Here is a 57671-nt window from a genome sequence, read left to right on the forward strand (position 1 = left end):
GGCCGGTCTCGGGGAGATCTTGGCCTGGATCGAGCACAACGCTCATCGCGAGCTGTCCCTGGAGGGCCTCGCGGCCCAGGCATCCACCAGTGTGCGCAGCCTCAACCGGCGGTTTCGTGCCGAAACGGGGCAGACGCCGATGCAATGGCTCACCGGTGTGCGGGTCCGTCATGCTCAACAGCTGCTGGAATGTTCCGCCGACTCGGTGGAGTGGATCGGGCGCGAGGTGGGGTTCGGTTCACCTGCGAATTTCCGGGAGCAGTTCCGCCGACTCACCGGGGTCTCCCCGTTGGCTTACCGGAATACGTTCCGGGCTCGATCGGCCTGAGTACGCGCAGCGCCCATCAGGCTGGGAAGTCGCTGGTGCGGACCGATAGCATGAGTTCGCAAACCCCCCGTCTCTGAATTGGAGAACTGCTGATGACTGCGCCCAACCCGTCTTCCCTTGTGGCCCCAATCCGGGTGCCGGCCGGGACGACGGCGGGGACCGCGGTACGCGAGGCAGGTCTGCCGGGCAAGGGCGACGACGCCATCGTCGTCGTGCGCGTGGACGGTGCGCTGAAGGACCTGTCCTGGACCCCGGAGGCCGATACGGACGTGGAGCCGGTCGCGGCCAATACCGAGGACGGTCGCAGCGTTATCCGGCACTCGGCCGCGCATGTGCTGGCACAGGCCGTGCAAGACCTGTTCCCGGAGGCCAAACTCGGTATCGGCCCGCCGATCACCGATGGCTTCTACTACGACTTCGGGATCGATCACGCCTTCACCCCCGAGGATCTGGCTGCCCTCGAGAAGAAGATGAAGCAGATCATCAAGGAGGGGCAACGCTTTTCGCGCCGGGTTTACGCTTCGGTGGAAGAGGCTCAGGCCGAGCTGGCCAATGAGCCGTTCAAGCTGGAGCTCGTCTCCGATAAGTCGGGCGCCGACGACCCTGAGGTCATGGAGGTCGGCGGCGACGAGCTGTCCGCCTACGACAACCTGAATCCCCGTACCGGGGAACGGGAATGGTTCGACCTGTGTCGCGGCCCGCACATTCCCACCACCAAGCACATCCCGGCGTTCCGGCTGACCCGCAGTTCGGCGGCCTACTGGCGCGGCAATCAGGCCAATGCCAGCATGCAGCGCGTCTACGGCACCGCCTGGGAATCCCAGGAAGCCCTCGACAAGCATCTCGAACTGCTGGAAGAGGCGCTGCGACGCGACCACCGCAAGCTCGGTGTGGAGCTCGACCTCTTCAGCTTCCCCGACGAAATCGGTTCTGGCCTTCCGGTTTTCCACCCCAAGGGTGGCATCATCCGCAAGGAGCTGGAGGACTACTCGCGCGCCAAGCACACGGCCGCCGGGTACGAATTCGTCAACACCCCGCACATCACCAAGGAGAACCTGTACCAGACCTCCGGACACCTGGACTGGTACTCCGACGGCATGTTCCCCCCGATGCACATCGACGCCGAGCTCAACGACGACGGCACCGTGCGCAAGCCGGGGCAGAACTACTACCTCAAGCCCATGAACTGCCCCATGCACCATCTGATCTACCGGGCTCGGGGCCGTTCATACCGTGAATTGCCGTTGCGGCTCTTCGAATTCGGATCGGTGTACCGGTACGAGAAATCCGGCGTGGTGCACGGCCTGACCCGTGTGCGCGGCATGACGCAGGACGACGCACATATCTACACCACCCGGGAGCAGATGCACGAAGAGCTGACCTCCCTGCTGCGGTTTGTGCTGGACCTGCTGTCCGACTACGGGCTCGACGACTTCTACCTGGAGCTGTCCACCAAGGACGAGACGAAGTTCGTTGGCTCCGACGAGGTCTGGGAAGAGTCCACCAAGACCTTGGAGCAGGTGGCGCGCGATTCCGGCCTGCAGCTCGTCCCCGACCCGGGTGGCGCGGCCTTCTACGGCCCCAAGATCTCGGTGCAGGCCAAGGACGCGCTGGGCAGGTCCTGGCAGATGTCGACCATCCAGCTCGACTTCAACATGCCCGAGCGGTTCGAGCTCGAGTACACCGCGGCTGACGGAACGCGTCAGCGCCCGGTACTCATTCACCGTGCGTTGTTCGGGTCCATCGAGCGCTTCTTCGGTGTGCTCACCGAGCACTACGCGGGCGCCTTCCCGGTCTGGCTGTCCCCAGTGCAGGCCGTCGGCATCCCGATCGCCGATGCCCACGCGCCGTACCTGAGCGACATTGTCGCGCAGCTCAGATCGCAGGGTATTCGGGCAGAGGTCGATACCAGCGATGACCGGATGAACAAGAAGATCGTCAACCACACCAATCAGCGGGTGCCGTTCCTGCTGCTGGCCGGTGACCGCGATGTGGAGGCGGGCGCTGTCAGCTTCCGATTCCGTGACCGCACGCAGGTCAACGGAGTGCCGCGCGATGAGGCCGTCGCCGCCATCGTCGACTGGGTGAACAGGCGCGAGAACGTTTCTCCCACTGCCGAACTCATGAAGTTGGGGACCCGTGACTGACGAGGACTCGACCATCATCGACCGGGGCGTGGGCGACCCTGACCATCTGCAGCGGCTGTGGACACCGCACCGGATGACCTATCTGGTCGAGGCGGTGAAATCGAGTGGGGCGGAGTCCGCTCCGTTCACTGACATCCCCGAAATGGCCGATGAAGACGGGCTGGTGGTTGCGCGCGGGGACCATGTGTACGCCGTGCTCAATCTGTACCCGTACAACCCGGGCCATCTGATGGTGGTGCCCTACCGGCAGGTTGCCGAGCTCGAAGACCTCACCGAGGACGAGAGCCGGGAGCTGATGGCATTCACCCAGAAGGCGATTCGGGTGATCAAGAAGGTATCCCGTCCACATGGTTTCAACGTGGGGCTGAACCTGGGCACCGCAGCGGGCGGATCGCTGGCCGAGCATCTGCATCAGCATGTGGTGCCGCGCTGGGGTGGCGACGCCAATTTCATCACCATCATCGGCGACTCCAAGGTGCTGCCGCAGCTGTTGCGGGACACCCGCGAACTACTCGCCAGTGCCTGGGAGCAGTTGCCATGAGCGCGATCCTGTCCCGGGAGACGTTCGCGAAGATCATCAATCCGTTGGCCAACGCGGTGCTGCGTGCGGGATTCACCCCCGACACCGTCACCATCTTCGGGACGGCGGCGACGGTTGTCGCGGCGCTCACCTTGTTCCCGACGGGCCACCTGTTCTGGGGCGGCATCGCAGTCTGGCTGTTCACGATGTTCGACATGCTCGACGGGGCGATGGCACGGGCCCGCGGCGGTGGCACCCGGTTCGGTGCGGTGCTCGACGCGACATGTGATCGGGTGGCCGATGGTGCGATATTCGCCGGATTGCTCTGGTGGGCCGCATTCGGCTGGGGATCAACATCTTTGGTTGTTGCCACGCTGATCTGCATGATCACCTCACAGGTGATCTCGTATGTGAAGGCGCGGGCCGAGGCCTCCGGATTGCGGGCCGACGGCGGGCTGATCGAACGCCCCGAACGGCTCATCATCGTGCTCGCCGGAGCGATATTCGGCGGTGGTTTTGGAGTGCAGTGGCCGTTACATACCGCGATGTGGGTACTGGCGATCGCGAGCCTGGTGACAGTGGCCCAACGGATGCATGCGGTGCGCACATCTCCGGGTGCTTCTGATCTGTTGCCCAATTCCGATGCCGGACAGGACACCGCGGAGAAGAATCAGTCATGAGTGTGTGGGGCGAACGCGCTGCCGATTGGGGCTATGCCGCAGGCTGGAACCTGACTCAGGTGACACCGGATCTCCTCGCTCGAGCCATATTCGATGTCGGTGCCATGGTGGGTGCGCGCAACGGTGGGCCCGAGCAACTGCGCAAGAACCTCGCCCGGGTGCTCGGCGTGCATCCTCGCGAGGTGCCCGACCGGCTGATGATCGACTCGATGCGTTCCTACGCGCGCTACTGGCGCGAAGCGTTCCGCCTGCCTTCGCAGAACATGGAACGGCTTGCCGGCCGCCTGGACAGCTGCGCGTTCGGGCGCCGGAACATCGACGCATCCCAGGAGAACGGCAAGGGCACAGTGATCGCCCTGCCGCACAGTGGCAACTGGGACATGGCCGGTGTCTGGCTGGCCCAGACCTACGGCACTTTCACCACCGTCGCGGAGCGTCTGAAACCTGAATCGCTATACCGCCGATTCCTGGACTACCGGGAAACCCTTGGCTTCGAGGTGCTTGCTTCGAGTGGCGACTCCACCGGGCCCTACGAGACCCTGGCGGCGCGGCTGCGGGAAAACCGTGTCGTCTGCCTGATGGCCGATCGCGATCTGAGCCGGAACGGTGTTCCCGTCAACTTCTTCGGCGCGGAGGCCCGGATGCCCGCTGGGCCGGCCCGCCTGGCGATCGAGACCGGAGCGCGCCTGCTGCCGGCGCACTGCTGGTTCGAGCCACATGGTCAATGGGGAGTACGGATCCAAGAGCCCATCGACACCTCGGCAGGCGATGTCGCAGTGGCCACGCAGGCACTCGCCGACGAATTCGCCGCCAACATCGCCGAGCGCCCGGCGGACTGGCACATGCTGCAACCCCTGTGGCTCGACGATCTGTCCGAAGAACGCCGCACCCGGCTGCGGACGTCGCCATCTCAGACCCCTTCCGCGGCGGAGCCGGCGCCTGGTCGCGAGACGGAAATTGATGATCGGGCAGCCCCCAGGGAGACGGACTCCGTTGGTGGGCAGGCGTAATGCGCATCGGGATGGTCTGTCCGTACTCCTTTGATGTACCGGGCGGCGTCCAGTCCCATGTGGTGCAGTTGGCCGAGGTCATGAGGGATCGCGGCCACCATGTCAGTCTGCTCGCACCGTCCTCATCAGACCTGGAGCTGCCAGAGTTCGTGGTCTCCGGCGGCAAGGCAGTTCCGATTCCGTACAACGGCTCGGTGGCGCGGCTGCGATTTGGCCCGGCCACCTACGCCAAGACCAGACGCTGGCTGGTCGACGGCGACTTCGATGTGTTGCATCTGCATGAGCCGAACGCGCCGAGCCTGTCCATGTTGGCGCTCATGGTGGCGGAGGGTCCGATCGTCGCCACCTTTCACACTTCCACCACGAAGTCGTTGACTCTGAGCGTCTTTCAGGCGGTGCTGCGCCCTTGGCACGAGAAGATCGTCGGCCGGATCGCCGTCTCCGAGCTGGCCCGGCGCTGGCAGATGGAGGCGCTCGGCTCTGATGCGGTCGAGATTCCCAACGGCGTCGACGTCCGATCCTTTTCCGGCGCACCCATGCTGGAGGGCTATCCGAGAGCGGGCAAGACGGTGCTGTTCCTGGGCCGTTACGACGAGCCGCGTAAGGGTATGGACGTGTTGATGGGGGCTTTACCGAAGATCGCGGCCAGCTTCGCCGATGTGGAGATCTTGATCGTCGGCCGTGGAGATGAAGCCGAATTGCGCGCGCAGGCAGGACCGTTGGCGAAACATCTGCGGTTCCTCGGTCAGGTGGACGATGCCACCAAGGCCTCGGCGATGCACAGCGCCGACGTCTACTGCGCCCCCAACATCGGCGGCGAGAGTTTCGGCATCGTGTTGGTGGAGGCCATGGCGGCCGGGACTGCGGTGGTCGCCAGCTCGCTGGACGCCTTCCGCCGGGTGCTTCTGGACGGCTCGGCGGGCCGGTTGACGCCCACGGGTGATTCGGATGCCCTGGCGGCGACCATTATCGATGTGCTCGGCGACGATGAGGGCCGCGCGAAGCTGGTGGCGGCGGGTACCGACGCGGTCCAGCGATACGACTGGTCGGTGGTTGCGCAGCAGATCATGCTCGTCTACGAGACCGTGACCGCCTCCGGCGCGCGAGTAAAGGTCGACAGTTGGTGACCTTCTCGGCGCTGACCGTCATCGTCATCGCCCTCATCGGCGCGCTGGTCGCGCTGGGCCTGCTGTGGGCCTATCTCGTGGCCAATCGGTTGGACCGGCTGCATGTGCGTAGCGATTTGTCTTGGCAGTCCCTCGACGCCGCACTGGCGCGCCGCGCCGTCGTGGCGCGGGCGGTGGGCGACGCGCTCAAGGACGAACAACTCATCAAACTCGCGGCGAAGGCCGAGCGAGCTGATCGCGACCGGCGTGAGTACGCGGAGAACCAGCTGGCCTCGGCGCTATCGACCGTCGACGCGGAGCGGTTGCGCCCCGCGCTGGTGGCCGAGCTCGCTGATGCGGAGACGCGAGTGCTGATCGCGCGGCGCTTCCACAACGACGCCGTGCGCGACACCCTGGCTCTCCGGGTACGCCGTCCGGTGCGTTGGCTGCGTCTGGGCGGAACCGCGCCGATGCCAACGTATTTCGAAATCATCGACCGTCAGGGTGCGGGCACCGAGGATCCGGCACTGGCCAACTTCCGTACTTCGGCGCGGATCATCCTGCTGGACGAGGATGGCCGGGTGCTGCTGCTGCGCGGTTTCGATCCCGCCGCGCCGAGCCCCGCGGTGCACTGGTGGTTCACCGTTGGCGGCCAGACCTTGCCGGGGGAGAAGCTGTCCGACGGCGCGGTGCGCGAGCTGGTTGAGGAGACCGGCTTATCGGTTCCCTCTGGGCGCCTCGTGGGCCCGCTGTGGCGTCGGGTCGCCGTCTTCGACTTCAACGGCACCACCATTCGCTCCGAGGAATTGTTCTTCGTGCACCGCACCAAGAGGTTCGAACCGGCGACGGATGGTCGCACCAACCTGGAGCAGCGCTACATCACCGGCCACCGCTGGTGCGATGCCGAAGAGATCGCCGCGCTGACGGCCTCGGGGGAGCAGGTTTTCCCGAATCAGCTAGGAGAGCTGCTCGGGGAGGCCGCTAGCGCGGCCGATGCGGTGGCCACCGGCGGGCGCCGCGAGCCGATCCTGATCGGGTGAGCCCAGTCACCGCACCTCCCGCGACAAAATCGCTGGTGCGGCGGCATTAGACTGGTCTGAGAACCCGAACATCCAGGAGCCCCCAGTTGACTAGCACGACCAATGGAACGTCCCCCGAGACCGGAACCGGTACCGCTCGCGTCAAGCGCGGTATGGCCGAGATGCTCAAGGGTGGCGTCATCATGGACGTTGTCACCCCCGATCAGGCGAAGATCGCTGAAGACGCCGGAGCCGTTGCCGTCATGGCACTGGAGCGCGTCCCCGCCGACATCCGCGCCCAAGGTGGCGTGTCTCGCATGAGTGATCCGGACATGATCGACGGCATCATCAGCGCCGTCAGCGTGCCCGTCATGGCCAAGGCCCGCATCGGGCACTTTGTCGAGGCGCAGATCCTGCAGGGCCTGGGCGTGGACTACATCGACGAGTCGGAGGTGCTGACCCCCGCCGACTACACCAACCACATCGACAAGTGGAAGTTCACCGTGCCGTTCGTGTGCGGTGCCACCAACCTGGGCGAGGCGTTGCGCCGCATTACCGAGGGTGCGGCGATGATCCGCTCCAAGGGTGAGGCCGGCACCGGTGACGTGTCCAACGCGACCACGCACATGCGCAAGATCGGTGGCGAGATCCGTCGGCTCACCTCGCTGTCCGAGGACGAGTTGTACGTTGCTGCAAAGGAACTGCAGGCGCCCTATGAGCTGGTAGTCGAGGTGGCTCGCGCCGGCAAGCTTCCGGTCACGCTGTTCACCGCCGGCGGTATCGCCACTCCGGCGGACGCCGCGATGATGATGCAGCTGGGTGCCGAGGGTGTGTTCGTCGGCTCCGGAATCTTCAAGTCCGGCAACCCGGAGCAGCGGGCCGCTGCGATCGTGAAGGCCACCACCTTCTACGACGACCCGGACGTGCTCGCCAAGGTGTCGCGCGGTCTGGGTGAGGCAATGGTCGGCATCAACGTGGAGGACATCGCGCAGCCGCATCGGCTCGCCGAGCGCGGCTGGTAAAACCATCTGATGGCCGATATCGAAGAGATCCTGACGCTTGAGCAGCTCGAAAAGGACATCTTCCGAGGCAACGTGACCCCCAGCAGCCTGCGCCGTACCTTCGGCGGTCAGGTCGCTGGGCAGTCGTTGGTCTCGGCGGTTCGCACCGTGGAGCCGCACTACCTTGTCCATTCCCTGCACGGGTACTTCCTGCGACCGGGAAATCCCAACGAGCCCACCGTGTTTCTCGTCGACCGGGTGCGTGACGGCCGTTCGTTCGTGACCCGTCGCGTTACCGCGATTCAGGGTGGGCAGGCAATCTTCAGCATGTCGGCGTCATTTCAGACCCTGGACACCGGCATCGAGCATCAGGACCTGATGCCACCGGTGCCCGCACCCGAGGACCTGCCGGATGTGCAGGACGCGGAGGGGTCGTTCAGTCACGACCTGTTCCGGCAGTTCGCCGAATGGGACATCCGGATCGTTCCCGACGAGCTGATGGACCGGAATCCTCGGCTGGCCGCGCAGCAGCGGGTGTGGTTCCGCTGCCGCAAGCAGCTTCCCGACGACCCGGTCCTGCACATCTGTGCGCTCGCCTACATGAGCGACCTGACGCTGTTGAGTTCGTCCAAGGTGCCGCACCGGGACGCCGTGCTGCAGACCGCGTCCCTGGATCATGCGCTGTGGTTTCTGCGGCCATTCCGCGCCGATGAATGGCTGCTGTACGACGAGACATCGCCGTCGGCGGGATACGGACGGGCGCTGACGCAGGGCCGGATCTTCGATCGCGAGGGCCGGATGGTCGCGGCGGTGGTGCAAGAGGGGCTTACCCGGTACGAGCGCAACCCGGACGAGGCGTCGATCGCCAAGGGGAACATGGCGTGAGCCCGCTGGTTGGCGTGCTGGCATTGCAGGGCGATGTCAGGGAACATGTTGCCGCCCTGAAAGATTCGGGTGCCGACGCGCTCGGCGTGCGTCGTGCCGAGGAGCTCTCGAAGGTGGACGGGCTGGTCATCCCCGGCGGGGAGTCCACCACGATGAGCAACTTGCTGCGCGTGTTCGAGCTGCTGGATCCGCTCTCCGAGCGTCTGCGGGACGGGCTGCCGGTCTATGGCTCGTGCGCAGGCATGATCCTGCTCGCCAGCGAGATACTCGACACCCGTCCGGATGCGGTGGCGCTCGGCGCCATCGATATGACGGTGCGGCGCAATGCTTTCGGGCGCCAGGTGGATTCGTTCGAGGGCGACTTGGATTTCACCGGGCTTGACGGCGGACTGCACGCGGTGTTCATCAGGGCACCGTGGGTGGAGCGGGTGGGCGCCGACGTCGAGGTGCTGGCCATTGCGCAGGGGCATCCGGTCGCGGTGCGGCAGGGGAGTGCGTTGGCGACGTCGTTTCACCCCGAAGTCACCGGGGACCGGCGGGTGCACCAGCTCTTTGTCGACATGGTGCGTGCTTCCTGATCGCGATGATGTGTGCCCGGCTACGAGCGACAAGCTAGTCCGGACTCGCCGCGGCGGGGTGATTTGTCGCTCAGAGGTGGGCACTAGCGGGTGATGCGTCCGGCAGGCCGGCGACATCTACGCGCTATGAATCACCAGCGCATCATGGGCATCGGCCGCAGCGGGTGCTTGAGCGTCCACTTTCCGGCCGTTCGCACCAAGAATCCGTGAAAACCGCCGTACGGCAAGGCCTCTACGACCTCGCGCACATCGGCGCGTTCCAGGCCGGTCCAGGCGTAGAACCCGTGGAAGGCGTCAATCCGGTCACCCAATCGAAAAGTCTCGACCCAGAGATCGTCCGCTGATCTGAGCTTGTGGTGATCGGCCACCATCGTTGTGGTGCGACTGGCATCGTCTATTCCGAACTCCGGTGCCAGCTGTTCGGCGAGGGCCACCGACGGATCGAGGTAGTCCCAGGTGCCGGCCGTCCAGATGCCGATATCGTGCGTGGCCCACGCCAACGCGATTTCGGGTGGCGCCGTCGTCATGCCGAGAAGACGCAGCTGGTAGTTCATGCCCCGATACAGATGATTGCGGTAATCGGTGAGGCTGTCACCGATGGTCGACGCGTACCGGTCCAGGACGGTGTCGACAATCGGGTCGGCTACCAGGACAGTCATGTGATTCACCCTAGGTGCGCGAGTACACTCGGGCAGCGCAGAAGTGCGACAGAACCTAGAGAAAGTAGTACAGGGGTACATGAGCGGCCATTCCAAGTGGGCCACCACCAAGCATCAGAAGGCCGTCAAAGACGCGCGCCGTGGCAAAGAGTTCGCCAAGCTGATCAAGAACATCGAGGTCGCCGCGCGTACCGGCGGCGGAGATCCGGCTGGCAACCCGACGCTCTATGACGCCATCCAGAAGGCCAAGAAGACGTCGGTGCCCAACGACAACATCGAGCGGGCCCGCAAGCGCGGCGCCGGCGAAGAGGCTGGCGGCGCCGACTGGCAGACCATCATGTACGAGGGCTATGGCCCCAATGGTGTTGCCGTGCTTGTCGAATGCTTGACCGATAACCGCAACCGCGCCGCCGGCGAGGTTCGGGTCGCGATGACCCGCAACGGTGGCAGCATGGCCGACCCGGGTTCGGTGTCCTACCTGTTCTCCCGCAAGGGCATGATCACCCTGGAAAAGGGCAGTCTGTCCGAGGACGACGTGCTCACGGCCGTCCTGGAGGCGGGCGCCGAAGAGGTCAACGACCTAGGCGAGACCTTCGAGGTCGTCTCCGAGCCCACCGACTTGGTCGCGGTCCGTCAGGCGCTGCAAGAGGCCGGGATCGACTACGACTCGGCCGAGGCCAGCTTCCAGCCATCGATGAGCGTGCCCGTCGACGTCGACACTGCCCGCAAGGTGTTCAAGCTGGTCGACGCACTGGAAGACAGCGACGACGTGCAGAACGTCTACACCAACGTGGACCTATCGGACGAGGTGCTGGCCGAGCTCGACGAGGGCTGACCGGCGGCCCATACGGCCAACGTCACCACTGCGGTGGTGACCAGTACGGCACCGATGGTGTCGGTGAGGTAGTGATACCCACAGGCGACTTGGCCTAGCAGCCCGAGCGTGCTGACAATCCCGGCCACGATGTACGCCCATAGGGCTCCACCGGCGACCAGCACCAGCATCCCCATCACGGCGACCACGAAGGTGGTGTGGCCGCTGGGGTAGGCGAGATAGCCGCCCTTCTCGCGGCCGACGAGCATCTTGGTGCCCTGAGTGGTCCAATTCGCCACGAACGGGCAGGCCAGCGCCACCGCAGCGACCCGCCAACGCCGCCGATACAGCTCGAACGCGACGCACACCACGAGCACCGGAACGAGAAACACCCAGTCGGTGAAGAACAGCAGCCAGCGTGGCTGCACTCCGAATACGAGCTGCGTCCCGTGGAAAAACCAGACGTCAAAGGGCGTTGAGCCCTTACCGACGGAGAACCCGAGCACCAGCATCGCGAGGACGCCAAGGGGCGGCCACCACTGAATCGTCTTTTCGCTGGGCAGTTTTCCGACAGACACGCCGACGACAGTAATAGGCCGAGGACTTCGACTTCGAATCGCGCTGGATGGCGGGAATCAAACGCCAGGAAGCGGCGTTACTGTGATGTCAACGACTGTTGGTCAACAAGTGTTGACAGCAATGTCAACTGGGCGTACATCTAGGACATCCACGAATGATGGGAGGCCGGTCATGGCCACACAAACAGTCGCCCCGGCGCCTGAATCGACAAGCCTGTGGCGCACCGCGCGCGCGGTTCTCGCGCTGCCATTCACCGTGACGGTGCTGATTCCGCTGGTGATTCTCTACGGAACGGGCATCCAGGTGCCGTCATGGATGTCGGATGAGATGTCGATGACGGCGACGGTGATCGGGACCTTGCTGGTCGCTGCCGGCCTGTTCCTGGTGACCCGCACTGTCATGCTCTTCCACCAGATGGGCAAGGGTTCGCTGGCGCCCTTCGACCCGCCGGTTCACCTTGTCGTGCGCGGCCCGTACCGCTACGTACGTAACCCGATGATCACCGGAGTCATCGCCATCCTGCTGGGTGAGGCGTTCGCGGTGAACTCTGTCGGCTTGCTGATCTATGCAGCCGTTTTCGTGACCATCAACGCCGTGTACTTTCCGCTGGTGGAGGAGCGCGGCCTATTGAAGAGGTTCGGCCGCGACTACGCCGAGTACTCGCAGCACGTACCGCGCTGGGTACCCCGGCTGCGCCCGTGGACGCAGCCCGAGCGCGCGAGCTAGGGCGCTTCGCAGTCGCAGTCACAATCCAGGTAGGCCTGGATTGTCGGTGCGATCAAGTCGATGATCTGTTCGTGCGTCATCTCGGGCACGTTCCCGAGGCGGATCACGTATCGGCACATCGCCAGGCCGATCATCTGAGTGCCGATCAGCGCCGCGCGTTCCATGGCGCGATCCGCCGTTAACGCCTCGATCGCAGGCACCATCTGACTGCTGAAGATCTCGGCCATCCGTGCGCGCGCCGTCTCATGCGACACTGCCGCGCGCAGTAGGGCGACCATGGTGTCGTCGGCCTCCCATTTGGCGAGGAAGTGCTCGACGAGGGCTGCCCCCAGCTCGGGACGCGGAATCTCGGCAAGATTCTCGGGCAGGTGAATATCGAAGTCGGCGGCGGCCGCGAAGAGCTTGCCCTTGTTGCCGTAGTACCGCATGACCAGGGACGGGTCGATACCCGCCGTCGCCGCGATGGCCCGTATGGTTGCCTTCTCGTACCCGACGCTGGCGAAGTGCTCCTGAGCAGCCTCAAGGATGGCCGCACGGGTGGCGTCCGATCGCCGAGGTTCGGTGGACATGGCCTGAGCTTAGGCCAACGGATGTTGACATTTGCAGAGCCCTCGCGTGTTGCTATCCGGAATGGGCAAGCCTCCTGGATATGCTGATCGAACAACTGTTCTACGGCGAGAGGGCTGGCGCGTGCGAGTAATGGGAGTCGACCCGGGTCTTACCCGGTGCGGTCTGTCCATGGTCGAGGCCTCCTCGGGTCGCAAGGTGGTGGCGCTGGACGTCGACGTAGTCCGTACTCCGGCCAATCAGCCCTTGCCGCAACGACTTCTGGCGATCAGTCAGGTTGTCGAACACTGGATGGACACGCACCGTCCCGACGTGATCGCCATCGAGCGCGTCTTCGCTCAGCAGAACGTTTCCACCGTGATGGGCACCGCCCAAGCGGGCGGAGTGATCGCACTTTGTGCTGCCAAGCGGGGGATTGAGGTGTATTTCCACACCCCGTCGGAGGTCAAGGCCGCCGTCACCGGCAACGGGCGCGCAGATAAATCCCAAGTGACCGCAATGGTCACGCGCATCCTGCAGCTGCAGACGGCGCCGAAGCCCGCTGATGCGGCCGACGCGTTGGCCCTGGCAATCTGTCACTGCTGGCGTGCGCCCATGCTGGCGAGAATGGCGAAGGCGGAAGCCGCGGCGGAAGAGCAGCGGAAGGCCTTCGCGGCCCGATTGAAGGCGGTATCCCGGTGATTGCTTCGGTCAATGGCGAGGCCATCGACATCGCACTCGATCATGTGGTGATCGAGGCCGCCGGCGTCGGATACCGCGTCAATGCCACCCCGGCCACACTGTCGACGCTGCGGCGCGGCACCCAGGTACGGCTGATCACGGCGATGATCGTCCGCGAAGATTCGATGACGTTGTACGGCTTCACCGACACCGATGCCCGCGATCTGTTCCTGACGCTGCTGGGTGTCTCCGGTGTGGGGCCCAAGATCGCGATGGCCACACTCGCGGTCTACGACGCGCCGACCTTGCGCCAGGCGCTGGCCGATGGCGATGTCAATGCACTGACCAGGGTTCCCGGGATCGGCAAGCGTGGTGCCGAGCGCTTGGTGCTGGAACTGCGCGAGAAGGTGGCCGCGACCCCGAGTGGAACCACCGAGCTGGGGCGCGGCACAGCATCGCTGGTGCGTACACAGGTCGTCGACGCGCTTATCGGCCTCGGGTTCGCCGCGAAGCAAGCCGAACAGGCCACCGATACCGTTCTGGCTCAAGATAATTCCGACGGAGATACCTCGACCGTGCTGCGGTCGGCGCTGACGCTACTGGGCAAGACGCGATGACCAGCTTCGACGAGTTTGACGGCGAAGAGGACGATTTCGATGCCGGCCCCGAGATGTCCGGCGCGCTCACGGTCGGCGAGAACGACATCGATGCCGGGCTCAGACCCAAGTCGCTGCGGGAGTTCATCGGTCAGCCACGGGTGCGTGAGCAGCTGGAGCTCGTGCTGTCCGGCGCCAAGAATCGCGGCGGCACCCCGGATCACATTCTGTTGTCCGGTCCACCCGGACTCGGCAAAACCTCCCTGGCGATGATCATCGCGGGCGAGTTGGGCTCCTCGCTGCGGGTGACCTCGGGTCCGGCATTGGAGCGCGCGGGCGATCTGGCGGCGATGCTGAGCAACCTCGTCGAACACGATGTGTTGTTCATCGATGAGATTCACCGCATCGCGCGGCCCGCTGAGGAAATGCTGTATCTGGCGATGGAGGACTTCCGCGTCGACATCGTCGTCGGCAAGGGGCCCGGCGCGACCTCGATACCCCTGGAAGTGGCGCCGTTCACGCTGGTCGGTGCGACCACCCGATCCGGGTCGCTGACCGGGCCATTGCGTGACCGGTTCGGGTTCACCGCCCACATGGACTTCTACGAGCCCGATGAACTCGAACTTGTGCTGGCTCGATCGGCGGGAATCCTCGGCATCGAGCTCGGAGCCGACGCAGGTGTGGAGATCGCCCGGCGCTCACGCGGCACCCCACGTATCGCCAATCGGTTGCTGCGCCGGGTCCGTGACTACGCGGAAGTGCGGGCAGACGGTGTCATCACCGTGGATGTAGCCAAGTCCGCCCTGGCCGTCTACGACGTCGACGAGCTGGGGCTGGACCGCCTGGACCGGGCGGTGCTCACGGCGCTGACACGCAGTTTCGGCGGCGGCCCGGTGGGCGTGTCGACATTGGCGGTAGCGGTCGGGGAGGAATCGACCACAGTGGAAGAGGTGTGTGAGCCGTTCCTGGTGCGTGCCGGGATGCTGGCCCGGACGCCGCGCGGACGTGTGGCGACAGCATTGGCGTGGACACATCTGGGTCTTACCCCGCCGCCGCAGGTGCTGGGACACGCCGGGCTGTTCGATTGACGGGACGCTTGAGTCCAGGACGCGCAGGTCCGGGGTTCGCGTCGATTCCACAGAGTCGGATGGCACACTGGTGACTTGTCGCGTGCTCGTTTCACGCAGACCGTGCTTGAACTCGTGAAGACCCAACGGAAAGAATCCCGAAAGCCGCCATGGAATCGATCATCGTCTTTTTGCCGCTCATCCTCGTTATGGGCGCGTTCCTTTTCTTCGCGAACCGGCGGCAGCGCAAGGCTCTGGACGCCACCATCGAGCTGCACGAGTCCCTGGCAATCGGCGACCGGGTGCACACCACCTCCGGTCTGCAGGGCACTATCGCCGCAGTCACCGACGACACCGTCGATCTGGAGATCGCTCCGGGTGTTGTGACGCGCTGGATGAAGCTCGCGGTCCGCGACAAGATCGTTGATGAGGCCGAGGACACCGATGACACCGCTGAGGAGGCGTCGCGCGACGTCGAGAGCACCGGGGTCGAGCTGACCAAGGAGTAGCGGCTTTCACCTTTGCTCAACCCTGAACGCCTCCCGACCCGCCCTCGACAAGCAAGGAGACCGGACACGTGGCCTCGCCATCGGCCCCTGTGCATCCCGCGCGTTATCTAGCTGCCTTCCTGGTGCTGCTGATCGGCGCCTACCTGCTGGTCTTCCTGACCGGCGACAAGCACGCTAAGCCCAAGCTCGGTATCGACCTGCAGGGTGGAACCCGCGTCACCCTGACGGCACGCACCCCTGACGGTTCCAAGCCGACCAGGGAAGCGTTGACTCAGGCACAGCAGATCATCAATGCGCGCGTCAACGGCCTCGGTGTCTCCGGATCCGAGGTCATCATCGACGGCGACAACCTCGTCATCACGGTGCCCGGTAACGACGGCAGCGAGGCCCGCAACCTCGGTCAGACCGCCAAGCTCTACATCCGGCCTGTCGTCCAGATGGTGCCGGCGCAGCCCAAGGAGAATCCCCAGGCCGGAGCGCCCCAGGGCGGCCCGCCCGGCGCTGGGCAAGAGGCGACGCCCCCGGAGCCCGGTGCGGGAAAGCCGGCACCCGCCGCGCCTTCGCCGAAACCGCAGCCGCGGCCCTATCCGGCGCAAACCACCACGCCGCCGCCACCGCCACCCGCTCCGGCGACGCAGCCCGCGACGCCGAATGCCCCACCGCCCGCTGCTCCGGCCACCGATCTGCCGCCGAAACCGGGCAGCGGTGAGGAACGCAAGCAGCTGATCGACTTCGAGAAGCAGATCAGGCAGAGCGACGATCCGCGGATTCAGATGCTGGCGCTTCAGGTTCAGTCATCGCGTTGCTATGACCTTGACGACCCGCTCGCGGGCAATGACGATCCGAACCTTCCGTTGGTCACCTGTGGCGATGACAGTCAGGGCGGAAAGGCCGCCTATCTGCTGGACAAGGCGATCATCAGCGGCGAGGAGATCAAGGACGCCAGCTCGGGACTTGACCAGCAGCGCGGCATCTACGTGGTGAGCATGGAGTTCAAGCCCACCGGAGCCAAGGTCTGGGCGGAGTACACCTCTGCGCATTGGCAGCAGGGCACCCAGACCGCGTTCACGTTGGACTCCAAGGTGATCAGTGCGCCAGCCATCCGCGAGCCCATCCCGGGCGGCAAGACCGAAATCAGCGGGCAGTTCACCTCCGACTCGGCCAAGCAGCTTGCCGCGGCCCTCAAGTACGGTTCGCTGCCGCTGTCCTTCGAGTCCTCCGACGCCGAAACAGTTTCGGCCACACTCGGATTGACCTCGCTCAAGGCCGGCCTGATCGCGGGCGCCATTGGATTGGCGATCGTGTTGCTGTACTCGCTGATCTACTACCGTGTGCTCGGCATCCTGACCGCGCTGTCCTTGGTGGCCTCGGGCGCCATGGTGTTCGCCATCCTGGTCCTGCTGGGTAGATACATCTCATACACCTTGGATCTGGCCGGTATCGCCGGTCTGATCATCGGCATCGGCACCACCGCGGACTCCTTCGTGGTGTTCTTCGAGCGCATCAAAGATGAGATACGAGAAGGTCGTTCGTATCGTTCGGCGGTGCCCCGAGGTTGGGCTCGCGCCCGCAAGACGATCCTGTCGGGTAACGCGGTGACCTTGCTGGCCGCCGTGGTGCTGTACGCACTCGCCATCGGGCAGGTGAAGGGCTTCGCGTTCACTCTCGGACTCACCACCATCCTCGACGTGGTGGTGGTGTTCCTGGTGACGTGGCCGCTTGTCTACCTGTCCTCCAAGTCCGCGACCCTCTCCAAGCCCGCGTACAACGGGCTCGGAGCGGTCCAGCAGATTGCCCGCGAACGTAAGGCGGCGGCACACGCATGAGCACCAGCAACGACACCGTGAGCAACGGCAACGGCACCGAGAGCGCCGCCAAGGAACCCACGTCCACTGCGGTTGAAACCGGCAGTGCGGCACCAGAACACGGATTCTTCTACCGTCTGTACACCGGAACCGGTGCGGTCGACGTCGTCGGCAAGCGCACGCTGTGGTTCGGGATCAGCGGCGCGTTCATGGTTGTCGCGATCTTGTCCATCGCGATCAAGGGATTCGTCTTCGGTATCGATTTCGAGGGCGGCACCAAGGTGTCGTTCCCGAAGGGCGAGGCCACGGTTCAGCAGACCGAGGACGTCTTCAGTCAGACACTAGGCCGCGATGCCGAGTCGATCGTCGTCACCGGAACCGGTGACTCGGCCTCTATTCAGATTCGCACCGAGACGCTCGACAACGACGAATCGGCAAAGCTCCACAAGGCGCTCTTCGACAGGTTCGCGCCCAAGGGATCTGACGGCAAGCCGTCCATCAACGCCATCAGTGATTCGGCGGTGTCGGAGACCTGGGGCGGGCAGATCACCAACAAGGCGCTGTGGGCGCTGGGCGTGTTCCTGGTGCTGTCCGGTATCTACATCGCCGTGCGCTACGAGCGCTACATGGCGCTGGCGGCCTTGGCCGCACTGGTCTTCGACCTGCTGGTTACCGCGGGCGTGTACTCACTGGTGGGCTTCGAGGTCACCCCGGCCACGGTGATCGGCCTGCTCACCATCCTCGGATTCTCCTTGTACGACACCGTGATCGTGTTCGACAAGGTCGAGGAAAACACGCACGGGTTCCAGCACACGTCGCGGCGGACCTTCGCCGAGCATGCCAACCTGGCCGTGAACCAGACCTTCATGCGCTCGATCAACACCAGCCTCATCTCGGTGATCCCGGTGCTCTCGCTCATCGTGGTGGCCATCTGGCTGCTGGGTGTGGGCACGCTGAAGGACCTTGCGCTGGTTCAGCTTGTCGGCATCCTGGTGGGCACGTACTCGTCGATCTTCTTCGCGACCCCGCTGCTGGTGGCACTGCGTGAGCGCACGGAGCTGGTGGCGAGCCATACCAAGAAGGTGCTGAGTCGCCGCAAGCCCGACGCCACGCCCCTGGCAGAGACCGGTTCGGGAACCAAGGCCGTCAAGGCGGCGACATCGGGGGCATCCGATGCCGCCACGACCGGGGTACGCCCCGCCAAACCCAAGCCCGGTGCCCGCCCTCAAGGTAAGCGAAACGTTCGGCGGCGCTGATGGTTTCACGAGGCCCAGCACGGACCGGAGCAGGACGGATCGCGCGAATCGGCGCCATCGCGACCACGATGGTGCTCGCGGCGGGGTTGTTGACCTCATGTTGGACCTCGGCGGCAAAAACGCTCGACTATGCCGTCGATGGCCGCTTGACGACGTACAACGTCAACAGTGTCGCGGGGAACGCGTCAGCCGGGGCGCAGGCATTCAATCGCGTACTCACCGGGTTTGGCTTCCACGGTCCTGACGGCCAGGTCATCGCTGACCACGACTTCGGCACCGTCGAGGTCGTCGGCCGTATCCCATTGGTGCTCGACTACACCATCAATGAGAAGGCCGTCTATTCCGACGGCAAGCCAGTGACCTGTGAAGACATGGTGCTGTCCTGGTTCGCGCAATCCGGCAGGCTGCCCGATTTTGACGCGGCCAGCACGGCGGGATACGCCGATATCTCCACCATCGATTGCAAGTCGGGGCAGAAGACCGCGCGTGTCACCTTCGCCCCGGATCGCGCCTTCACCGACTGGACCCAGCTATTCGCCGCCACAACGATGTTGCCGTGGCATGTGATCGCCGACAAGGTCGGTGGGGGTATTGACCTGATCGGTGCCATCGCCGCCAATGACGTTCCGGCGCTGCAGAAGATCGCCGATTTTTGGAACAACCAGTGGAACTTCGGTTCGGATCTGGATCTCTCGAAGTTCCCGTCATCAGGGCCATACAAGTTCGACGGGTACAACGAGGACGGATCGGTCGTGCTTGTCGCCAATGACAAGTGGTGGGGTAGTCCTCCGGTGACCAAGCGGGTCACGGTGTGGCCCAGCGGGATCGATGTGCAAAAACGGCTATCCGACGGCGATCTGGAGGTTGTCGACGTCGCAGCCGGATCGGCCGGGACTCTTACCGCCCCTGACGGATTCGTGCGCACCGAGGAACCCGGTTCGGGCGTGGAGCAACTGATCTTCGGTGCCGGCGGGTCTGTTGGGGCGCCCGATGTGCGCCGTGCGGTCGCGTTGTGCACACCACGTGACGCCATCGCGGGAATCGCCGGAGTACCGGTGATGAACGCCCGGCTGGATACCAGCATCGGAGACTCGTTCGCCTCGGTGGAGGCTGCGGCTGAGGCGGGACGATTCATGCGTTCGGACCCGGTCGCGGCCCGTGCCGCGGTGGCCAACCGTCCGTTGACCGTCCGGGTGGGATATCAGGCGCCCAACCCGCGCCGTGCGGCAATCGTGTCGGCGATGGCGCAGGCCTGTGCGGCCGCCGGGATCACCGTGCAGGACGTCAGTTCGCCCGAGGTTGGGCCACACTCGTTGCGGGACAATCAAGTTGACGCGCTACTTAGCTCGATCGGCGGAGCTCCTGGCAGCGGTTCGACGGGTTCATGGCTCATGGATGCGTACGCCCTGCGGTCGCGCGAGGGCAAGAACCCCGCGAACTATGCCAACGGTCAGATAGACGGGATCATCGCCGCGCTGGCGGTGACCACCAACGCCAGGGACCAGAGCCGGCTGCTCGGCGATGCGTCGGCCATCCTGTGGAACGACCTGCCGACCCTGCCGCTGTACCGGCAGCCACGCGTGCTGATCGCACCGAAGTCGATGTACGCCGCTACACCGAGCGTCACCCGGTGGGGCGCGGGCTGGAACATGGATCGTTGGGTGTTGCCGGCGTGACATCTTCGGACGCTGTCACAGCGCTCATCGACAGGCTGACTCGTAAGGTCCCCGACTTTCCCGAGCCCGGGGTGCAGTTCAAGGACTTGACGCCGCTGTTCGCGGACGCCGAGGGCCTCTCACGGGTCACCGATGCGTTGGGGGAGGCGTCGGCAGGGGCCACGCTGATCGCGGGGATCGATGCGCGCGGCTTCCTATTGGGGGCCGCCGTGGCGATCCGGCTCGGCGTAGGTGTGCTGGCCGTGCGGAAGGCAGGAAAGCTGCCGCCACCAGTGCATGCTCAGACCTATCAACTCGAGTACGGCACCGCGGCGCTGGAGATTCCCGCCGAAGGAGTGGATCTGACCGGTCATCGCGTGGCGATCATCGACGATGTGCTGGCCACCGGGGGAACACTGGCGGCGACCATCAAACTGTTGCGTGCCGCGGGTGCGGACGTGATCAGCGCGGGTGTAGTTCTGGAACTGTCCGATCTGGCCGGTCGTGCGGCCGTGGCGCCGCTGCCATTAACTGCGCTGCGTGTGATCTGAGGGATAATCTAGGCGGCAGGAGGTGAACCGTGGCTGACGAGCAGGTACCGAGCGAGAATCAGGTCGCGGTCGAATCCCTGCCTGTCGTGAGCGATCCGACGGCACCGAGCTCGGACTCTCTGCGGATCAGCGGCACCATGAGTGCGTCGCGCCGGGTACGGGCCCGGCTGGCCCGCAGGATGACCGCCCAGCGCGGCGCCGTCAGCCCCGTGCTCGAGCCGCTGATGGCTGTCCATCGCGAGTTCTACCCCAAGGCCGACCGGGTGGTGCTGCAGCGCGCATACGAGGTAGCCGAGAGTCGGCATGCCGAGCAGTTTCGCAAGTCGGGTGATCCGTACATCACTCATCCGATCGCCGTGGCGAACATTCTGGCCGAGCTCGGCATGGACACCACCACTCTGGTGGCCGCGATTCTGCACGACACCGTCGAGGACACCGGGTACAGCCTGGAACAGCTGACCACCGAATTCGGTACCGAGGTGGCCCACCTTGTTGATGGCGTGACAAAGCTCGACAAGGTGGTGTTGGGTAACGCCGCCGAGGGCGAAACCATCCGCAAGATGATCATCGCCATGGCGCGCGACCCTCGCGTGCTGGTGATCAAGGTCGCCGACCGGTTGCACAACATGCGCACCATGCGATTCCTGCCACCGGAGAAGCAGGCGCGTAAGGCCCGCGAGACGCTCGAAGTGATTGCGCCACTGGCACACCGCCTGGGTATGGCAACGGTCAAGTGGGAGCTCGAAGACCTGTCCTTCGCGATCCTGCACCCCAAGAAGTACGAGGAGATCGTGCGTCTGGTCGCCGACCGGGCGCCGTCACGCGATACCTACCTGGCCAAGGTGCGTGCGGAAATTGTTGCCACCCTGAACGGTTCGCGTATCGGTGCCACTGTCGAGGGCCGCCCCAAGCACTACTGGTCGATCTATCAGAAGATGATCGTCAAGGGCCGCGACTTCGACGACATCCACGATCTGGTGGGCGTCCGGATCCTGTGTGATGAGATTCGTGACTGTTACGCCGCCGTGGGCGTGGTGCACTCGCTCTGGCAGCCGATGGCAGGCCGGTTCAAGGACTACATCGCCCAACCGCGGTTCGGTGTCTATCAGTCCTTGCACACCACCGTGGTCGGCCCCGAGGGCAAGCCGCTGGAGGTCCAGATTCGCACCCGCGACATGCACCGCACCGCCGAGTACGGCATTGCCGCGCACTGGCGGTACAAGGAAGCCAAGGGCCGCAACGGTGTTCCGCCCAACCATGCCGCCGCCGAAATCGACGACATGGCGTGGATGCGCCAGCTGCTCGACTGGCAGCGTGAGGCCGCCGACCCCGGCGAGTTCCTGGAGTCGCTGCGCTATGACCTGGCGGTGCAGGAGATCTTCGTCTTCACACCCAAGGGTGATGTCATCACGTTGCCCGCCGGGTCTACCCCGGTCGACTTCGCGTACGCCGTGCACACCGAGGTAGGTCATCGGTGCATCGGTGCGCGCGTCAACGGCCGGTTGGTGGCGCTGGAGCGCAAGCTCGAAAACGGCGAAGTGGTAGAGGTTTTCACGTCAAAGGCCGCCACCGCGGGCCCGTCGCGCGACTGGCAGACCTTTGTCGTGTCGCCGCGCGCGAAGGCGAAGATTCGGCAGTGGTTCGCCAAGGAGCGTCGCGAGGAGGCGCTCGAGGCGGGTAAGGACGCCATCGCGCGCGAGGTGCGCCGTGGTGGACTTCCGTTGCAGCGCCTGGTCAATGGCGAGGGTATGGCCTCGCTGGCTCGTGAGCTGCGCTACCAGGACACCTCGCAGCTCTACACCGCGGTGGGCGAGGGGCATGTGTCGGCGCGGCATGTGGTGCAGCGCCTGGTCGCTCAGCTCGGTGGTGTGGACAGTGCCGAGGAGGAATTGGCCGAACGGTCCACTCCGTCGACCATGCCCATTCGCCAGCGGCGTTCCGATGATGTCGGCGTGGCCGTGCCGGGCGCACCGGGTGTGTTGACCAAGCTCGCGAAATGCTGCACCCCGGTGCCCGGGGATCAGATCCTTGGATTCGTCACGCGCGGCGGGGGAGTCAGCGTGCACCGCACCGACTGCACCAACGCCGAATCTCTGCAGCAGCAATCGGAACGGATCATCGAAGTGAACTGGGCGCCATCGGCGTCCTCGGTCTTCCTGGTCGCCATCCAGGTGGAGGCGCTGGACCGGCACCGGTTGCTCTCCGATGTGACCCGCGCCCTGGCCGACGAGCGGGTGAACATTCTGTCGGCCTCGGTGACCACCTCGAATGATCGAGTGGCCATCAGCCGCTTCACCTTTGAGATGGGCGACCCGAAGCATCTGGGACACGTTCTTAACGTGGTGCGCAACGTCGAGGGCGTCTACGACGTCTACCGGGTTACGTCGGCGGCCTAACCCGGTCTACCGGCGTGTTAGACGACTAGACGACTAGACGCCGAATGCCTTCAGCGCGATCCGGGTGGCCGCGGCGATGGTTGGCTTGCCCTGAGTGGACTTCGGATCATCGGGGACCGTCAGCACGGCGACGACAATCGGCGCACGCCCGGTCGGCCAGATCACCGCGATGTCATTGGTCTCGCCCTTGAACCCGCTGCCGGTCTTGTCCCCGACCGTCCATCCGGTCGGGACTCCCGCCCGAATCGACTGGTCGCCTGTGGTGTTGCGCTTCAACCAGTCGGTGAGCAGATCGCGGCCCTGCGCGTCGAGCCCCTCGTCGAGCGCCAGCCTGCGCAGATTGGTCACCAGTTGCTGCGGGGTCGAGGTGTCCAGATCGCCGTCCGGGATGTTCAGCTGATCTTCGGTGCGATCCATGCGAGAGACGTTGTCGCCCAGGCTTCGAACGAACTTCTCCGTCTGCTTCGGGCCGCCGAGCTGCGCGATCAACAGGTTGGCGCCGGTGTTGTCGCTGTAGCGCAGGGTCGCATCGCACAGTTCCGCGACGGTCATGCCCTCGGCCACATGCTGGGACGTGACGGGTGCCCACTCCATGAGGTCGGACTGCGCATACTGAATCCGCTTGTCCAGCAGCCCCGGTTCGCTCAGGCGGCGGTGCAGGATGGCCGACACGATGAAGGTCTTCACCGTCGAGCACATCAGGAAGCGCTCATTTGCCCGGTGCCCCAGCGTGGCACCCGATCCGGTGTCCAGGGCGTACACACCGATGCGTCCCCCGAAATCCTTTTCCAGGGAGGCGAGTTCGGTTGGCGAGGTTGGGCTGTCGCCGCCGCGTGAACAACCCACAGCGGCCACGCCGACCGTGGTCAGCCCGCCGAGCAACAGAACGCGACGTGAAATCATGTCAGTCGAGCTGAAGGTCGATGATCTTGACTTCTTGTGCGGGTGTGCCATCACCCGCGCCACGTGCTCCCGCCTTGATGCCGTTCTTGGCGATCTTGGCGAGGGTGTCCATACCGGTCTTGTCGATGGTGCCGAACACGGTGTACTGCGGCGGCAGCTGCGAATCCTTGTAGACCATGAAGAACTGGCTGCCGTTGGTACCGGGGCCCGCGTTGGCCATCGCCAACGTGCCGGCGGGATAGATGACGGCCCGCTGTGCCGCGGGATCGTCGGCCTTGTAGGCGGTGGTCGGGTACTCGTTGTCGAATTCGTATCCCGGACCGCCCGAACCGGTGCCCTTCGGGTCACCGCACTGCAACACCGACAAGCTGCCACTCGTGATCCGGTGGCAGATGGTGTCGTCGAAGTACCCACCCTGGGCCAGGCTGGCGAAGCTGTTCACCGTGCACGGCGCCTTGGCGTTGTCCAGCACCAGGCCGATGTTGCCCTGGCTGGTCTTCACGCTGGCGGTGAGCGTCGCCGGCTCGGTCGGGATCTTCCCGGAGCGCGGCATCTGCTTGTCGATGGCCTTGGCGGGCGCGCCCGCGGGCCGGTACTGGCAATTGGCACCCACCTCCGCGGACGGCACGAACTTCGGCAGGGCCGGGCCGGTGACGGGCGGCTCGTCGGGCGTGGGCAACGAGGACGTCGGCGGCGCGTCGACCGTGGAGACCGGGGTGGTGGAGGTGTCCAGTGCCGCATCCGTCTTGTTGCTCTTACTGATGGCCAGCCATGCGGTGATGGCCACAGCGACGACGACGGCCACGACCGCGGTGCCGCTGATCGCCCAGATCCGCTGCTTACGGGCGCGCTCAGCACGGTTCTCCAGCTGTCGCTCCAGCTTGCGCTTGGCCGTCTGACGTCGCTGCTCGTTGGTCGGCACCGGGTTCTCCTCCTAGGGCGTCCATTGAAGAATCTAGGTCGCCAGAGAGTGTGCCAGCCACACCTGAGAGATGGGGAAGGACCCGCCGCCTAAGCTGGTCGGGTGCTGATCACCGGTTTTCCCGCGGGCATGTTCGCCACGAACTGCTACATCGTGGCGCCCCACGAGGGCGGCCCCGCCGTCATCGTCGACCCCGGACAGGAGGCGACCTCCGGAGTTAAGGAGATCCTCGCCGAACGCGACCTCACCCCGGAGGCGGTGCTACTGACCCACGGGCATCTGGACCACACCTGGACGGCACAGCCGCTCGCCGATGAGTACGGGATCCCCGTGTACATCCACCCCGACGACCGCGTGATGCTCGCCGATCCGCTCGCGGGGATCGGGCCCGGTCTGGCCCAGTTCATCCAGGGCATGGAATTCATCGAGCCCAAGGAGCTCGTAGAGATCGGCGACGGCGACAAGCTGGAGCTCGCCGGGATCACGCTCACCGTCGACCACACACCGGGGCACACCCGTGGTTCTGTTGTGTTCGGCATCGAGGTCGACAGCGACAATGGGCCCATCGATGTGGTGTTCAGCGGCGACACGCTCTTCCAGATGTCGATCGGGCGCACCGATCTGCCCGGCGGCAACCACCAACAGCTGCTCGATTCGATTGCCGCCAAGCTGCTTACCCGAGACGATTCGACGGTGGTGCTGCCGGGTCACGGCAATGCCACCAGCATCGGCGATGAGCGACGTGCCAACCCGTTCCTCGAGGGAATCCAGTGAGCGAGAAGACTTTTAGTGCACCTAAGGGCATCCCGGACTATGTGCCGCCGGACTCCGCGCAGTTCCTGGCTGTTCGTGACGGGCTGCTGGAGCAGGCGCGGCTGGCCGGGTACGGCTACATCGAGCTGCCCGTGTTCGAGGACACCGGACTGTTCGCCCGCGGGGTGGGCGAGTCCACCGATGTGGTGAGCAAGGAGATGTACACCTTCGCCGACCGCGGCGATCGGTCGGTGACCTTGCGTCCGGAGGGCACCGCCTCGGTGATGCGTGCGGTCATCGAGCATGGCCTGGACCGTGGCCAACTGCCGATGAAACTGCGTTACGCCGGTCCCTTTTTCCGGTATGAGCGACCGCAGGCCGGCCGCTACCGTCAGCTGCAGCAGGTCGGCGTGGAAGCCATCGGCGTGGACGATCCGGCCCTGGACGCCGAGGTGATCGCTATCGCCGACGCGGGCTATCGCTCCCTGGGCCTGACCGGCTTCCGGTTGGAGATCAGCTCGCTGGGCGACGCCTCCTGCCGCCCGCAGTACCGAGAGTTGTTGCAGGAATTCCTCTTCGGCTTGGACCTGGACGAGGCGACGCGAGAGCGGGCCCGTATCAACCCGATTCGGGTGCTCGACGACAAGCGCCCCGAGGTGCGCGAGATGACGGCCGATGCGCCACTGATGCTCGACCATCTCTCCGAGGAGTCCAAGGCGCACTTCGATCAGGTGCTGCACCATCTGGACGCACTAGGCGTGCAGTACGTGGTGAACCCCAGGCTGGTGCGTGGCCTTGACTACTACACCAAGACCACCTTCGAGTTTGTGCATGACGGTCTTGGCGCGCAATCCGGGATTGGTGGCGGTGGGCGCTATGACGGACTGATGGCGCAGCTCGGTGGACAATCGTTGTCGGGTATCGGGTTTGGGCTCGGCGTGGACCGAACCCTGCTGGCGCTGCAGGCCGAGGGCGTCACGGTAGGAGACAGTGGGCGCTGCGAAGTCTTCTGTGTGCCCCTGGGGCAGGACGCGAAATCGGTGCTCGTGACGGTGGCGGCGCGGCTGCGGAGCGCGGGAATTCGTACCGATATCGCCTACGGCGACCGCGGACTCAAGGGTGCGATGCGTGGCGCGGACCGCTCGGGAGCCTCGATTGCGCTGGTCGCCGGGGATCGGGAAATCGGCGAGGGAAACATCGAGCTCAAGACGCTGGCCGACGGCGTTCAGCAGCCCGTGCCGATCGGTTCGATTGTCGATGAAGTAACGGCGCGGCTAGCATCGCGGATATGACACGTATGGGACGTATCGCCGCAGCTCTGCTCGCCACGGCCAGTGCCGCAACCTTGACGATGGTGCTGACGCCTGTCGCGGAGGCGGCCCCGCACCAGGTGAAGTACGTGATCAGCTCCGACCGTGAATTCCTCTCGCAGACGCTCGTGCTGCAGAACGAGCCGCCGAGCGCCTCGGCCTACGACTCGGAGTCGAGCAAGTACCTGGTGCGTAACTCGACCCGCATCACCCCCGACGCTCCGTTCGTCGTCGAGACAACGCTGAACGACCCGACGCAGTGGGCCTACGTGAGCGCGAGCGCGGCCGCCAAGGCCGTCACCGGCGCCCCCGTCTTCCATTGCGAGGTGTACGTGGACGGCACCCTCGCGACCCAGGCCGATGGCGAGACCGCAGTCACCTGTTCTCTGCGCAAGTGGTAGCCCGCTAGCCGGCGAACACGTACACCCAGGCGGTTTCGCCCGAGCGCAGTGGCACCGAAATGCGTTGATAATCATCCACTTCGTACTCGTCGGCGGCGGCCAGCTGCTCGGGTGTGATCGAGAAGACCATGCCGGGGACCTCGGCTGAGGCATCGGTCGACGGGCGAAGGATGGGGTGACGGTCGCTGCCACTGGTCGCGATGACATGCGGGTCGGTGATGGTCACATAGTCCAGATCGAAGCCCACAATGGCGTCGGTATGACCGTCAAGTTCCTGCCCGAAGGTGGCGCGCTGCACGTCGGCCTGCTGCAAGGTGCCGTAGGAGAACAGTAACTCGGTTGCGGTATTCGTCACGCGGTAAGTCAATCAGGCCGGCCACGGCCGGCGCACGCCTGCGTCAGTCCCCGAGGTGGACCGTGCCATCGGAAGCGATCCGCCAACCGGGGTTGTGGGCGATTTCCCAAATCAACCCGTTGGGGTCCTGGACGTGGGCGTGGAAGACCCCACCGAACTGTCCGGGTTGTGGTGGTTTGAGAACAGTGCCCCCCGACAGGGCCATGGTGCCGGACAGCGTCGCCACATCCTCTGCGGAATCGACGTTGTGGGCCAGGGTGATCCCGGAAACCCGTGAATGATCACCGGGGGCGGAGAGATCCTCGGTGAACTTATCGGCGAGGAAGAAGCCCAGGAGCTGTCCCGGTGCGCTTTGGTAGAAGACGATCTCGCCCTCGACATCCAGCAGTGGTGTCCAGCCCAGGGCTCCATAGAAGCGCCGAGTGGCATCCAGATCCGTTGCGGCGACAGTGACAAAGTGCAGCTGCTGCTTCATGGGGCCGAGCCTAGATTCGCGCTCCGACACGTGTCGGCGGGGATTGACACGTGATCGAACATATGTTCGCATAGGGTTATGCGGTGGGACGGGCAGACGCTGGATGCCGACGACGGTGCGCTTCCGGGTTTGGAGCGGATCGGTCTGGTGCGCAGTGTGCGCACGCCCGAATTCGCGGGCATCACTTTTCACGAAGTGCTGTGCAAGTCGGCGCTCAACAAGGTTCCGGCGGTATCCATGTTGCCATTCCGGTTTACCGTCAACGCATTTCGCGGCTGCGCACATGCCTGCCGCTATTGTTTCGCGCGCCCCACCCATGAATATCTGGAGTTCGACAGCGGTACCGATTTCGACAACCAGATCGTGGTGAAAACCAATCTGGTCCCGGTGCTCAGGAAAGAATTGGGTCGCAAGTCGTGGAACCGGGAGACGGTCGCACTCGGCACCAACACCGATCCCTATCAACGGGCCGAGGGGCGCTATCAGCTGATGCCGGGAGTCATTGCGGCGCTGACCGATTCCGGCACTCCGATATCGATCCTCACCAAAGGAACCCTGCTGCGCAGGGATTTACCGCTGCTCGCCGAGGCGGCACAGCAGGTGTCGGTGAGCGTGGGCATCTCGCTGGCCATCGGAGATGAGGCGTTACAGCGCGAGGTTGAAGCGGGGGTCCCTTCGCCGCAGGCGAGACTGTCGTTGATCACCGCGGCGCGCGAGGCCGGTTTTGAACCGCATGTGATGGTGGCGCCGGTGCTTCCGTTCCTGACCGACACGGTGGAGCATCTCGATGACCTGTTGAGCCGGATCGCGCAGGCAGGTGCGGCAGGCGTGACGGTTTTCCCGTTGCATTTGCGCGGGACGACACGTGGCTGGTTCATGTCCTGGGTATCCCAGTCGCATCCCGAGCTCGTCGGTCGATACCGGGAGCTGTATCGCAGGGGCGCCTATGTGCCCGCCGAGTATCGGGCATGGCTGAGAGAGCGCGTAGGGCCTCTGGTGGGCAAGTACGGGCTGGCCTCGCATCGTGAGGAGACCCCTTCGAGGCCAACAAAACTGGCGCCCGCCGCGGAGATGACGCTGTTCTAGTGGGGCCGCCCGCGCTGCCTGGACCTAGTTCAGGCTATCGGCGTTGAAGGTGTCGCAGGTGCGGAAGTCGCCGGTGTTGTATCCCTGGGTGAACCACCGCTGGCGCTGCTCGGACGAGCCATGCGACCACGCCTCGGGGTTGACGCGTCCGGTGGCTCGCTTCTGGATCCGGTCATCGCCCACCGAGGATGCGGCCGACAATGCGTCCCGAATGTCCTGTTCTGTCAACGGTTTCAGGAACGGGACGCCGGTTCCTTCCTGGACGGTGGTCGACGCGTGCTTCGCCCAGACGCCCGCGTAGCAGTCGGCCTGCAATTCGGTGCACACGCCGCCGCCCGCCTGGCCCTCGGCGCAGCGGTGATTCTTGCCGAGCACGCCGAACAGGTTCTGTACGTGATGGCCGAACTCATGGGCCACCACGTACTCCTGTGCCAAGGGGCCGCCGCTGGATCCGAACTGGTCGACCAGCACCTGGAAGAAGCTGGTATCGAAGTACGCGGTCCGGTCGGCGGGGCAGTAGAAGGGGCCAACCTCCGTGGAGGCGGCACCGCATCCGGTGTTCACCTGACCGCTGAACAGTTTGACGCCCGGCCGCGGGTACTTCGGCCCGAGGATCTGCGTCCAGACGGCGTCCACCGAGTTCCCGGTGGCGATGATGCGGCAGTCCAATGACTTGTTCGCGTCGGCACCGGTTTTGCAGTGACTGAAGTCCTGCGTCTGTTCCTGCGCGGGGCCCGCCTGCTGCTGGCCCTGTTGCTGCAGGACCTGGCTCGGGTCGCCGCCGAGCAGCATGACCACCACCGCGATCAGCAACCCGCCGACGCCACCGCCGATGGCCATCTTGGGGCCGCGGCCCATGCCACCGCCCGAGGTGGTGCTGGTGTCGATCTGCATGCCTTCGTTGAAGGTCATTGGTCAGTCACTCCCATGTCGTGTCTCTGCCGCTCAGCTATCGGCCGCTGTCGGCTGCCGATACCTTTGCATACTCCACGAACGGGCGTATCGCTACATGGCGAAGAGTTCATGTCCGGCCCGGGACTTTCCGGCGGGGCCTTCGCCTCCGGAGCGCTGATCCGCATTACGATTCGATGCGTGGCCGTTGACGTCGCCCTGCCGACCGTCGTCCGCACGCCGTTGGGGGACTTGCGTGGAACCACCGAAGGCGGTGTTTCTGTCTGGCGCGGAGTGCCCTATGCGCGACAGCCAGTCGACCAGCTTCGATTCCTGGCTCCCGTCCCGCTGGAACCCTGGGACGGGGTGCGTGACGCCATCGAACATGCGCCGTTGCCGCCGCAAGGTAAATCGTTTGTGGGCGCCGGCCGCGATGACCCCAAGATTCGCGGCGAAGACTGTCTGACCGTCACGGTCTGGTCGCCGGACATCCACGCCAACCTGCCTGTCATGGTCTGGATCCCGGGCGGGGCTTTTGTCTTCGGCGCCGGGCAGCTGGAGTTGTACAGCGGCGCGCGCCTTGCCGCCAACGGCAATGTCGTCGTCGTCAATGTCACCTACCGGATCGGGGCACTGGGCGGACTGGAGCTCAGCGCCCTGGGAGAGGGTTTCGACGACAACCTGGCGCTGCGGGACCAGATCGCGGCGCTGAGATGGGTGCGCGACAACATCGCGGCCTTCGGCGGGGACCCCGACCGGGTCACCATTTTCGGCGAGTCAGCGGGGGCGACATCGGTGCTGGCACTGCTGGCGAGTCCGGCAGCGGCAGGACTGTTCGGGCGTGCCATCGCACAGAGCCCGGCGTTGCCGCTGATCGCCGACAAGGCCCTGCGTGACCGGCGTGCGCACCGATACATGGAGCTGCTCGACGTCACCGATCCCAGTCGGCTCAAGGTGTTGCCACAGCGGGAACTGCGCCGCGGCGCGGCCAAACTGCAGATCGAAAGCGCCACCGATACGCCGATCCTCGGATATGGCCTGACACACGGAACAGACCTGCTGCCGCATCACCCCATCGAGGCGGCGCGGCGCGGCGAGGTGCACCAGGTGCCGCTGATCATCGGGTCTAACAGCCATGAGGCGTCGATGTTCGCGCGGGTAAAACCGCCGATGCTGCCCACTACCGAGCCGACCGTCAACGGCTACTTCAATCGGGTGGGGCCGGAGTATCAAGACGCGATCATCGCCGCGTACCCGCGGTACCCGAGCCGTTCGGCCCTGGTGGCGGTGGGCTCAGACGCCATGTTCGCCGCACCCATGTGGGCGTTCGCCGATGCCTACAGTGCCTTCGTCGACACGTATATGTACCGGTTCGACCACACCGCGTGGGGGCTCAAGCTCCTCGGTCTGGGCGCCACCCACGGCAGTGAGATCGTGCATGTCCAGCACAGTTATGGATCATTTGTGGGGATGTTGCTGAGCCCGCTCGGGGCACGGATGATGCCCTCGGTGGGGCGCCGCATGCAGCGGGCCTGGCTGGACTTCGCCACGGGAGACGGGCCGGACGACTGGCCGACCTATGGGGCAGACGGTCGGCGCACGCGGATCATCCGGTCTCGTTCCGACGTCACCATCGAGGACCCGGACTCGGCGCGCCGTACGGCCTGGGCCCAGGTGCACTGAGTCTCGACGCGGCGCCCCGGCAGGGCAAGGAACGCGGGCCGCTAGGCTCAAACCTCTAAACACTGGCCTTTTTGTATAACAAGCACTGTCGAAGGGATCTTTTGTGCTGCGCACTCACGACGCGGGTACGTTGCGGGAGTCGGACGCCGGACAGCGCGTGACGCTTGCCGGCTGGGTGGCTCGACGGCGCGATCACGGCGGCGTCATCTTCATTGACCTGCGTGATGCCTCCGGCGTGTCCCAGGTGGTGTTCCGTGATGACGCGGTGCTCGAACAGGCCCATCGGTTGCGCGCCGAATTCTGCGTCAAGGTCACCGGTGTGGTCGAGGTCCGGCCCGAGGGCAACGCCAACGCCGAAATCCCGACCGGCCACATCGAGGTGAATGCGGCCGAGCTCATCGTGCTCAACGAGAGCGCGCCGCTGCCCTTCCAGCTGGATGAGACCGCGGGTGAAGAAGCGCGCCTGAAGTACCGGTACCTGGATCTGCGCCGCGAGGGTCCGGGCAACGCAATCAGGTTGCGCTCTAAGGTAAGCGCCGCGGCGCGCAGCGTGCTGGCCCGCCATGATTTCGTTGAGGTAGAGACTCCGACGCTGACGCGATCGACTCCGGAGGGCGCGCGCGACTTCCTGGTGCCGGCCCGTCTGCAGCCGGGCAGCTTCTATGCGCTGCCGCAGAGCCCGCAGCTGTTCAAGCAGCTGCTCATGGTCGCGGGTATGGAGCGGTACTACCAGATCGCGCGGTGCTACCGGGACGAGGATTTCCGCGCCGACCGGCAGCCCGAGTTCACCCAGCTCGATATCGAGATGAGCTTCGTGGACCAGGACGATGTCATCGCGCTCGCCGAGGAGCTTCTCGTCGCGCTGTGGGACCTGATCGGATATCACGTGCCCACACCCATCGCGCGGATCACCTACGCCGAGGCGATGCGCCGCTATGGCAGCGATAAGCCGGACCTGCGGTTCGGCCTCGAGCTGGTGGAATGCACGGAGTACTTCTCGGACACCAGCTTCCGGGTGTTCCAGGCGCCCTATGTGGGGGCGGTGGTGATGCCGGGCGGCGCCGATCAGCCGCGCCGGACCCTGGACGGCTGGCAGGAATTCGCCAAACAGCGCGGACACAAGGGCCTGGCCTACGTGCTGGTGGGGGAGGACGGCACCCTGGGCGGGCCTGTCGCCAAGAACCTCACCGACGCCGAACGCGATGGGCTGGCAGCGCATGTCGGCGCCAGCCCGGGTGACTGCATCTTCTTCTCCGCCGGTGCTGTCAAATCCTCGCGGGCGCTGCTGGGTTCGGTGCGCGGCGAGATCGCCCAGCGCCTCGACTTGATCGCCCCCGACGCCTGGGCATTCGCCTGGGTGGTGGACGCGCCGATGTTCGAGCCCGCCGACGACGCCACCGCCGCCGGTGACGTGGCGGTTGGCTCCGGTGCCTGGACCGCGGTGCATCACGCCTTCACCTCACCGAAGCCGGAGTCGGAGAACACCTTCGACAACGATCCGGGATCGGCACTCGCCTACGCCTACGACATCGTGTGCAACGGGCACGAGATCGGTGGCGGATCAATCCGTATCCATCGCCGTGATGTCCAGGAACGTGTGTTCAAGGTCATGGGCATCAGTAACGAAGAGGCCCAGGACAAGTTCGGATTCCTGCTGGACGCCTTCGCGTTCGGTGCACCGCCCCATGGGGGCATCGCCTTCGGCTGGGACCGGGTGACCGCATTGCTCGCGGGTACCCCGTCCATCCGCGAAGTCATCGCCTTCCCGAAGTCCGGCGGCGGTGTGGATCCGCTCACGGATGCCCCGGCGCCGATCACCCCGGCGCAGCGCAAGGAGTCCGGAATCGACGCGAAACCCGATAAGGCCGATAAGCCGGGTAAGCCGGACGCGTAGCGCACGTGCTGCACGTCCGGGTCATCGCGCCCGCCGATCTCTCCGATCAGGTGGTGGAGTTCCTCTCTACCACAACGGGGGTCGCACATATCGTGCGTGTGCCCGGGGCAGCGATCAGCCCGGAGGGTGATGTGATTACCGCCGACGTGGCTCGCGAGACGGCCAACGATGTGCTCGACGGACTCAAGGCGATCGATATCGACAGGCGGGGATCGATCACCGCGGAAGTACTCGACACCGTGATCTCGCAGACCGCCTATGAGGCCGAGGACGACGCCGAAGGCGACCCCGCCGATGCCGTCATCTGGGATGAACTGATCGGGCGCACCCGCGAAGAATCTGCCCTCAACCTGACGTTCCTGGCCTTCCTGTGCCTGGCCTGCCTGATCGCCGCGGTTGGCGTGGTCACCGATTCACCGGTCACCATCGTCGGTGCCATGGTGGTGGGACCCGAGTTCGGTCCGCTTGCCGCCCTGGCGGTTTCGATCGTGCGGCGAAAATGGTCGCTGGCGCGCCGGTCGCTGCTGGCATTGGTGGTGGGATTCCCGGTGGCGATGGCGGTGACTGCCATCGGGGCGCTGGCGGCCGAGGGCGCCGGGTGGGTCACGTTGAAGAGTGTGCGTGAGCTGCAGCAGGTCGACTTCATATTCCAGGTGGGGCCGTTCTCGTTGGTGGTCGCGTTGTTGGCGGGCGCGGCCGGCATGCTGTCGTTGATGTCCGCGAAATCGGCGGCGCTGGTAGGGGTGTTCATCTCGGTGACCACCGTGCCGGCCGCGGGATTCGCGGTGGTCGCCGCGACTGTGGGGGAATGGGAAATCGCCGGACTGTCGGCGCTGCAGCTGGCGGTCAACCTTTTCGGCATTGTCCTGGCCGGGGTGTTGGTCCTGATGGTGCGACCGCGCGGGCTGCGCTAGGCGATATCTCCGATATCGGCGACCCGCTGATCGAACTCCTCGTCGGGGTCGTCATGAGCCAACGCGGGATCGCCGTATTCATAGGGCCGTGAGACGAACACAGTGCCCATGCCGATTTCTCGTGCGGCGCGCAGGTCATACGGATGTGCGGCCACCATCGCAGCGTCTCCGGGTGCGATACCGAGGTAGCCGAGCGCGCGCCGGTACACCACCGGATCCGGTTTGAAGCTGCCGAACACCTCCGCGGTGAGCACTGCGTCCCAGGAAATGCCCAGGCGTTTGAACAGATTCACCATGGTGGCCATATCGGTGTTGGACAGGGTGGCCACGACGGCCTGTGAACGCAGCCCCGACAGCCCGGCGGGTACATCCGGCCATGGCAGCAGGCGCTGCCAGCTGGACGCGACGAGCTCGGCGGTCGCAACGTCCGGACGCGGCAGCCCGAACGTCTCGCAGATATCCGCGAAGCCGAGCGCGTAGAGATCCTGCACCCGTGTCCAGTCATCCACGGACTGAGCCAGATGTGCGACGCGGTTGAAATAGTCCGCGCGCCAGGCACGCGTGAAATCGGCCGCATCGATGCTGGGAGCGTGCGCGGCCACCGCGTGTGACACGGGCTCGAAGAAATCCAGCAGCGTGCCCTGCACGTCGAACAGGTATGCCTTGTACCGCAACGTGCCTCCGCTCAGTAGGTGCTCTTGGGTGGATCGGTGCGGGTGATGCCGGTGACCTCGATGACGGGAATGGACGACGGGCCGCGGTAGCTCTGACCGCCCGGCACAATGCCGGTCGCCGAGATCCAGGTGTTCTCCGGAAGCGCCGATGCCGACGCGGCCGCCGGGCCCGTCATATGCAACCGCGCCAGCTGGGCATCCGCGGCGCAGCACACGATGACGATCTTGGCCAGGTCGGTGTGCTCGCCCTCTTTGAACGTGAACCCGGTGACGGTGATGGTGTGGCCGCTTAGCGTGTCCGAGGAACCTGCGGCGATGCGCATCAGGACCTCCGGCAGTGGCACCGATGGCGCCTCACCGGGTGGCAGTGGGGGGAAGGCCCGCCGGGGCGTGTTGGCCGATGCGCCGATGTTGGCCGGCGCGATGGAACGAGCGCTGAGGGCAGGGGGCACGATGAAGATGAGCAGAACGATCGGCAGCACCAAAAACCATGTGGCGCCGTGTTTGTGGGTGTGACCTCCGTGGCCGTCGTGCTCATCGTCATGGTCTGTGTGGCCGCGGCGCACATCGCGGATGATCGCTGCCAGACCGAGCCCGATCACGATGACCGCAGAACCGGCGAGCCACGGCAGCAGTCCGGGCTTGACGTAGCGAGTGAAAGTTCCGGTCACCGCGATCATGGCCACGCTGACCCCCAGCAGGATCAGCAGCGTGTTCTCCGTGTCGCGCCTCATGAGGTCCCCAGCACCGCCAGTCCGACACCCGTCGCGACGACGGTGGCGACCACGAATGTCAGCGGCGAGAACCGGGCCGCGAAGGGCCGTCCGAACATGCCCGACTGCATCGCGATGAGCTTCACGTCGACGGCCGGACCGACCACGAGGAAGACCAGCCGCGGAATCAGCGGCATCATCGTGATGCTCGCGGCGACGAAAGCGTCGGCTTCCGAGCACAGCGCGAGCACCACGGCAAGCAGCGCCATGGTCACCACACCCACCACGAGATTGCCCGCCAGATGCTCGAACACCCAGGCCGGAACCAGCACGTGCAAGGCCGCCGCGGCCACCGCGCCGATCGCCAGGTACGAGGCCGCCTGCAGAAAGTCGTGCCGGGCCGCCTCGGTGAATGTCGTCCAGCGGGAAGAGGATCCGGCGTGCGCGACGGGCAGCGTGCGGGTGACCCAGCTGTCCCGTCCCCACCGGGACCACGCCATGCCCATCACCATGGCGGTCAGCAGGGAGGCCACCGCGCGCGCCAGCACCATCTTTGGCTGGCCCGGGAAGGCGACCGCGGTAGCGACCAGTACCACCGGGTTGATCGCCGGCGCCGACAACATGAAGGTGAGTGCGGCAGCACCGACGGATCCTGGTCCGTACAGCCGGCGCGCCACCGGAACCGAACCGCATTCACAGCCGGGCAGTGCCGCACCGCTCACACCCGCCACCGCCACCGCGGCGACTGATCGGTTCGGTAGCCACCGCGCCAGCCGTTCTGGGGTGACGAACGTCGCGACGAGCCCACTCACGATCACCCCGAGCGCAAGGAACGGGACAGCCTGGACGAACACCCCACAGAACACGGTCCCGGCGGTCGCCAGCTTCTCGTTACCATCGACAATCCCGCGTAACCAGCTCGCGGCCAGGGCCATCGCGATGAGCGCCACCATCAGGATCTCGGTCGAACCGAACCACCGTCGGGACGAAGAGGCGGCGACCGTCATCCAGCCATCCTGTCAGCGGAACCTGAGAACGCGGCGCAGCAGTGGCACTCTGGTGAGGTGACCGATGACACACCTTTCAATGAACAGCCCGCCGCAGTGATCAACGAATTCAATGACGGCATCACTCAGGAGTTCCGTGCCAACGGCGGAGAGGTCGGCGGACAGTTCGCCGGTGTACCGATTCTGCTCCTGACCAACACCGGTGCCAAGAGTGGGCAGCAGCGTCTGAATCCGCTGGCCTACTTCGATATCGATGAGAAGATCTACATCGTCGGCTCATTCGGCGGTGCCGACAAGGACCCTGCCTGGGTGCACAACCTGCGCGCACATCCACATGCGCATATCGACATCGGAACCGGCGGTTATGACGTGATCGCCCACGAGCTTTCGCTTGGCGAGCGCGACGCGCTGTATCCGAAGGTCGTCGAGCAAGTTCCCGTGTTCGCTGACTACCAGGAGAAGACCGACCGGGCGATCCCGATCTTCGAGCTGCGTCGCCGTTAGTCGAGGAATCTGCGTGCCAGCGTCTTCGGCGCCTGGCACAGCCAGGCTTCGGTGATCAGTTCGGTGAGGTCCGGCGGCGAAATGGCCTCCAACCGGGCGAGCACGATCGGGTAACCGTCGAAATGTGGCGTGGTGAAGTAGACGTTCGGTTCCTCGGCGATCAACGCGTGTTTGACGCCCTCATCGTCGACGCGGGCGCCCAGTATGTCGCCGTCGGGGGCCGAATCTCCCAGTGCTGCCAGATCACTCTTCCGCAACGGCCGTTCCCAGACGAACAGTTTTTTGCGCACCTTCCACACGCGTGGGGCGGTTTCGAGCGCCTCGGGGAGCACCGATGCGACGCCTGTTACGTCCTCCCAGGTGGCCACCGGTTCATTGTGCCCTGAATCGCAGGCCATGCGGGTGAGGCCAGGTTATGGTGGGATCAGCCGATGGGCATCAAGGTGGCGCTGGAGCACCGGACCAGCTACGTATTCGACAGACTCGTGCAGGTGCATCCGCACGAGATTCGATTGCGCCCCGCTCCGCACACCCGAACCCCCATCGAGGCCTACTCGTTGCGTATCGCACCTGACGATCACTTCATCAACTGGCAACAGGATGCCTTTGGTAATTTCCTTGCCCGCGTGGTGTTTCCGAAGCGGACCCGACGGCTATCGATCACCGTCGGACTCATCGCGGATCTGAAATCGGTCAATCCGTTCGACTTTTTCATCGAGGAGTGGGCCGAGCACGTCGGGTTTGTCTATCCGGCCGCGTTGGCGGCGGACCTGGAGCCCTATCTCAAACTGGTGGATGAATCCGTGCCGGGTTCGGGTCCCGGTGAACTGGTTCAGGCCTGGGTGGCCAACTTCACTATGGCACCGAACACACGCATCATCGATTACCTCGTCACGCTCAACCAGGCGCTGTGCTCGGATGTCGGTTATGCGGTGAGGTTGGAGCCCGGTGTTCAGAGCCCCGACACGACGCTGGCAGTGGGTATCGGCTCCTGCCGTGACACCGCTTGGTTGCTGGTGTCCATCCTGCGGCAGAAGGGGCTTGCCGCCCGCTTCGTGTCTGGATATCTGGTGCAACTGACCTCGGACATCGTCGAAATCGACGGTCCCTCAGGGCCGGTCGCGGACTTCACCGACCTGCATGCCTGGGCCGAGGTATACATTCCCGGTGCCGGATGGGTCGGGCTTGATCCCACGTCGGGGCTGCTCGCCGGTGAGGGGCATATTCCGCTCTCGGCGACTCCGCATCCGTCGACGTCTGCCGCCATCTCCGGGGCAACCGATGTGTGCGAGTCCACCCTCGATTTCTCCAACACCGTCACCCGTGTGCACGAAGATCCACGAGTCACGCTGCCGTACACGGCGTCGGTGTGGGAGGCCGTCACCGCGTTGGGTGCGGAGATCGACACTCGGCTCGATACCGCCGAGGTGGGGTTGACGATGGGTGGCGAGCCGACATTCGTGTCGATCGACGACCAGGTTGCCGAGGAGTGGACCACCGCGGCCGACGGGCCACAGAAGCGGGTACGTGCCTCCGATCTGGCCGCCCGGCTCAAAGCGCTCTGGGCGCCAACAGGTTTGGTACAGCGCAGCCAGGGAAAGTGGTACCCCGGCGAACCTCTGCCGCGGTGGCAGATTGGTTTGCAGTGGAGGCGCGACGGCCAGGCACTGTGGTCTGACCCCGAACTGCTCGCAGACCCGTGGGCCGAGGATCGTCAGTGGTCTACCCCCGAGGGCGCCGACCGCGCGCTGCTGCTCGCTCTGGCGGGTGATCTCGGGCTGCCCGAGAGCCAGGTACGCGCGGTGTACGAGGATCCGCTGAGTCAACTCGCCGCATCCGTTCGGCGTCCCGAGGGCGATCCGGTCGCGGCAGCCGATGACCCGGCACCGCAGGAAGACTCGGAAGATCGACGGTCAGAACTGCTGACCCGTCTGGACGAGCAGGTGACCGGGCCGGCCGCGTACTTGCTGCCCCTGCACCGCGGGGAGGACGGCGGCCGCTGGGAGAGCGCCGACTGGACACTGCGCCGCGGACGGATTGTCCTGACGCAGGGATCGTCCCCGGCGGGGCTCCGGCTCCCACTTGATTCCATCTCCTGGCAGCCGGCACCGCACCCCACCGAGGCTGACCCGCTCGGTGTCACCGCGGAGCTCGGCGCACAACGGGTCGGCGCGGACGCCGTTGTGGTGCCCGCTGACGGAGCACCCCCCACTGCCCTGGTCGCCGAGATTCGCGACGGGCTGCTGTATCTGTTCCTGCCGCCGGTGCAAAGCCTCGACGACTTCGTGGATCTCATCGCGCGCGTCGAGGCCGCCGTCACCTGCCCGCTGGTGATCGAAGGGTATGGACCGCCGCCGGACCCCCGGCTGGAAGTCATGAGTGTCACTCCCGATCCGGGGGTCATCGAGGTCAACGTGACCCCCACCGGGAGTTTCGCCGAACAGTCCCGCCAGCTGCAGGCGCTGTACGAGGAGGCACGCAAGGCGCGGCTGACCACCGAATCGTTCGACGTGGATGGCACGCACACCGGGACCGGCGGGGGTAACCACATCACACTCGGGGGCCGGACCCCGGCGACCTCACCCTTGCTGCGCCGCCCCGATCTGCTGGTGTCGCTGCTGACCTACTGGCAGCATCATCCCGCGTTGTCCTACCTGTTCTCGGGACGGTTCGTCGGCACCACATCGCAGGCCCCTCGCGTCGACGAAGGTCGAGAAGAGGCGTTGTACGAGTTGGAGATCGCCTTCGCGGAGATCGACAGATTGACGAAGGCGCCCGATCGCGATCCTTCCGAGCATCCTGCTCCGTGGCATGTCGACCGGGCGCTGCGGCATTTGCTCACCGATATCACCGGGAACACTCACCGGGCGGAGTTTTGTATCGACAAGCTGTACAGCCCCGACAGCGCCCGCGGGCGTCTGGGCCTGCTGGAGCTGCGTGGATTCGAGATGCCGCCGCATTTCCAGATGGCGATGGTCCAGTCGCTGCTGGTGCGCGCACTGGTCGCCAGGTTCTGGGAGCAACCGCTGCGCGCACCGCTGATCCGTCATGGCGCGAATCTGCATGGCCGTTACCTGTTGCCGCACTTCATTATTCATGATATTGCTCAGGTTGCCGCCGAGCTGCGTGCGCATGGCATCGCCTTTGAAACCAGCTGGCTCGATCCGTTCACCGAGTTCCGGTTCCCCCGGATCGGCACCGCGGTGTTCGACGGTATCGAGATTGAACTGCGCGGGGCCATCGAACCGTGGCGGGTGTTGGGAGAGGAGGCAACCGCCGGAGGTGCCGCGCGATACGTGGATTCCTCGATTGAGCGTGTGCAGGTGCGAGTCATCGGAGCCGATCGTTCCCGGTACGTCGTCACCTGCAATGGTGAGCCCATCCCGCTGCTCTCGACCGCCAACCCGGACGTTCAGGTAGCCGGCGTCCGATACCGGGCGTGGCAGCCGCCCAGCGCGCTGCATCCGAGCATCACCGTCGACGACCCGCTGCGTTTCGAGCTCATCGACACTGCCAACGCGTTGTCTCGCGGCGGCTGTACGTACCACGTATCGCACCCGGGTGGCCGGTCCTATGACGACCCTCCCGTCAACGCGGTGGCCGCCGAGGCACGCCGTGGGAGGCGCTTCGATGCCACCGGTTACACCACCGGGCACGTTGATTTGTCAGACTTGCGCGAGAAACAAGCCCGCATGTCTACCGATGCCGTGGCGCCCGGCATCCTGGATCTACGCCGTGCGAGAACGGTGGGACGCAGGTAGGCGGTCGATAGGGCGTAGAAACGGCAGCGTAACGGGAAGGAAGGTACGACCGGTGGTAGCACCTGCTTCGGGGGCTCCCGTCGGACCCGACTTCTCTGTGGCCGATAACCCGCTGATCGCGCAGTACCGCAGCATTCGTGCCCAGGGAGCACTGTTCGAGGTCGGCCGACGGGGCAGCCAGGCGGGTTACGACGAGTTCCTGGCACCTGATGGCAGCGTTCGCCCGGCCTGGACCGACCTGGCCGACGCCATCGCGCAGCGTGGCCGTCCTGGTTTGGATCGTCTGCTCGATCGCGTCCGCACTCTTGTCGACAGCGACGGCATCACCTACATGGATCCCGGACGCGTCTCGGTATCGACGCCCGCACCCGATGCGCCCACTCATCCGGTCCCGTGGCGTCTGGATGGGCTCCCGCTGCTCCTCGACTCTGCCGACTGGGACGTACTGGAGGTCGGGCTGACGCAGCGGGCCACGCTGCTGGACGCCATCCTCAGCGACCTGTACGGGCCGCAGGAGTTGATCAGCTCCGGTGCGCTGCCGCCACAGCTGCTCTTCGCACATCCGGGATATGTGCGCGCGGCGCACGGCATGGCCTTGCCCGGCAGGCATCAGCTGTTCCTGCTCGGCTGTGATGTCGGCCGCACCGGCGCCGGCGAGTTTCGGGTGAATGCCGACTGGACGCAGGCGCCATCGGGTGCCGGGTACGCGATGGCGGACCGCCGCGTGGTGGCCCATGCCGCTCCTGATCTCTACGAGAAGATGGCGCCGAGGCCGACCTCGTCGTTCGCGCAGACACTTCGCCTGGCGCTTATCGATGTCGCGCCGGAGTCGGTCGAGGATCCGTCGGTGGTGGTGCTCAGTCCCGGTATCCACTCGGAGACATCCTTCGATCAGGCGTACCTCGCGTCGGTACTGGGTTTTCCGCTGGTCGAGTCCGCCGATCTGGTGGTGCGCGACGGCAAGCTGTGGATGCGGTCACTGGGCACCCTGCGCCGGGTGGACGTGGTGTTGCGCAGAGTCGACGCCGGCTACTCCGATCCGCTGGATCTGCGGGCCGACTCACGACTGGGAGTCGTCGGCTTGGTCGAGGTGCTTCGCCGGGGCGCGGTGACCGTCGTCAACTCGCTGGGCAGCGGGGTGTTGGAGAATCCGGGCCTGGCTCGTTTCCTGCCGGAGCTATCGCGGCGGCTGCTCGATGAGCCGCTCGCCTTGTCCGGAGGTCAAACCTGGTGGGGCGGCATCGACGCGGAACGATCGCATCTGCTCGCGAATCTTGGCTCGCTGCTGGTCAAATCAACAGTGGGGGAAGAGGTTTACACCGGACCATTGCAGTCGGCGCAGACACTGGAGACCTTGCGGGCACGCGTCGAGGCGGCGCCCTGGTGCTGGATTGGTCAGGAACTTCCCGAACTGTCGGTGGCTCCCACATATCTGCGCTCGGGTGCTCTGACCGCAGCGCCGATCGGTATGCGACTGTTCACGGTGGCGCAGCGCGGCGGGTACGCGCCGATGATCGGTGGTCTCGGATACGTCGGCGCTTCCGGAAACTCAGGATCGACGCTCAACAGTATTGCCGCCAAGGATATTTGGGTTCAACAGCCAGATCGCGATCAGACCGAGCGAGCCCTGACCGTGGCCTCGCTGGATCTGCCCGCTGGTCGCCTGGCGGGCGCTGACGCGGTCAGCTCACCGCGTGTGTTGTCCGATCTGTTCTGGCTGGGGCGGTACGGAGAGCGCGCGGAGAATCTGGTCCGGCTGTTGTCCGTCACCCGGGAACGGTTCCACGAGTACCGGTACCGGCAGTTCATGGAGGCCAGTGAATGCGTCCCGGTGCTGTTGAAGGCACTTGGCGACATCACCGGCACCGACACCAGTTCCGAGGATCTGGGAACACAGCTGTGGTCGTTGACGGTGGACAAGGAGCGGGTCGGGTCCCTGGCGCAATCGGTCGAGCGGCTGGGTCTGGCGGCTCGCGCTGTTCGAGATCAGATGTCCAATGACACCTGGATGGTGCTCGGCGGCATGGATCGCGCCATCGTGACCGCGGCGGCCGAGTACGACGAGAGCGCGCGGTCCGGCGGCAGCCCCACCCGTGCGGACGACACGGTGCTTGCCGCCACCCAAACTCAGGTATTGGCAGGGCTTCTCGCGCTGGCGGGGCTGGCGGCGGAATCGACGGTGCACGATATCGGTTGGACGATCATGGATATCGGTAAGCGCATCGAACGGGGCCTCGGCCTGACAGCCTTGCTGCGTTCCACACTCACGACGGTCCGCGGCCGCGCGGCCGAGCAGTCCGTGACCGAGTCGACGTTGGTGGCGTGCGAGTCTTCGGTGATGTACCGCCGTCGCACCCGGGGCAAGATCAGCCTGGAGGCCGTGGCCGACCTGCTGCTGTTCGATGCCGTCAATCCGAGATCCCTGCTGTATCAGGTGGAGTCGCTACGCACCGACCTCAAGTCGTTGCCGAGTGCCTCGGGAACCTCACGTCCGGAGCGGTTGGTGGAGGACTTGGTGACGCAGCTGCGCCGGATCGATCCGGCTGATCTGGACGCTGCGGGCGACGATGGGCAGCGCGACACACTCGCGGACACCCTCGACAACGTCCATCAGGCGTTGCGCGAATTGTCCTCGGTGGTCACCAAGACGCACCTGTCCATGCCGACCGGCATGCAGCCACTGTGGGGCCCTGACCCGGGGCGGAGATTGCCGTGACCGATGGTCTTCGCGCGGGCGGTTCATCCGTGATCCGGTACCAGGTCACGCACCGAACCCTGTACAAATACTCCGACGATGTCACCAGTTCGTATGGGCGCGGCTACCTCACGCCGCGCGACACCGACTGGCAGCATTGTGAATCGAATGAACTGATCGTCGAACCGGAGCCCTCGGACAGCTCCACCGGCAGGGACGTGTACGGAAACCTCAGCTCGTACTTCCACGTCACCACGCCGCACCGGGAGCTCAGCGTTACCGCCCGCTCGATCGTTGACGTCAGCATCCCACCGCTCCCTGCGGCGGGGTGGGAGCAGGCGTGGGAGCTGGCTCGCCCGGCATTCGGGGACGCGACCGGGGCCGGCGCACTGGCTGCCGAGTTCGTGCTGGACTTGGTGCCCCCTGAGATCACCGATGATGTACGCGCCTACGCCGCAGTGAGTTTCACCGTGGGACGGCCACTCGGGGAGGCGGTCGTGGACCTGATGGGCCGGATCTATCGTGACTTCCAGTACCGCTCGGGGTCCACCACCATTTCCACCAAGGTCAGCGAAGTGCTGGCTGCGGGGGAGGGAGTTTGTCAGGACTTCGCCCGCATCGCGGCGACGGCACTGCGCACCCAGGGACTTGCGGCGCGCTATGTGTCCGGTTACCTGGCCACGAATCCGCCGCCCGGGCAGCCGCGCCTGGTTGGCGCCGACGCCACCCATGCGTGGGCAGCGGTGTGGGTCCCGCCCGACGGATGGGTCGCGTTCGACCCGACGAATGACACGATTGCCGACGAGCGGTATGTCACCGTCGCTTGGGGTCGCGATTACGCCGACGTCCCGCCCTTGCGCGGCATCATCTATACCGATTCCGACAGCAGCACGATCAAGGTGTCGGTGGACGTCGCACCGTGTGAGGAGAGCCCCGCTCATGCGTGACTTCATCTGTCCGCAGTGCGGTCAGCATCTGGCGTTCGAGAACTCGGTCTGCCTGGCCTGCGGAAGTCACGTCGGGTTCTCGCTCGAGGACAAGGCCCTGCTGGTCATCGCCCAGGACGACGGGCCCGGGTTCGTCGACTCCGAGAATCATCACCTGTGTGCGAATCTGCATGTAGCCGAATGTAATTGGCTGGTGGACGGTACCGGGACGGACACGTTGTGTGCGTCCTGCGTGCTCACGCGCACTCGGCCCAGCGATTCTGACGGAACGGCCTTGCCGGCATTCGCCGACGCGGAGAAGGCGAAGCGCCGGCTCATCGCTGAGCTCGCCGAGCTGCGACTACCGGTGACGGGGCGAGACGTCGACCCCGAGTTCGGACTGGCCTTCGATCTGCTGTCCAGTGAAGAACAGCAGGTGATGACGGGGCATCACAACGGGGTGATCACGCTGGATCTCGCCGAGGGCGATGACGTGCACCGAGAGCAGCTTCGCATCTCGATGGATGAGCCGTATCGCACACTGCTCGGCCATTTCCGTCACGAGATTGGGCACTACTTCTATTACCGACTCGTCGAAACCACGCCGGATCATGTGGAGAGGTTCCGCGCGCTATTCGGCGATCCGAATGCCGACTACCAGGCGGCCCTTGACCGGCATTATCAGCAGGGGGTGCCGGAAGGCTGGGAGGCGAGTTTCGTTTCCTCCTACGCCACCATGCATCCCGCCGAGGATTGGGCGGAGACCTTCGCGCACTACCTGCATGTCCGCGATACGTTGGACACTGCCGCTGCCTTCGCCCTGGCGCCCGCCGGCGGCACCTTCGATCGCAGGGTGCTGGGCCCCAGCGGATTCGACACCATCATCGAGATGTGGCTGCCCCTGGCCTGGTCGCTGAACATGGTCAACCGCTCCATGGGGCGCGACGATCTGTATCCGTTCGTGCTGCCCGGTCCGGTGCTGGAGAAGATGCGACTGATCCACGAGATCGTCACGGCCGTGGGGGAGCCCGCAACCGGGTAGTTACCCGCCCGGGGTGGCGAATACGAACAGAGCCATGAAGGCCACATTGATGAAGAAGGTGGCTTCGACCAGGCTGACGGTGATGAAAAACGGTGTGAATAGCCGGTTCTGAGATTCCGGCTGGCGGGCTACCCCGGCGATGAGCTGTGCTCCCGCCATGCCGTCGCCGATACCCGCGCCGATCGCACCGCCCGCCAGCGTGATGGCTCCGGCCAGTAGCGCGTTGCCCATGAGGAGTTCAGTGGCCATGATGTGCACCTTTCGTCGTCGTGGCATCCAACAGTGCGGCGATGACGTCCACTGCCGCCCCGATACCGTCCTCATCACGAACGAGTCGTGAAATGCGTTGGGCTTCTTGTCGATACCGTGAGAAGGTGATCACCTCTGTGATCGATGCCGAGAGTTGGTCGGCCCGAAGCGACGTACGCGGCAGCGGTGTACAGGCGGCCCCGATGTGCCCCAATCGGTGAGCCCAGAAGGGCTGGTCCATGATGCCCGGGATGGGAACACAGGGGATTCCGGCCCGCAATGCGGCGGCGGCCGTTCCGGCGCCGCAGTGGTGCGCGGCGGCGGCCATTCGCGGAAACAGCCAGGAGTGCGGAACATCGTCGACGGTGATGGCGTCATCGCCCAGGCCGGCGAGTCCGGCCCACCCGCGTTGCACCACTGCCCGTACTCCGGCTCGACGTATCGCGGTGTCGATGGTCTCCGAGAGCTCGTGTCCCTTGGCGGTAGCGGTGCTGCCGAAGCCAATGAAGACGGGAGCGGGCCCGTTGTCGAGAAATTCGCTCAGTTCTTGTGGGGGGAGCCAGGTGTCGTCATGATCGGGCCACCAGTACCCGGTCTGATGCCAGTGCGGTCGCCAATCGCGGGGGCGTGCGACAACGTGACGGCTGTAGCCGTGCACCATGGGCCAGTGTCTCGCGCGGATGTCGTGGTAGCGGCGCAGTGAAGCGGGGGCCAGTCCGAGATGGTGGCGCAGATCATCGATGAGCGGTGTGTAGATCCGTTCCCCCCACTGGGCAAGGCGCCACACCAACCGGTTACCCCAGGTGCCAAACGACCGGACGGTCAGTGGCGGTGGCGCAAAATCGGCGGTGGGGCAGGCCGGTTGAAGTGAGAGGCCTGCACTGGGTATGTCGAGTGCTTCGGCAACGTGATACCCCAGCAGGGTGCCCACTGGGCCTTCGGTCAGCAGAACATCGGCATCGTGCGCAGTTTCGGCCATCGCCTCGCCGACTCCCGCAAGTCCTGCCCGCATCTCAGTGAGAGCTGCCCCCGAGGGGCGCATCCGCGCGCCGTCCACGAGTGCCTGACCATGCTCGCAGTCTCGAGTTGCCGCTTCGGTATCTCCGGGCAACGGACGGAATTCCAGACCGGATGCACGTACCAGGTGTGCATAGGGTTCTTGCGCGGCAATGACCACGTGCACAGACAGGCTGTCGCGCAGCCGTTTTCCCAGCCCGGTCAGCGGCACCACGTCTCCACGGGTGCCATATGCGGAGATCACGATCGTTGTCATGGCGCTGTCCCGACGGCCTTGGTGAACATGTCGACGAGTTGTTCTCCGTATCCGGTGGCGTCATAGTCGGGGTCACGTCCCAGTTCCCACACGGCGCCATCCAGCGCCGCCCGCAAGGCGTTCTTCATGAACCGGGGCGACACCGACTGGAACTCACCGGTCGCGACGCCGTCGAGGAAAATCGCCTCGGGGTCCATCGCGGCGAACTCGGCGGGGGGCGCTGCGCCTGCCGCCGCCTGGTCGAACCGCAGACCGTCCTGACTGCGATAACCGGTGATGATCTCCAGTAGGGCGATCGCGGCCATCCGATTACTGACGACGAACTCGATGTTGGCCCTGATGTAGGCCGTGAGACGTGCGATCGCGGTGGTCTCTGCCTGCACTGCGGGCACGATCGCGGTGCACGCCCGGGTGAACACCTCGAGCATCACGGATTCGATGACCTCAGTTTTCGATGTGAAGTGATACAGCACCGCGCTCTTGGCCACTCCGACGTGCTCGGCAATTTTCGCCAGCGACGTCTGCGGATACCCGGCACCGGCGAGCACCTCGATGGCGCCCGCCACTATCTGTGCCCGTCGGGCCCGTTCAGTGAAGGTCAATGTCTCTGCAGACCGCATGGTCTCAAATTAGACCGATCGGTCAGAACGCGCAAGGGCAACGCCCACGACACCCGCTGGCAAATGCATGGATGTGAATTCTGAGATGAGTGTGTGCCGCCCCACAGTCTTATAAAGACGGGGTAAGGTGAGGCGGTAATGACCACATTATTGGCAGACCCCGTCGCGCAGGTTATCGCCACAGCTGAGGAGTTGCTCTCCAAGCGCGCGGGGGCAACCGTGACGTTGGCTGAACCCGAAGATCTCGGTGGCAGCGGGCCTGCGATCGTTATTCGGGTCCGTGCGGTGCAGAACCCTTTCGCGTTGCCGAAGTCCATGGTGATCAAGCAGGTCCCCGAGGGCGGATCCCATGCCGCCGTGCTGCGCGAGGTCGTGTCGTACCAGTTTGCAAACTCCCTGACGGCCAAGCATCGGCCCGGGCCAGAACTGGTTGCCTACTCGATCGCCGAACGACTCATCGTGCTCACCGACCTGGGTTCCGCGCCGACCATGTCTGAACTGCTCGCAGAGCGCAATCGCGCTGCGATAAACCACGCGTTGATGGCGTGGGCGCAAGCCCTGGGGCGGATGCATGTGGCCACGGTGGGGCGCGAAGGAGACTTTGCTGCACTGCTTCGGCGCATTGATGTGAAGAAGGCCGATGTCGACCCATCGCAGCAGCGCCTCGGTGGAGCGGACACCATCGCCCCGCTGCAGCAGATCCTGAGGAGTGAGTACTCCCTCGAGGTACCGACGCCGCTGATTCCACGCCTACAGCAAACAGCTGAACTCTTCGAGAAGGGCGGCGTTCGAGCCTTTAGTCCTTCCGAGGTTGCCCCCGACAACATCCTTGTCACCGAGCACGGCGTCCGTATCCTCGATTACGAATGGGGCGGATTCCGGGACATCGTGCTGGACATCGCGCACGCACTCACCGTCTACCCGGAGTTCCTCGGCGCCACCGAACGCGAGGAGGTCGCCGAGCTCGATGATGCGATGACCGAGGCGTGGAGCTCCGATGTCGTGTCGATCGCACCGGCGCTCGCGGACGACGAGATGCTCGCGCGGCGCATCCTGGATGCGCGGCTGATGTGGGTATGGCTGGCCACCCACGAGTACTTCACCATCGATGTCGACATTGACGACGACACGGTGGCCCTGGGGAACCCCGCACCGAGCCACCCCGCACTTCTGGGGCGTTGGATGGCACTACACGCGGCCGCCGAGCGTGTGGGCGACGTCGTCGTGGCCGGCCACGCAGCGGACGTTATCGCCGCACTGCGCGGCGATACTTTTACCGAGGACTGAGCGCCGGATCGAACCTCATTCGGTCAATGTCCACCGCGATGCAGGTCCTCGAACAGGCTGTGCGCGAATATCTTTCAGCCGACCGGAACGGGTAATGCATTCCCGGAAGTGTTGAGTATCACATCTGTACGTCATCCAACCTGACATACAAGGCCGGTCGTGCCGTTGACTTGACACATCAGGACGTGCAGGGTTTTAGCGCACCACTTATCTCCATAGCCTCGACGCTGTTCGCCATGACAGCGTTGTCAATCGCTGCGAAACATCATCCGCGCGTAGATATTTGAGGTGACTGGTGACATCGAACAACATTGTGTTCTCCGAAGAGCTTGACCTCGTCGTTGAGGCCATCGAGTCGGTGGCCACCGAGGCGCTTCCCGAGCTCACTCCCGAATCGGAGATCGCGGACCTGGGTTACAACTCGGTGCAGACCCTCGAATTCCTGACGCATATCGAAGAGGTCGCCGGAGTCCGGTTGCCTCCGCGTGAGCTGGTCAGGGTGAACACGATCGCCGATCTGGCCGCCGTCGTACGTGCACATCTGGCCGCTGAGCTCGCCGGCTGATGGACGCGCACCGCGGGAACGGTCCATCGGAGCCGCTGGCCATCGTGGGGATGGCATGCCAGGTACCGGGGGCCGGGGACGTCCGATCCTTCTGGCAGATGCTGCTGCGAGGCGACACCGCCGTCGGACAGATCCCGCGGGAGCGCTGGGAGCATGGGCCGTTCTTCGATCCCGAGGGTAAGCGCCCCAACACCACCTACACCGATGTGATGGCCGCGGTCAGCGGTATCGACCGGTTCGATCCGCTTACCTTCGGGATTTCGCCGCGGCAAGCCGAAGTCATGGATCCGCAACATCGGATCCTGTTGACCACCACGCGCGAGGCATTGGAGGATGCCGGCTTCGATCAGGAGAGCTTCGCGGGCCGCAGCGTCGGCGTATACGTCGGTATCTCGACATCCGACTTTCGCGAGGTGGTGGTGAGTGCGCCCCTGCGCGGAGTGCAGCTCGGCGCCGGTCAATTCGGGGATTCCTCAAATCTCTCCGATATCGACTCGCGGGCCCTGACGGCGGATGTCCCGGTAGTGCGTCCGTTCACGATGCCGGGCTCGCTGCTCAACATGTCGGCCGCGATGATCAGCAGAGCGTTCAATCTGCGCGGGCCTTCGATGGCGGTCGACGCCGCCTGCGCGTCATCGCTGGTCGCGCTGAACAACGCTGTGCTTGCGCTGCGGTCGCGGCAATGCGAGGTGGCGATTGTTGCCGGAGTACACCTGAATCTGGTGCCCGATTCGCTGGTGATGTTCTCGAAGATCGGCGCCGTCTCAAAGTCCGGTGTCTGCGCCCCCTTTGACGCGAGCGCTGACGGATTCGTACTCGGTGAGGGCGCGGGCGTCATCGTGTTGACCCGCGAGGACACCCTGCCCGCGCGGGGCGAGGTACATGCCTGGCTACGTGGCGTCGGCTGCAACAACGACGGCTCCGGCGCCGGGCCGATGGAGCCGCAGGCCGCGGGACAGCGCGCCGCGATCGAGTTCGCACTTGCGGACGCGGGGCTGGATCCCGGTCAGATCGATTACGTCGAGGCGCACGGTACCGCCACTCCGGTTGGCGACGCGGTGGAGGTCGAGTCGTTGAGTTCTTGCCTGGCGCACCGCGGGGATCTGCCGCGGTATCTCGGCAGTGCAAAAGCCAATGTGGGGCACGCCATGTCCGCGGCGGGGCTGATCGGGCTGATTAAGACGGCACTGGTGTTGCGCACCGGAATCATTCCGCCGCAGCCCAACATTCGTGAAAAACGAGGAGCGCTAAATCTGGAGGAACGGGGTTGGCGCATCGCCGAATCGGCGACCACGCTGCCCGCTGTGCCGCTACGGCCGCACGTGGCGGGTGTCAGCGCGTTCGGATTCGGCGGAACCAATGTGCATGTACTCCTGGAAGCGGGTCAGCCGCGTGACGTCGCGCGCACAGGCACACCCCGGGACTCCTGGGTGATACCGATTCGCGGTGAAAATGCCAGCGATATCGAGGTGCGCTGCCAGTATCTGCTGGACGACATCGACGCCACACCGGACCTGGACCTCGGACAGGTGGCCCGGACGCTCACACGCCGCGAGGACCGCGGGGTGGAGTTGCTGATCGTCACCGGTTCGATCTTGGAGCTCCACGAGCATCTGCGCGCCGCGCTCGCAGTGCTCAAGGCAGGTAGCGAGATTCCCACGCGGATAGGCGAAGACATCTGGTATCGATCGGCCAAGCCGGCCTCCTCGATCCCTCGGGTCTGCTTCCTGTTCGCCGGCCAGGGGGCGCAGACCGTCAACGAGCTCGCGTTATTGAAAACCGCGGTGCCGGGGGTGAATGCGACTATCGAACGTCTCGCCGAGGCCGCGAACAGCCCCGGACTGCTCGACGTGATGTATCCGGCCGAGCACACGCCGGATGCCGAGATGGCGCTCGCCAGCACGGACCGCTGCCAGCCGGCACTGCTGATCACGCAGCTGGCCCTCGTGCAGTATCTGGCCAGCGCCGGTGTCGTTCCCGATGTCGTACTGGGCCACAGCGTCGGGGAATTCGCCGCCGCCGCCACCGTGGGAGTGCTCTCCGACGAGGAGGCGGTGCGTTTTGCCGCCCGGCGGGGAGAGGCGATTGCCCATGCCGACATTCCTGCCGGGGGGATGATCGCGTGCCGAAGTGACGAGGCCACGCTGCGCGCGCTCATCGAGGGCGTTCCGTCGGTATGGGTGGCCAACCACAACGCCGCGGATCAGATCGTCCTCGCCGGCACCACCGACGGATTGGCCACTGCCGGTGCGCTACTCATCGGCGCCGATGTTCCGCACAAGGTGCTGAACGTCTCGCATGCCTTCCACAGTCCGCTGCTAGAACCGGCGAACCGTGAAATCTACAGGCTGGTTGGGGAATTGCCCATCCGGAACCCGGAAATCGCCTTCATATCGTGCATCTCGGCATCCGAGTACACCAATGCGGAGGAGATTCGCGCGCGGTGGCGTGAACACGCGCTCGCACCGGTGCGTTTCTCCGGCGCCCTCGGCGCCCTCGGGGGCACGGACACCGTCTTTCTTCAGATCGGTGCGGGGCGTGCTCTGTTGAACCTCGCGCGGTCGGTGGGCGCTCCTGCCGATCATCTGGTGGAGGTGGACACCGCCGAGCACGCTCGCCTGCTCAATCGGATACGGGCCCAATTGCGTTCGGTTGGCGTGCCCACCGCATTGGACGGCCCGTCCGATCACCCGGGCGCACTGCTGACCACACGGCCGGTTCCCGCCAAGTCACTGTGGCCGGTGAAGAAGCGTGAATCGCGGCGCACCCTCGCGGCGATTCCTCAGGACAGCTCTCCGGCGAAGCGGACACAATCCGCGCCTATCGGGAAGGAATCACCCCTCGTGCAGGACATCATCTCGCTCTGGCGTGAACAGACCGCGCTACTCACTACGGTCCTGGGTAGCCAGGCCGTCGACCTGCCGCCGATTGCTCAGGCGGTACCCGCGATACCCGTCGCCGTGGAACCTGTCACGGTACCCAACCCGCAGCGTACGTCCGTGAATCGAAACAGCAATGCGCTCAACGAGATCGCGCGCATTGGATCATATGACGCGGCGGCGCTCACCGCCGGACACCTCCTCGTCGGTGATCTGGGCTTTGACTCGCTGATGCTCACGGAGCTGTTCAAGACCCTGCAGAAGGGCAATCCGGACCTTGCACTGCAGGACTTCAGTGCCAAGGAACTCACAGTGGGCAATGTCGTGGCTCTGGCAGCAGGGCAGACGGCTGTGGTGGTCGCGAAACCCGAGCCCTCCGGTGAGGTCCTCGTCGAGCGGGTCAGTCGTGAGCGCACGATCACGGATTTCCCGGAGTGGCAGGCGCTGGACAAGCGGCTGAAAGACTTCGACAGCGAGGGCACGGAGAACCCGTATTTCACGGTGCACCAGCAGGTTGTCAATGACACCACCCGCGTGGGCGATCGTGTGCTGATCAACTTCTCGAGCTACAACTATCTGGGACTGTCGGGGGACGAGCGGGTCACCGCCCGCGCCCAAGAGGCGTTGAGCCGTTACGGCACATCGGTTTCCGCAAGCCGACTGCTTTCGGGGGAGAAGCCGGTGCACCGCGAGCTGGAGGCGGCCATCGCGCGGCTGCTGAAGGTTGAGGATGTGGTCACCCTCGTCGGCGGCCATTCCACGAATGTCACTGCCATCGGCCACATTCTTGGTGAGCAGGACATCGTGCTGCACGACGCGCTGGCGCACGACAGCATCATGCAGGGCTGCCGCTTGTCCGGTGCGACGCGGCGTCCGTTCAAGCACAACGACGCCGCACATCTGGACCAGCTACTCGGCACCGTTCGCGACCGATACCGTCGGGCTCTGGTGGTGATCGAAGGCGCCTACAGCATGGACGGTGACATCGCCGACCTGCCGGCGTTCATCGAGGTGGCCAAGCGGCATGACGCCCTGCTCATGGTCGACGAGGCGCACTCCATCGGGGTTCTCGGTGCGGGCGGCGGCGGCATCGGCGAGCACTTCGACGTGGACCGTTCTCAGGTCGACATCTGGATGGGCACCCTGTCGAAATCGCTGTCCAGCTGCGGTGGCTACCTCGGCGGATCTCGCGAGCTGATCGAGTACCTGAAATACAGCCTGCCCGGCTTCATCTACAGTTGCGGGCTGCCACCGGCGTCGGCCGGCGCCTCGCTCGCCTCGATCGAGATTCTGCAGGCCGAGCCGGAACGTGTTGCCGCACTGCATGCCAACGCCGACTACATGCGTGCCGCGTTTGCGGGCGCCGGTCTCTCGTTCGGCGACAGCAATGGGACACCGATCATCCCGTTCGTGGTGGGTGACTCGCGCCGATCGCTTCTGCTGGCCGCGCAGCTGCGCGAATCCGGCATCAACGTCGATCCGATCCTGTACCCCGCCGTGCCCAACGATCAGACGCGACTGCGCTTCTTCGTGACGGCCAGCCACAGTTTCGAGCAGATCGACCGCACCGTGAAAATCCTTGCGAACCTTGTCAACCCCGCAACCCAGAACCTGAACGGAGCGTGACGATGTTCGACATCGATAACCCGCGATCGTTGGCCACGGCGCTTCAGGCCAATGCCGCGTCGACCACCCGCGGACTGACATTCATCGGCGACGACCGTAGCGAGGTATTGGTGCCCTTCGCGGAGCTGCTGGGTGAGGTGGCTCGCGGCGCCGGTGCGTTGTCGGCACACGGCATCGCGCCGGGTGACCGGGTGGCGCTGGTAGTGCCGGATACCCGTGAATTCGTCACCGGGTTCCTCGCGATCGTGTGGCTCGGTGCCATACCCGTGCCGTTGTATCCGCCGACGAGCCTGGGTAAGCAGGACGCATACCTCGACTTCCTCGAATCAGTGCTGTCCTCCAGCGGATCTCGCGGACTCATCGCACCGCAATGGGTAGACGAGGTGCTGAACCTGTCGGCCAGATTCGGTGCCCAGGTGGGTGCCGTGGTGCCTACCGAAACTGTCACCGCCGGAGGCGATTACGTGGATGCCGCCCCGCGCACCACAGATCAGGTCACCTTCCTGCAGTTCACCAGTGGCAGTACCGGAAAACCGAAGGCCGTCCGGGTGACCGACGCCTCGCTGTGGGCCAACGCGCACTCATTCCTGACAAATCTGCGCTGCCTGGAGGCGCAGAAGTACCCCACCGAACGCCTGGTCAGCTGGCTTCCGCTCTACCACGATATGGGTCTGATCGGGCATTTCCTGAGTGTGGTGCTATTCGGGCTCCAAGCAACGTATCTGCCCACACTGGCCTTCCTGCGTGACCCGGGCATCTGGCTTGACACGGTGTCCAGGCATCGCGGAACCGTCTCCTTCGCACCGAATTTCGCGTTCGCATTGACGGTCAAGAAGGCCGTGCCGCCCCCGGCAGGGGAGACCGCGTGGGACTTTTCCAGCGTGCGGGTCTTCGGTTGCGGCGCCGAACCGATCAACGCCGAGGTGCTGGATGCCTTCATCGAGGCGTATGCCCCGCACGGACTCACACAGGAGGCCGTGATGCCTGCCTACGGCATGGCCGAGGCCACCCTCGCGATCACCTTCGACAGCCTTGCCAGCCGTTTCGAGCGTCTGCCCATTTCCGGTGCGGCATACCGGAATGAGGGTCTGGTGGTCCCCGCCGCCGTAGGCGATGACGTCCTCACCTTCGTCAGCTGCGGGAAGGTACTCGACGACCGGCACCGCGTGCGGATCGTCGACGACGCCGGGCGAGAGCTGGAGCAGGGGCGTGTCGGCGACGTTCAGTTTCACGGACCATCGGTCGCGGCCGGATACTTCGAGAATGAGGAGGCAACCCGTAATGCCTTCAGTGCCGACGGGTGGCTGAGCACCGGTGATCGCGGGTTCATCGCGGACGGCAACCTGTACGTCACCGGGCGTAAGAAGGACATCCTCGTCGTCAATGGGCGCAACTACGACCCGCAGCAGGTCGAATGGGCGGTAGAGGATGTGCCTGGCATCCGGAAGGGCAATGTGGTGGCCTTCTCCGTACCGGGAGATGTCACTGAACACGTGGTGATCGCCGCCGAACGATCCGGCAAGAGCGACGACGACAATGCTGCGCAGATCACGAAGATCAGGCGTTCGGTGTCCGACCGCACGCGTCTGGCGCTGGCCGATGTCGTGTTGTTGCAGCCGGGCCAGCTGCCCAAAACCTCCTCGGGAAAGGTGCAGCGTTCGCGCACCCGCGACCTCTATGTGCAGGGGGCACTCGCCGATTCGGTGGTGGCCACTCGCACTCACGCGCACGCGGTTCCGATCACGGTCTAGTCACAGGGGCGCGTCGTAGCCGGATGCGGCGCCGACGCGTTCCTACCATCGCCGGGTGGCTGATCGCTATGGCACCGACATCCTGTCCAACAACCCGCATGCTCCGCGGCGTCCTCAATCGACCGAGGTCGCGGCGATAAAGGGCCTGGTGGTCGAGGATGCCCAGACGGGCTTCGTGGGTGCCGTCGTGCGGATCGAGTACGGCCGGATGGATCTGGAGGACCGGCACGGACGAGTCCGCGGATTCCCGGTCGGGCCGGGATATCTCATCGACGGCAAACCGGTGATCCTCAAGGAGCCGTTGCGGCACACACCCACCAAGCCATCCAGGAGCGCATCGGGATCGGTTGCGGTACAGGGTCTTAAGGCACGCACGGCGCTGGCCAGCCGAATCTACGTCGAGGGCCGTCACGATGCGGAGCTCGTCGAGCAGGTGTGGGGTCACGACCTGCGCGTCGAAGGTGTGGTCGTCGAGTACCTGGGCGGGGTGGACGACCTCGCGGCCATCGTGAAGGAATTCCAGCCCGGTCCGGGGCGTCGGCTCGGAGTGCTGGTTGATCACCTGGTGAAGGGGTCGAAGGAATCACGTATCGCCGAAACGGTGCAGAAGGGCCCCTACGGCGAGCACACCCTCGTGGTCGGGCATCCGTTCGTCGACATCTGGCAAGCGGTCAAGCCCGAGCGGATCGGCCTGCATGCCTGGCCCACCGTGCCACGGGACATCGAATGGAAGCACGGCATCTGCCAGGCACTGGGCTGGCCTCATGGCAGTCAGACCGAGATTGCCGAGGCCTGGCGCCGGATCCGCGGCAAGGTGCGCACCTGGGCCGACCTGGAGCCCGCCCTGATCGGCCGTGTCGAGGAACTCATCGATTTCGTCACGCTGCCTGACCAGTGACGGGCTGCACTGAACCCGTCGGCCCGACGTGGTAAGCCTGAGACGTGTCAGACAGCCTGTTCGACGTGCCCGGGGGCGGGTTCGACGTGGCCCCTGTGGATGCGGGGGTGGCGCCCAACGCGCCCCTCGCTGTCCGCATGCGCCCCGCCACACTCGATGAGGTGGTGGGGCAGGGGCACCTGCTCAAGCAGGGCTCGCCGTTGCGCCGCCTCGTCGACGGCTCCGGCGCGGCCTCGGTCATCCTGTACGGACCGCCGGGCACAGGGAAGACAACTCTCGCATCCTTGATTTCGGGGGCCACCGGGCGCAGGTTCGAAGCGTTGTCGGCCCTGTCCGCGGGCGTGAAAGAGGTGCGAGCGGTCATCGACGATGCGCGCCGTGCCGCCGTCCATGGCCGCCAGACAGTGCTCTTCATCGACGAGGTGCACCGGTTCTCCAAGACACAGCAGGATGCGCTGCTCGCGGCGGTCGAGAACCGGGTGGTGCTGCTGGTGGCCGCC

General features: G+C 65.2%; 53 protein-coding genes and 1 pseudogene (2 of these 54 only partly in view). 39 read left to right on the forward strand and 15 right to left on the reverse strand.

The features are described from left to right. The 10 genes from B4394_RS15845 to pdxT form a co-directional block, all read left to right on the forward strand. Positions 1–328, forward strand: the end of a protein-coding gene (locus B4394_RS15845; protein WP_139360231.1) for a GlxA family transcriptional regulator. The gene continues 683 nt to the left of window position 1, outside the view; the window shows 328 of its 1011 coding nt (coding positions 684–1011); its start codon lies beyond the left edge, outside the window; its stop codon occupies positions 326–328. 92 nt (positions 329–420) lie between these two features. Next, on the forward strand, positions 421–2475 hold the full coding sequence (gene thrS / locus B4394_RS15850) for a threonine--tRNA ligase (RefSeq protein ID WP_078310806.1): 2055 nt from the start codon (positions 421–423) through the stop codon (positions 2473–2475). Beyond that, complete coding sequence (locus B4394_RS15855; RefSeq protein WP_078310803.1) at positions 2468–3016, forward strand: ATP adenylyltransferase; 549 nt, start codon at positions 2468–2470, stop codon at positions 3014–3016. Before thrS ends, B4394_RS15855 begins: the two co-directional genes overlap by 8 nt. After that, entirely contained in the window at positions 3013–3675 is a 663-nt protein-coding gene (gene pgsA, locus B4394_RS15860) for a phosphatidylinositol phosphate synthase (RefSeq protein ID WP_078310800.1), read from the forward strand. Before B4394_RS15855 ends, pgsA begins: the two co-directional genes overlap by 4 nt. Further along, positions 3672–4685 carry a phosphatidylinositol mannoside acyltransferase gene (locus B4394_RS15865; RefSeq protein ID WP_078310798.1) on the forward strand — a complete coding sequence of 338 codons (1014 nt, stop codon included), beginning with the start codon at positions 3672–3674 and terminating at the stop codon, positions 4683–4685. Before pgsA ends, B4394_RS15865 begins: the two co-directional genes overlap by 4 nt. Next, positions 4685–5812 carry a glycosyltransferase family 4 protein gene (locus B4394_RS15870; protein WP_078310796.1) on the forward strand — a complete coding sequence of 376 codons (1128 nt, stop codon included), beginning with the start codon at positions 4685–4687 and terminating at the stop codon, positions 5810–5812. Before B4394_RS15865 ends, B4394_RS15870 begins: the two co-directional genes overlap by 1 nt. Beyond that, a complete protein-coding gene (locus B4394_RS15875) occupies positions 5809–6831 on the forward strand; it encodes an NUDIX hydrolase (RefSeq protein WP_078310794.1) in 1023 nt (340 codons plus the stop codon). The genes B4394_RS15870 and B4394_RS15875 overlap by 4 nt, the downstream gene beginning before the upstream one ends. A gap of 86 nt (positions 6832–6917) precedes the next feature. Next, a complete protein-coding gene (pdxS, locus tag B4394_RS15880; protein WP_078315640.1) occupies positions 6918–7832 on the forward strand; it encodes a pyridoxal 5'-phosphate synthase lyase subunit PdxS in 915 nt (304 codons plus the stop codon). Between the two features lie 9 nt (positions 7833–7841). Further along, positions 7842–8696, forward strand: a complete 855-nt coding sequence (locus B4394_RS15885) for an acyl-CoA thioesterase (RefSeq protein WP_078315641.1) — start codon at positions 7842–7844, stop codon at positions 8694–8696. Continuing rightward, a complete protein-coding gene (gene pdxT / locus B4394_RS15890) occupies positions 8693–9274 on the forward strand; it encodes a pyridoxal 5'-phosphate synthase glutaminase subunit PdxT (RefSeq protein WP_078310785.1) in 582 nt (193 codons plus the stop codon). Before B4394_RS15885 ends, pdxT begins: the two co-directional genes overlap by 4 nt. A 131-nt stretch (positions 9275–9405) precedes the next feature. Here the strand turns inward: pdxT and B4394_RS15895 are convergent, their stop codons facing one another. Beyond that, complete coding sequence (locus B4394_RS15895) at positions 9406–9933, reverse strand: hypothetical protein (protein ID WP_078310781.1); 528 nt, start codon at positions 9931–9933, stop codon at positions 9406–9408. 79 nt (positions 9934–10012) lie between these two features. Here B4394_RS15895 and B4394_RS15900 point away from each other — a divergent pair, with 79 nt between their 5' ends. Next, positions 10013–10768, forward strand: coding sequence for a YebC/PmpR family DNA-binding transcriptional regulator (locus tag B4394_RS15900; protein WP_078310775.1), 756 nt, complete (start codon positions 10013–10015; stop codon positions 10766–10768). On the opposite strand, the gene B4394_RS15905 is transcribed toward B4394_RS15900, so the two are convergent. Next, positions 10714–11325, reverse strand: coding sequence for a phosphatase PAP2 family protein (locus B4394_RS15905; protein WP_139360232.1), 612 nt, complete (start codon positions 11323–11325; stop codon positions 10714–10716). The two genes, B4394_RS15900 and B4394_RS15905, sit on opposite strands and share 55 nt — an antisense overlap. A gap of 172 nt (positions 11326–11497) precedes the next feature. On the opposite strand from B4394_RS15905, the pseudogene B4394_RS15910 reads away from it, so the two are divergent. Further along, positions 11498–11959 (forward strand): annotated as a pseudogene (locus tag B4394_RS15910) (methyltransferase family protein); the annotation flags it as partial. Between the two features lie 89 nt (positions 11960–12048). Here the strand turns inward: B4394_RS15910 and B4394_RS15915 are convergent. Further along, entirely contained in the window at positions 12049–12621 is a 573-nt protein-coding gene (locus B4394_RS15915; protein WP_078310768.1) for a TetR/AcrR family transcriptional regulator, read from the reverse strand. 121 nt (positions 12622–12742) lie between these two features. Between B4394_RS15915 and ruvC the strand changes: the two genes are divergently transcribed. The 9 genes from ruvC (at position 12743) to B4394_RS15960 (ending at position 23114) form a co-directional block, all read left to right on the forward strand. After that, entirely contained in the window at positions 12743–13300 is a 558-nt protein-coding gene (gene ruvC, locus B4394_RS15920; protein WP_078310766.1) for a crossover junction endodeoxyribonuclease RuvC, read from the forward strand. Continuing rightward, positions 13297–13896: a Holliday junction branch migration protein RuvA gene (gene ruvA / locus B4394_RS15925; RefSeq protein ID WP_078310764.1), complete on the forward strand. Its 600-nt coding sequence runs from the start codon at positions 13297–13299 to the stop codon at positions 13894–13896. The genes ruvC and ruvA overlap by 4 nt, the downstream gene beginning before the upstream one ends. 53 nt (positions 13897–13949) lie before the next feature. Further along, positions 13950–14963 carry a Holliday junction branch migration DNA helicase RuvB gene (gene ruvB, locus B4394_RS15930; RefSeq protein WP_078310886.1) on the forward strand — a complete coding sequence of 338 codons (1014 nt, stop codon included), beginning with the start codon at positions 13950–13952 and terminating at the stop codon, positions 14961–14963. 149 nt (positions 14964–15112) lie between these two features. Beyond that, positions 15113–15451 carry a preprotein translocase subunit YajC gene (gene yajC / locus B4394_RS15935; protein ID WP_078310761.1) on the forward strand — a complete coding sequence of 113 codons (339 nt, stop codon included), beginning with the start codon at positions 15113–15115 and terminating at the stop codon, positions 15449–15451. Positions 15452–15519: 68 nt separating this feature from the next. After that, positions 15520–17277 carry a protein translocase subunit SecD gene (secD, locus tag B4394_RS15940; protein WP_078310759.1) on the forward strand — a complete coding sequence of 586 codons (1758 nt, stop codon included), beginning with the start codon at positions 15520–15522 and terminating at the stop codon, positions 17275–17277. Between the two features lie 17 nt (positions 17278–17294). Next, positions 17295–18512, forward strand: coding sequence for a protein translocase subunit SecF (gene secF, locus B4394_RS15945; protein ID WP_078315694.1), 1218 nt, complete (start codon positions 17295–17297; stop codon positions 18510–18512). Further along, on the forward strand, positions 18512–20188 hold the full coding sequence (locus B4394_RS15950; RefSeq protein ID WP_078310757.1) for an ABC transporter substrate-binding protein: 1677 nt from the start codon (positions 18512–18514) through the stop codon (positions 20186–20188). The genes secF and B4394_RS15950 overlap by 1 nt, the downstream gene beginning before the upstream one ends. Next, the gene (locus tag B4394_RS15955) at positions 20185–20718 is read left to right on the forward strand and encodes an adenine phosphoribosyltransferase (RefSeq protein ID WP_078310884.1); all 534 of its coding nucleotides are present in this window, start codon (positions 20185–20187) and stop codon (positions 20716–20718) included. Before B4394_RS15950 ends, B4394_RS15955 begins: the two co-directional genes overlap by 4 nt. A gap of 29 nt (positions 20719–20747) precedes the next feature. Continuing rightward, positions 20748–23114, forward strand: coding sequence for a RelA/SpoT family protein (locus B4394_RS15960; RefSeq protein ID WP_078310755.1), 2367 nt, complete (start codon positions 20748–20750; stop codon positions 23112–23114). A gap of 33 nt (positions 23115–23147) precedes the next feature. Here B4394_RS15960 and blaMAB read toward each other — a convergent pair whose 3' ends face one another. Together blaMAB and B4394_RS15970 are read right to left on the reverse strand one after the other, a co-directional pair. Beyond that, positions 23148–24017 carry an MAB family class A beta-lactamase gene (gene blaMAB / locus B4394_RS15965; RefSeq protein WP_078310753.1) on the reverse strand — a complete coding sequence of 290 codons (870 nt, stop codon included), beginning with the start codon at positions 24015–24017 and terminating at the stop codon, positions 23148–23150. A 1-nt stretch (position 24018) separates the two neighbouring features. Beyond that, the gene (locus B4394_RS15970) at positions 24019–24939 is read right to left on the reverse strand and encodes a peptidylprolyl isomerase (RefSeq protein ID WP_078315642.1); all 921 of its coding nucleotides are present in this window, start codon (positions 24937–24939) and stop codon (positions 24019–24021) included. Positions 24940–25041: 102 nt separating this feature from the next. On the opposite strand from B4394_RS15970, the gene B4394_RS15975 reads away from it, so the two are divergent. From B4394_RS15975 to B4394_RS15985, 3 genes are read left to right on the forward strand one after another with little or no spacing between them, the layout of a single operon-like run. Next, positions 25042–25713 carry an MBL fold metallo-hydrolase gene (locus B4394_RS15975; RefSeq protein ID WP_078310749.1) on the forward strand — a complete coding sequence of 224 codons (672 nt, stop codon included), beginning with the start codon at positions 25042–25044 and terminating at the stop codon, positions 25711–25713. Beyond that, on the forward strand, positions 25710–26984 hold the full coding sequence (gene hisS / locus B4394_RS15980; RefSeq protein WP_078315643.1) for a histidine--tRNA ligase: 1275 nt from the start codon (positions 25710–25712) through the stop codon (positions 26982–26984). Before B4394_RS15975 ends, hisS begins: the two co-directional genes overlap by 4 nt. Before the next feature lie 5 nt (positions 26985–26989). Further along, positions 26990–27403 (forward strand): Rv2576c family protein, encoded by a 414-nt coding sequence (locus B4394_RS15985; protein ID WP_078315644.1) that lies wholly within the window; start codon positions 26990–26992, stop codon positions 27401–27403. A 4-nt stretch (positions 27404–27407) separates the two neighbouring features. Here B4394_RS15985 and B4394_RS15990 read toward each other — a convergent pair whose 3' ends face one another. Next, the gene (locus tag B4394_RS15990; RefSeq protein ID WP_078310742.1) at positions 27408–27758 is read right to left on the reverse strand and encodes a gamma-glutamylcyclotransferase family protein; all 351 of its coding nucleotides are present in this window, start codon (positions 27756–27758) and stop codon (positions 27408–27410) included. 43 nt (positions 27759–27801) lie between these two features. Then, complete coding sequence (locus B4394_RS15995; RefSeq protein ID WP_078310736.1) at positions 27802–28233, reverse strand: VOC family protein; 432 nt, start codon at positions 28231–28233, stop codon at positions 27802–27804. A 78-nt stretch (positions 28234–28311) separates the two neighbouring features. On the opposite strand from B4394_RS15995, the gene B4394_RS16000 reads away from it, so the two are divergent. Then, entirely contained in the window at positions 28312–29319 is a 1008-nt protein-coding gene (locus B4394_RS16000) for an Rv2578c family radical SAM protein (RefSeq protein WP_078315645.1), read from the forward strand. Positions 29320–29343: 24 nt separating this feature from the next. Here the strand turns inward: B4394_RS16000 and ypfJ are convergent, their stop codons facing one another. Then, a complete protein-coding gene (ypfJ, locus tag B4394_RS16005; RefSeq protein WP_078310731.1) occupies positions 29344–30231 on the reverse strand; it encodes a KPN_02809 family neutral zinc metallopeptidase in 888 nt (295 codons plus the stop codon). A gap of 111 nt (positions 30232–30342) precedes the next feature. Between ypfJ and B4394_RS16010 the strand changes: the two genes are divergently transcribed. The 3 genes from B4394_RS16010 to B4394_RS16020 all read left to right on the forward strand — a co-directional run bounded on the left by B4394_RS16010 (position 30343) and on the right by B4394_RS16020 (position 34701). Beyond that, positions 30343–31893, forward strand: coding sequence for a carboxylesterase/lipase family protein (locus B4394_RS16010; RefSeq protein ID WP_286142093.1), 1551 nt, complete (start codon positions 30343–30345; stop codon positions 31891–31893). A gap of 103 nt (positions 31894–31996) precedes the next feature. Then, positions 31997–33787, forward strand: coding sequence for an aspartate--tRNA ligase (aspS, locus tag B4394_RS16015; protein WP_078310729.1), 1791 nt, complete (start codon positions 31997–31999; stop codon positions 33785–33787). Between the two features lie 5 nt (positions 33788–33792). Beyond that, a complete protein-coding gene (locus B4394_RS16020; protein ID WP_078310727.1) occupies positions 33793–34701 on the forward strand; it encodes a DUF389 domain-containing protein in 909 nt (302 codons plus the stop codon). On the opposite strand, the gene B4394_RS16025 is transcribed toward B4394_RS16020, so the two are convergent. The 3 genes from B4394_RS16025 to B4394_RS16035 are packed head-to-tail and all read right to left on the reverse strand — an operon-like array spanning position 34698 to position 37095. Further along, on the reverse strand, positions 34698–35375 hold the full coding sequence (locus B4394_RS16025; RefSeq protein WP_078315646.1) for a haloacid dehalogenase type II: 678 nt from the start codon (positions 35373–35375) through the stop codon (positions 34698–34700). The two genes, B4394_RS16020 and B4394_RS16025, sit on opposite strands and share 4 nt — an antisense overlap. Before the next feature lie 11 nt (positions 35376–35386). Further along, positions 35387–36109 carry a TIGR03943 family putative permease subunit gene (locus B4394_RS16030; protein ID WP_078315647.1) on the reverse strand — a complete coding sequence of 241 codons (723 nt, stop codon included), beginning with the start codon at positions 36107–36109 and terminating at the stop codon, positions 35387–35389. After that, positions 36106–37095, reverse strand: a complete 990-nt coding sequence (locus B4394_RS16035) for a permease (RefSeq protein WP_078315648.1) — start codon at positions 37093–37095, stop codon at positions 36106–36108. Before B4394_RS16035 ends, B4394_RS16030 begins: the two co-directional genes overlap by 4 nt. A gap of 57 nt (positions 37096–37152) precedes the next feature. On the opposite strand from B4394_RS16035, the gene B4394_RS16040 reads away from it, so the two are divergent. Further along, entirely contained in the window at positions 37153–37599 is a 447-nt protein-coding gene (locus tag B4394_RS16040) for a nitroreductase family deazaflavin-dependent oxidoreductase (RefSeq protein ID WP_078310717.1), read from the forward strand. Here B4394_RS16040 and B4394_RS16045 read toward each other — a convergent pair. Continuing rightward, complete coding sequence (locus B4394_RS16045; protein ID WP_078315695.1) at positions 37596–37967, reverse strand: MmcQ/YjbR family DNA-binding protein; 372 nt, start codon at positions 37965–37967, stop codon at positions 37596–37598. The genes B4394_RS16040 and B4394_RS16045 overlap by 4 nt on opposite strands. A gap of 63 nt (positions 37968–38030) precedes the next feature. On the opposite strand from B4394_RS16045, the gene B4394_RS16050 reads away from it, so the two are divergent. From B4394_RS16050 to B4394_RS16065, 4 genes are all read left to right on the forward strand, one after another. Further along, positions 38031–41360, forward strand: a complete 3330-nt coding sequence (locus B4394_RS16050) for a transglutaminase family protein (RefSeq protein ID WP_078315649.1) — start codon at positions 38031–38033, stop codon at positions 41358–41360. Positions 41361–41472: 112 nt separating this feature from the next. Next, entirely contained in the window at positions 41473–44076 is a 2604-nt protein-coding gene (locus tag B4394_RS16055) for a circularly permuted type 2 ATP-grasp protein (RefSeq protein ID WP_078315696.1), read from the forward strand. Beyond that, a complete protein-coding gene (locus tag B4394_RS16060; protein ID WP_502688530.1) occupies positions 44067–45002 on the forward strand; it encodes a transglutaminase family protein in 936 nt (311 codons plus the stop codon). Before B4394_RS16055 ends, B4394_RS16060 begins: the two co-directional genes overlap by 10 nt. Continuing rightward, the gene (locus B4394_RS16065) at positions 44995–46023 is read left to right on the forward strand and encodes a zinc-binding metallopeptidase family protein (protein WP_078315651.1); all 1029 of its coding nucleotides are present in this window, start codon (positions 44995–44997) and stop codon (positions 46021–46023) included. The genes B4394_RS16060 and B4394_RS16065 overlap by 8 nt, the downstream gene beginning before the upstream one ends. Here the strand turns inward: B4394_RS16065 and B4394_RS16070 are convergent, their stop codons facing one another. The 3 genes from B4394_RS16070 to B4394_RS16080 are packed head-to-tail and all read right to left on the reverse strand — an operon-like array spanning position 46024 to position 48165. Continuing rightward, positions 46024–46254, reverse strand: coding sequence for a F0F1 ATP synthase subunit C (locus tag B4394_RS16070; protein ID WP_499971781.1), 231 nt, complete (start codon positions 46252–46254; stop codon positions 46024–46026). Positions 46255–46261: 7 nt separating this feature from the next. Next, positions 46262–47545 carry a glycosyltransferase gene (locus B4394_RS16075; protein ID WP_078315652.1) on the reverse strand — a complete coding sequence of 428 codons (1284 nt, stop codon included), beginning with the start codon at positions 47543–47545 and terminating at the stop codon, positions 46262–46264. Continuing rightward, positions 47542–48165 carry a TetR/AcrR family transcriptional regulator gene (locus tag B4394_RS16080; protein ID WP_078315653.1) on the reverse strand — a complete coding sequence of 208 codons (624 nt, stop codon included), beginning with the start codon at positions 48163–48165 and terminating at the stop codon, positions 47542–47544. Before B4394_RS16080 ends, B4394_RS16075 begins: the two co-directional genes overlap by 4 nt. 138 nt (positions 48166–48303) lie before the next feature. On the opposite strand from B4394_RS16080, the gene B4394_RS16085 reads away from it, so the two are divergent. The 6 genes from B4394_RS16085 to B4394_RS16110 form a co-directional block, all read left to right on the forward strand. Continuing rightward, the gene (locus tag B4394_RS16085) at positions 48304–49452 is read left to right on the forward strand and encodes a kinase (RefSeq protein ID WP_078315654.1); all 1149 of its coding nucleotides are present in this window, start codon (positions 48304–48306) and stop codon (positions 49450–49452) included. Between the two features lie 295 nt (positions 49453–49747). Continuing rightward, a complete protein-coding gene (locus B4394_RS16090) occupies positions 49748–50017 on the forward strand; it encodes an acyl carrier protein (protein ID WP_078315655.1) in 270 nt (89 codons plus the stop codon). Then, complete coding sequence (locus B4394_RS16095) at positions 50017–54522, forward strand: type I polyketide synthase (RefSeq protein ID WP_078315656.1); 4506 nt, start codon at positions 50017–50019, stop codon at positions 54520–54522. Before B4394_RS16090 ends, B4394_RS16095 begins: the two co-directional genes overlap by 1 nt. Positions 54523–54524: 2 nt before the next feature. Next, a complete protein-coding gene (locus B4394_RS16100) occupies positions 54525–56273 on the forward strand; it encodes a fatty acyl-AMP ligase (protein ID WP_078315657.1) in 1749 nt (582 codons plus the stop codon). 55 nt (positions 56274–56328) lie between these two features. Then, on the forward strand, positions 56329–57171 hold the full coding sequence (locus B4394_RS16105) for a DUF3097 domain-containing protein (RefSeq protein ID WP_078315658.1): 843 nt from the start codon (positions 56329–56331) through the stop codon (positions 57169–57171). A gap of 44 nt (positions 57172–57215) precedes the next feature. Further along, positions 57216–57671, forward strand: the 5' portion of a protein-coding gene (locus tag B4394_RS16110) for a replication-associated recombination protein A (protein WP_078315659.1). It continues 897 nt past the right edge of the window; only the first 456 of its 1353 coding nucleotides appear in the window; it begins with the start codon at positions 57216–57218; its stop codon lies off the right edge, out of view.

Source organism: Mycobacterium sp. D16Q16, assembly GCF_002013745.1.
Taxonomy (GTDB): domain Bacteria; phylum Actinomycetota; class Actinomycetes; order Mycobacteriales; family Mycobacteriaceae; genus Mycobacterium.

Excerpts from the sequence above, each read along its gene's own strand:
- B4394_RS16095 (WP_078315656.1), top strand. The coding sequence starts at position 50,017 with ATGGACGCGCACCGCGGGAACGGTCCATCGGAGCCGCTGGCCATCGTG.
- B4394_RS16085 (WP_078315654.1), top strand. The coding sequence starts at position 48,304 with ATGACCACATTATTGGCAGACCCCGTCGCGCAGGTTATCGCCACAGCT.
- B4394_RS15900 (WP_078310775.1), top strand. The coding sequence starts at position 10,013 with ATGAGCGGCCATTCCAAGTGGGCCACCACCAAGCATCAGAAGGCCGTC.
- ypfJ (WP_078310731.1), bottom strand. The coding sequence starts at position 30,231 with ATGACCTTCAACGAAGGCATGCAGATCGACACCAGCACCACCTCGGGC.
- B4394_RS15895 (WP_078310781.1), bottom strand. The coding sequence starts at position 9,933 with ATGACTGTCCTGGTAGCCGACCCGATTGTCGACACCGTCCTGGACCGG.
- blaMAB (WP_078310753.1), bottom strand. The coding sequence starts at position 24,017 with ATGATTTCACGTCGCGTTCTGTTGCTCGGCGGGCTGACCACGGTCGGC.
- B4394_RS16070 (WP_499971781.1), bottom strand. The coding sequence starts at position 46,254 with ATGGGCAACGCGCTACTGGCCGGAGCCATCACGCTGGCGGGCGGTGCG.
- pgsA (WP_078310800.1), top strand. The coding sequence starts at position 3,013 with ATGAGCGCGATCCTGTCCCGGGAGACGTTCGCGAAGATCATCAATCCG.
- B4394_RS15915 (WP_078310768.1), bottom strand. The coding sequence starts at position 12,621 with ATGTCCACCGAACCTCGGCGATCGGACGCCACCCGTGCGGCCATCCTT.
- B4394_RS16030 (WP_078315647.1), bottom strand. The coding sequence starts at position 36,109 with ATGAGGCGCGACACGGAGAACACGCTGCTGATCCTGCTGGGGGTCAGC.
- B4394_RS16080 (WP_078315653.1), bottom strand. The coding sequence starts at position 48,165 with ATGCGGTCTGCAGAGACATTGACCTTCACTGAACGGGCCCGACGGGCA.
- ruvB (WP_078310886.1), top strand. The coding sequence starts at position 13,950 with ATGTCCGGCGCGCTCACGGTCGGCGAGAACGACATCGATGCCGGGCTC.
- B4394_RS15985 (WP_078315644.1), top strand. The coding sequence starts at position 26,990 with ATGGGACGTATCGCCGCAGCTCTGCTCGCCACGGCCAGTGCCGCAACC.
- B4394_RS16075 (WP_078315652.1), bottom strand. The coding sequence starts at position 47,545 with ATGACAACGATCGTGATCTCCGCATATGGCACCCGTGGAGACGTGGTG.
- B4394_RS15950 (WP_078310757.1), top strand. The coding sequence starts at position 18,512 with ATGGTTTCACGAGGCCCAGCACGGACCGGAGCAGGACGGATCGCGCGA.
- B4394_RS16065 (WP_078315651.1), top strand. The coding sequence starts at position 44,995 with ATGCGTGACTTCATCTGTCCGCAGTGCGGTCAGCATCTGGCGTTCGAG.
- B4394_RS15870 (WP_078310796.1), top strand. The coding sequence starts at position 4,685 with ATGCGCATCGGGATGGTCTGTCCGTACTCCTTTGATGTACCGGGCGGC.
- B4394_RS16000 (WP_078315645.1), top strand. The coding sequence starts at position 28,312 with ATGCGGTGGGACGGGCAGACGCTGGATGCCGACGACGGTGCGCTTCCG.
- B4394_RS16035 (WP_078315648.1), bottom strand. The coding sequence starts at position 37,095 with ATGACGGTCGCCGCCTCTTCGTCCCGACGGTGGTTCGGTTCGACCGAG.
- B4394_RS15995 (WP_078310736.1), bottom strand. The coding sequence starts at position 28,233 with ATGAAGCAGCAGCTGCACTTTGTCACTGTCGCCGCAACGGATCTGGAT.
- thrS (WP_078310806.1), top strand. The coding sequence starts at position 421 with ATGACTGCGCCCAACCCGTCTTCCCTTGTGGCCCCAATCCGGGTGCCG.
- B4394_RS16010 (WP_286142093.1), top strand. The coding sequence starts at position 30,343 with ATGTCCGGCCCGGGACTTTCCGGCGGGGCCTTCGCCTCCGGAGCGCTG.
- B4394_RS15885 (WP_078315641.1), top strand. The coding sequence starts at position 7,842 with ATGGCCGATATCGAAGAGATCCTGACGCTTGAGCAGCTCGAAAAGGAC.
- B4394_RS15865 (WP_078310798.1), top strand. The coding sequence starts at position 3,672 with ATGAGTGTGTGGGGCGAACGCGCTGCCGATTGGGGCTATGCCGCAGGC.
- B4394_RS16050 (WP_078315649.1), top strand. The coding sequence starts at position 38,031 with ATGGGCATCAAGGTGGCGCTGGAGCACCGGACCAGCTACGTATTCGAC.
- yajC (WP_078310761.1), top strand. The coding sequence starts at position 15,113 with ATGGAATCGATCATCGTCTTTTTGCCGCTCATCCTCGTTATGGGCGCG.
- B4394_RS16100 (WP_078315657.1), top strand. The coding sequence starts at position 54,525 with ATGTTCGACATCGATAACCCGCGATCGTTGGCCACGGCGCTTCAGGCC.